The 57,671-nt window shown below is 46.0% G+C and carries 53 protein-coding genes and 1 riboswitch (2 of these 54 running past the window's edge); of the genes, 21 read left to right on the top strand and 32 right to left on the bottom strand.

Features of this window, described 5'->3' with window-relative positions; all coding sequences use genetic code 11:
• From KDM92_RS14885 to KDM92_RS14875, 3 genes are all read right to left on the bottom strand, one after another.
• Positions 1-290, bottom strand: partial view of a peptidylprolyl isomerase gene (locus KDM92_RS14885; protein WP_212685233.1) — the 5' end (the start) only. The gene continues 559 nt to the left of window position 1, outside the view; 290 of the gene's 849 nt are visible here — the first part of the coding sequence; it begins with the start codon at positions 288-290; its stop codon lies beyond the left edge, outside the window.
• Positions 291-485: 195 nt separating this feature from the next.
• A complete protein-coding gene (locus tag KDM92_RS18895) occupies positions 486-2,111 on the bottom strand; it encodes a methyl-accepting chemotaxis protein (RefSeq protein WP_212685232.1) in 1,626 nt (541 codons plus the stop codon).
• Positions 2,112-2,446: 335 nt separating this feature from the next.
• Positions 2,447-3,724, bottom strand: a complete 1,278-nt coding sequence (locus KDM92_RS14875) for an MFS transporter (RefSeq protein ID WP_212685231.1) — start codon at positions 3,722-3,724, stop codon at positions 2,447-2,449.
• Between the two features lie 189 nt (positions 3,725-3,913).
• Between KDM92_RS14875 and KDM92_RS14870 the strand changes: the two genes are divergently transcribed.
• Entirely contained in the window at positions 3,914-4,738 is an 825-nt protein-coding gene (locus KDM92_RS14870) for an AraC family transcriptional regulator (protein ID WP_212685230.1), read from the top strand.
• A 55-nt stretch (positions 4,739-4,793) separates the two neighbouring features.
• On the opposite strand, the gene KDM92_RS14865 is transcribed toward KDM92_RS14870, so the two are convergent.
• The 4 genes from KDM92_RS14865 to KDM92_RS14850 all read right to left on the bottom strand — a co-directional run bounded on the left by KDM92_RS14865 (position 4,794) and on the right by KDM92_RS14850 (position 11,232).
• Positions 4,794-8,363: a PAS domain-containing hybrid sensor histidine kinase/response regulator gene (locus KDM92_RS14865; protein ID WP_212685229.1), complete on the bottom strand. Its 3,570-nt coding sequence runs from the start codon at positions 8,361-8,363 to the stop codon at positions 4,794-4,796.
• Positions 8,363-9,511, bottom strand: coding sequence for an FIST signal transduction protein (locus KDM92_RS14860; RefSeq protein WP_212685228.1), 1,149 nt, complete (start codon positions 9,509-9,511; stop codon positions 8,363-8,365). The genes KDM92_RS14865 and KDM92_RS14860 overlap by 1 nt, the downstream gene beginning before the upstream one ends.
• 76 nt (positions 9,512-9,587) lie before the next feature.
• The gene (locus tag KDM92_RS14855; protein WP_329603164.1) at positions 9,588-10,658 is read right to left on the bottom strand and encodes an HD domain-containing phosphohydrolase; all 1,071 of its coding nucleotides are present in this window, start codon (positions 10,656-10,658) and stop codon (positions 9,588-9,590) included.
• A 238-nt stretch (positions 10,659-10,896) separates the two neighbouring features.
• Positions 10,897-11,232: a hypothetical protein gene (locus tag KDM92_RS14850; protein ID WP_212685227.1), complete on the bottom strand. Its 336-nt coding sequence runs from the start codon at positions 11,230-11,232 to the stop codon at positions 10,897-10,899.
• Positions 11,233-11,634: 402 nt separating this feature from the next.
• Between KDM92_RS14850 and KDM92_RS14845 the strand changes: the two genes are divergently transcribed.
• A complete protein-coding gene (locus KDM92_RS14845) occupies positions 11,635-12,138 on the top strand; it encodes a PilZ domain-containing protein (protein WP_212685226.1) in 504 nt (167 codons plus the stop codon).
• 106 nt (positions 12,139-12,244) lie between these two features.
• Here the strand turns inward: KDM92_RS14845 and KDM92_RS14840 are convergent, their stop codons facing one another.
• The 6 genes from KDM92_RS14840 to KDM92_RS14815 form a co-directional block, all read right to left on the bottom strand.
• Positions 12,245-13,741, bottom strand: a complete 1,497-nt coding sequence (locus KDM92_RS14840; protein WP_212685225.1) for a sulfite reductase subunit alpha — start codon at positions 13,739-13,741, stop codon at positions 12,245-12,247.
• A 66-nt stretch (positions 13,742-13,807) separates the two neighbouring features.
• The gene (locus KDM92_RS14835; RefSeq protein WP_212685224.1) at positions 13,808-14,845 is read right to left on the bottom strand and encodes an FAD:protein FMN transferase; all 1,038 of its coding nucleotides are present in this window, start codon (positions 14,843-14,845) and stop codon (positions 13,808-13,810) included.
• Between the two features lie 115 nt (positions 14,846-14,960).
• Positions 14,961-15,794, bottom strand: coding sequence for a DUF4198 domain-containing protein (locus KDM92_RS14830; RefSeq protein WP_212685223.1), 834 nt, complete (start codon positions 15,792-15,794; stop codon positions 14,961-14,963).
• A gap of 41 nt (positions 15,795-15,835) precedes the next feature.
• On the bottom strand, positions 15,836-16,348 hold the full coding sequence (locus tag KDM92_RS14825) for a DUF2271 domain-containing protein (RefSeq protein ID WP_189347021.1): 513 nt from the start codon (positions 16,346-16,348) through the stop codon (positions 15,836-15,838).
• Between the two features lie 337 nt (positions 16,349-16,685).
• Complete coding sequence (locus tag KDM92_RS14820) at positions 16,686-17,321, bottom strand: PepSY-associated TM helix domain-containing protein (protein ID WP_189347022.1); 636 nt, start codon at positions 17,319-17,321, stop codon at positions 16,686-16,688.
• A gap of 333 nt (positions 17,322-17,654) precedes the next feature.
• Positions 17,655-18,335 (bottom strand): Fe2+-dependent dioxygenase, encoded by a 681-nt coding sequence (locus tag KDM92_RS14815; RefSeq protein ID WP_212685222.1) that lies wholly within the window; start codon positions 18,333-18,335, stop codon positions 17,655-17,657.
• A 508-nt stretch (positions 18,336-18,843) separates the two neighbouring features.
• Between KDM92_RS14815 and KDM92_RS14810 the strand changes: the two genes are divergently transcribed.
• The 3 genes from KDM92_RS14810 (at position 18,844) to KDM92_RS14800 (ending at position 22,645) form a co-directional block, all read left to right on the top strand.
• The gene (locus KDM92_RS14810; RefSeq protein ID WP_212685221.1) at positions 18,844-21,138 is read left to right on the top strand and encodes a catecholate siderophore receptor Fiu; all 2,295 of its coding nucleotides are present in this window, start codon (positions 18,844-18,846) and stop codon (positions 21,136-21,138) included.
• A gap of 242 nt (positions 21,139-21,380) precedes the next feature.
• Entirely contained in the window at positions 21,381-21,839 is a 459-nt protein-coding gene (locus KDM92_RS14805) for a ferritin-like domain-containing protein (protein ID WP_189347025.1), read from the top strand.
• Between the two features lie 200 nt (positions 21,840-22,039).
• Positions 22,040-22,645: a type VI secretion system tube protein Hcp gene (locus tag KDM92_RS14800; protein WP_212685220.1), complete on the top strand. Its 606-nt coding sequence runs from the start codon at positions 22,040-22,042 to the stop codon at positions 22,643-22,645.
• A gap of 65 nt (positions 22,646-22,710) precedes the next feature.
• Here the strand turns inward: KDM92_RS14800 and KDM92_RS14795 are convergent, their stop codons facing one another.
• The 5 genes from KDM92_RS14795 to hemP form a co-directional block, all read right to left on the bottom strand.
• A complete protein-coding gene (locus KDM92_RS14795) occupies positions 22,711-22,998 on the bottom strand; it encodes a hypothetical protein (RefSeq protein WP_212685219.1) in 288 nt (95 codons plus the stop codon).
• Between the two features lie 113 nt (positions 22,999-23,111).
• Complete coding sequence (locus tag KDM92_RS14790; protein ID WP_212685218.1) at positions 23,112-24,377, bottom strand: DUF2325 domain-containing protein; 1,266 nt, start codon at positions 24,375-24,377, stop codon at positions 23,112-23,114.
• A gap of 26 nt (positions 24,378-24,403) precedes the next feature.
• The gene (locus tag KDM92_RS14785; RefSeq protein ID WP_212685217.1) at positions 24,404-24,640 is read right to left on the bottom strand and encodes a hypothetical protein; all 237 of its coding nucleotides are present in this window, start codon (positions 24,638-24,640) and stop codon (positions 24,404-24,406) included.
• A gap of 8 nt (positions 24,641-24,648) precedes the next feature.
• Positions 24,649-24,915 (bottom strand): hypothetical protein, encoded by a 267-nt coding sequence (locus KDM92_RS14780; RefSeq protein WP_212685216.1) that lies wholly within the window; start codon positions 24,913-24,915, stop codon positions 24,649-24,651.
• Positions 24,916-25,138: 223 nt separating this feature from the next.
• Positions 25,139-25,324: a hemin uptake protein HemP gene (gene hemP, locus KDM92_RS14775; protein ID WP_189347030.1), complete on the bottom strand. Its 186-nt coding sequence runs from the start codon at positions 25,322-25,324 to the stop codon at positions 25,139-25,141.
• A 178-nt stretch (positions 25,325-25,502) separates the two neighbouring features.
• On the opposite strand from hemP, the gene KDM92_RS14770 reads away from it, so the two are divergent.
• Positions 25,503-26,294, top strand: a complete 792-nt coding sequence (locus KDM92_RS14770) for a C1 family peptidase (RefSeq protein ID WP_212685215.1) — start codon at positions 25,503-25,505, stop codon at positions 26,292-26,294.
• Positions 26,295-26,527: 233 nt separating this feature from the next.
• On the opposite strand, the gene KDM92_RS14765 is transcribed toward KDM92_RS14770, so the two are convergent.
• The 3 genes from KDM92_RS14765 to KDM92_RS14755 all read right to left on the bottom strand — a co-directional run bounded on the left by KDM92_RS14765 (position 26,528) and on the right by KDM92_RS14755 (position 29,451).
• Positions 26,528-26,683, bottom strand: coding sequence for a hypothetical protein (locus tag KDM92_RS14765; RefSeq protein WP_212685214.1), 156 nt, complete (start codon positions 26,681-26,683; stop codon positions 26,528-26,530).
• 92 nt (positions 26,684-26,775) lie between these two features.
• Positions 26,776-26,987: riboswitch (cobalamin riboswitch) on the bottom strand.
• Positions 26,988-27,150: 163 nt separating this feature from the next.
• Positions 27,151-28,488 (bottom strand): dipeptidase, encoded by a 1,338-nt coding sequence (locus tag KDM92_RS14760; protein WP_212685213.1) that lies wholly within the window; start codon positions 28,486-28,488, stop codon positions 27,151-27,153.
• Positions 28,489-28,743: 255 nt separating this feature from the next.
• Entirely contained in the window at positions 28,744-29,451 is a 708-nt protein-coding gene (locus tag KDM92_RS14755; protein ID WP_212685212.1) for a DUF4272 domain-containing protein, read from the bottom strand.
• Between the two features lie 114 nt (positions 29,452-29,565).
• On the opposite strand from KDM92_RS14755, the gene glmU reads away from it, so the two are divergent.
• Positions 29,566-30,933, top strand: coding sequence for a bifunctional UDP-N-acetylglucosamine diphosphorylase/glucosamine-1-phosphate N-acetyltransferase GlmU (glmU, locus tag KDM92_RS14750; protein WP_212685211.1), 1,368 nt, complete (start codon positions 29,566-29,568; stop codon positions 30,931-30,933).
• 1,245 nt (positions 30,934-32,178) lie between these two features.
• Here the strand turns inward: glmU and KDM92_RS14745 are convergent.
• Positions 32,179-32,643, bottom strand: a complete 465-nt coding sequence (locus tag KDM92_RS14745) for an Lrp/AsnC family transcriptional regulator (RefSeq protein WP_212685210.1) — start codon at positions 32,641-32,643, stop codon at positions 32,179-32,181.
• Positions 32,644-32,872: 229 nt separating this feature from the next.
• Here KDM92_RS14745 and glmS point away from each other — a divergent pair, with 229 nt between their 5' ends.
• From glmS to KDM92_RS14730, 3 genes are all read left to right on the top strand, one after another.
• Positions 32,873-34,702, top strand: coding sequence for a glutamine--fructose-6-phosphate transaminase (isomerizing) (gene glmS / locus KDM92_RS14740; RefSeq protein WP_212685209.1), 1,830 nt, complete (start codon positions 32,873-32,875; stop codon positions 34,700-34,702).
• 78 nt (positions 34,703-34,780) lie between these two features.
• Positions 34,781-34,993 carry a FitA-like ribbon-helix-helix domain-containing protein gene (locus KDM92_RS14735; protein WP_212685208.1) on the top strand — a complete coding sequence of 71 codons (213 nt, stop codon included), beginning with the start codon at positions 34,781-34,783 and terminating at the stop codon, positions 34,991-34,993.
• Positions 34,994-35,002: 9 nt separating this feature from the next.
• Positions 35,003-35,413 carry a type II toxin-antitoxin system VapC family toxin gene (locus KDM92_RS14730; RefSeq protein WP_212685207.1) on the top strand — a complete coding sequence of 137 codons (411 nt, stop codon included), beginning with the start codon at positions 35,003-35,005 and terminating at the stop codon, positions 35,411-35,413.
• 538 nt (positions 35,414-35,951) lie between these two features.
• Here the strand turns inward: KDM92_RS14730 and KDM92_RS14725 are convergent.
• Positions 35,952-38,102 (bottom strand): winged helix-turn-helix domain-containing protein, encoded by a 2,151-nt coding sequence (locus KDM92_RS14725; RefSeq protein ID WP_212685206.1) that lies wholly within the window; start codon positions 38,100-38,102, stop codon positions 35,952-35,954.
• A 193-nt stretch (positions 38,103-38,295) separates the two neighbouring features.
• Between KDM92_RS14725 and KDM92_RS14720 the strand changes: the two genes are divergently transcribed.
• From KDM92_RS14720 to KDM92_RS14700, 5 genes are all read left to right on the top strand, one after another.
• A complete protein-coding gene (locus KDM92_RS14720) occupies positions 38,296-40,596 on the top strand; it encodes a CocE/NonD family hydrolase (protein ID WP_212685205.1) in 2,301 nt (766 codons plus the stop codon).
• A 617-nt stretch (positions 40,597-41,213) separates the two neighbouring features.
• Positions 41,214-41,804 (top strand): hypothetical protein, encoded by a 591-nt coding sequence (locus KDM92_RS14715; RefSeq protein WP_212685204.1) that lies wholly within the window; start codon positions 41,214-41,216, stop codon positions 41,802-41,804.
• Positions 41,805-41,866: 62 nt separating this feature from the next.
• Positions 41,867-42,259, top strand: a complete 393-nt coding sequence (locus tag KDM92_RS14710; protein WP_212685203.1) for a hypothetical protein — start codon at positions 41,867-41,869, stop codon at positions 42,257-42,259.
• Between the two features lie 82 nt (positions 42,260-42,341).
• A complete protein-coding gene (locus tag KDM92_RS14705) occupies positions 42,342-42,719 on the top strand; it encodes a DUF7079 family protein (RefSeq protein WP_438947475.1) in 378 nt (125 codons plus the stop codon).
• Between the two features lie 113 nt (positions 42,720-42,832).
• Positions 42,833-43,435 carry a hypothetical protein gene (locus KDM92_RS14700; RefSeq protein WP_212685201.1) on the top strand — a complete coding sequence of 201 codons (603 nt, stop codon included), beginning with the start codon at positions 42,833-42,835 and terminating at the stop codon, positions 43,433-43,435.
• Here KDM92_RS14700 and KDM92_RS14695 read toward each other — a convergent pair.
• From KDM92_RS14695 to KDM92_RS14665, 7 genes are all read right to left on the bottom strand, one after another.
• Positions 43,423-43,677 (bottom strand): formate dehydrogenase subunit delta, encoded by a 255-nt coding sequence (locus KDM92_RS14695; RefSeq protein WP_212685200.1) that lies wholly within the window; start codon positions 43,675-43,677, stop codon positions 43,423-43,425. The genes KDM92_RS14700 and KDM92_RS14695 overlap by 13 nt on opposite strands.
• Positions 43,674-44,504 (bottom strand): formate dehydrogenase accessory sulfurtransferase FdhD, encoded by an 831-nt coding sequence (gene fdhD, locus KDM92_RS14690; protein WP_212685199.1) that lies wholly within the window; start codon positions 44,502-44,504, stop codon positions 43,674-43,676. The genes KDM92_RS14695 and fdhD overlap by 4 nt, the downstream gene beginning before the upstream one ends.
• A gap of 17 nt (positions 44,505-44,521) precedes the next feature.
• Complete coding sequence (fdhF, locus tag KDM92_RS14685) at positions 44,522-47,437, bottom strand: formate dehydrogenase subunit alpha (protein ID WP_212685198.1); 2,916 nt, start codon at positions 47,435-47,437, stop codon at positions 44,522-44,524.
• 9 nt (positions 47,438-47,446) lie between these two features.
• Positions 47,447-49,027 carry a formate dehydrogenase beta subunit gene (locus KDM92_RS14680; RefSeq protein ID WP_212685197.1) on the bottom strand — a complete coding sequence of 527 codons (1,581 nt, stop codon included), beginning with the start codon at positions 49,025-49,027 and terminating at the stop codon, positions 47,447-47,449.
• The gene (locus tag KDM92_RS14675; protein WP_212685196.1) at positions 49,024-49,539 is read right to left on the bottom strand and encodes an NAD(P)H-dependent oxidoreductase subunit E; all 516 of its coding nucleotides are present in this window, start codon (positions 49,537-49,539) and stop codon (positions 49,024-49,026) included. The genes KDM92_RS14680 and KDM92_RS14675 overlap by 4 nt, the downstream gene beginning before the upstream one ends.
• 400 nt (positions 49,540-49,939) lie before the next feature.
• Positions 49,940-50,707, bottom strand: coding sequence for a type I methionyl aminopeptidase (gene map, locus KDM92_RS14670; RefSeq protein WP_212685249.1), 768 nt, complete (start codon positions 50,705-50,707; stop codon positions 49,940-49,942).
• Positions 50,708-50,715: 8 nt separating this feature from the next.
• Positions 50,716-50,928, bottom strand: a complete 213-nt coding sequence (locus KDM92_RS14665; RefSeq protein WP_212685195.1) for a ParD-like family protein — start codon at positions 50,926-50,928, stop codon at positions 50,716-50,718.
• Positions 50,929-51,526: 598 nt separating this feature from the next.
• On the opposite strand from KDM92_RS14665, the gene KDM92_RS14660 reads away from it, so the two are divergent.
• The 6 genes from KDM92_RS14660 to KDM92_RS14635 all read left to right on the top strand — a co-directional run bounded on the left by KDM92_RS14660 (position 51,527) and on the right by KDM92_RS14635 (position 54,535).
• Positions 51,527-51,769 carry a hypothetical protein gene (locus tag KDM92_RS14660; protein WP_212685194.1) on the top strand — a complete coding sequence of 81 codons (243 nt, stop codon included), beginning with the start codon at positions 51,527-51,529 and terminating at the stop codon, positions 51,767-51,769.
• Positions 51,770-51,881: 112 nt separating this feature from the next.
• Complete coding sequence (locus KDM92_RS14655) at positions 51,882-52,376, top strand: DUF4304 domain-containing protein (protein ID WP_212685193.1); 495 nt, start codon at positions 51,882-51,884, stop codon at positions 52,374-52,376.
• A 61-nt stretch (positions 52,377-52,437) separates the two neighbouring features.
• The gene (locus tag KDM92_RS14650) at positions 52,438-52,752 is read left to right on the top strand and encodes a hypothetical protein (protein WP_212685192.1); all 315 of its coding nucleotides are present in this window, start codon (positions 52,438-52,440) and stop codon (positions 52,750-52,752) included.
• A gap of 143 nt (positions 52,753-52,895) precedes the next feature.
• The gene (locus tag KDM92_RS14645) at positions 52,896-53,180 is read left to right on the top strand and encodes a hypothetical protein (RefSeq protein WP_212685191.1); all 285 of its coding nucleotides are present in this window, start codon (positions 52,896-52,898) and stop codon (positions 53,178-53,180) included.
• Between the two features lie 140 nt (positions 53,181-53,320).
• Positions 53,321-53,911, top strand: coding sequence for a cold shock domain-containing protein (locus KDM92_RS14640; protein ID WP_212685190.1), 591 nt, complete (start codon positions 53,321-53,323; stop codon positions 53,909-53,911).
• 39 nt (positions 53,912-53,950) lie between these two features.
• Positions 53,951-54,535, top strand: coding sequence for a class I SAM-dependent methyltransferase (locus KDM92_RS14635; RefSeq protein WP_212685189.1), 585 nt, complete (start codon positions 53,951-53,953; stop codon positions 54,533-54,535).
• A gap of 19 nt (positions 54,536-54,554) precedes the next feature.
• On the opposite strand, the gene KDM92_RS14630 is transcribed toward KDM92_RS14635, so the two are convergent.
• Together KDM92_RS14630 and KDM92_RS14625 are read right to left on the bottom strand one after the other, a co-directional pair.
• The gene (locus tag KDM92_RS14630; protein ID WP_212685188.1) at positions 54,555-55,556 is read right to left on the bottom strand and encodes a response regulator; all 1,002 of its coding nucleotides are present in this window, start codon (positions 55,554-55,556) and stop codon (positions 54,555-54,557) included.
• Positions 55,553-57,671, bottom strand: partial view of a PAS domain S-box protein gene (locus KDM92_RS14625; protein ID WP_212685187.1) — the 3' portion only. 1,628 nt of this gene lie beyond the right edge of the window; only the last 2,119 of its 3,747 coding nucleotides appear in the window; the start codon falls outside the window, past its right edge — the gene reads right to left on this strand; it ends in the stop codon at positions 55,553-55,555. Before KDM92_RS14625 ends, KDM92_RS14630 begins: the two co-directional genes overlap by 4 nt.

Below are 57,671 nucleotides of genomic sequence, written 5' to 3'. Positions count from 1 at the left end.
GTTTGTGCGACAAATTTGGGAATCACACGATGGAATTGCAAACCATCATAGATTTTTTCACGAGTAAGTAATTTGATGCGCTCAACCGCTTTCGGAGCCATTTCTGGTCGCATTTCTATAATGATGCGGCCTTGGCTAGATTCAATTAATAAAGTATTCGCAGGATCGAGCACGCGCCAATCATCGTTTGCCAAACAATTCGCTGGATTCAAAAGTAGGCATGCGCTGAACAGGGCTGTGAAAGTGGGCAGTAAGTTTGATAAGCGCTGTGAGTGCAGTGGATTTTTCATGCAATTCCTTTCCCGGATGGATGACAAATAGTGATCACAGCCATTGTAGGCAAGTGATCAAACGAGGGCTAGTGATATTTCTAAGGTGTTTCTCGTTTTGTGGATACGCGTGTAATTGTTGTGCATAAAAAAATGGCTTGAATCTTTATCGAATCAAGCCATGATGTAGATGCTGACGATAGAAACGCTAGCGTACTAATGTAATTGTGGTGCGCGTTTTACTTTGTTGCCTTGGGCTGTCACCACAGGGTCACCACGCATTTTGAACATATGCACGACTTGGGTTAAGGCAGCGGCTTGTTCTTGCATTGCGGCTGCAGCGGCAGCAGCTTCTTCTACCAGTGCGGCATTTTGTTGGGTGGCATCATCCATCTCACGAATCGCCGCATTCACCTGCTCAATGCCGCTCGCTTGTTCGTCTGAGGCTTTTGTGATCTCTTCCATAATTTGGGTTACGTGATCAACACTCTCGACGATTTCTTTCATCGTTTCACCGGCTTGATCGACCAACTGTGTGCCCAACTTCACGCTATCAACCGAGTCGCCAATTAAGATCTTAATTTCTTTGGCGGCACTAGCTGAGCGTTGCGCTAAGCTGCGTACTTCGGAGGCGACCACTGCAAATCCGCGTCCTTGTTCGCCAGCACGTGCCGCTTCAACCGCTGCATTCAAAGCCAGAATATTGGTTTGGAAAGCGATGCCATCAATGACGGAAATGATGTCAACAATCTTTTGAGACGAGGTATTAATCACGCCCATGGTGCTAATTACTTCATTCACAACCGTACCGCCTTTGACCGCTACACTGGATGCTGCCGCAGCCATTTGATTTGCGTTACGTGCATGGGAAGAATTGAGTTTTACTGCGTCGGTTAATGCCATCATTGAAGCGGCAGTTTCTTCCAATGAACTTGATTGACTTTCTGTGCGCGCGGATAAATCCATATTGCCACTGGCGATTTCGGTCGACGATGTGGCAATCGAATCGGTACCTTTACGTACTTCTCGAATAATGTCACGCAGGCTGTTACGCATGGTGAAAATGGAATACAACAAGCTGGTCTGATTATTGGTATCCAAATCGATATGGACAGTTAAATCACCAGCAGCAATTGCACTGGTAATATCCACCGCATACTGCGGTTCGCAACCAAGTTGTTTGACCAAACCACGTGAAATGAAGAAGCCAAGTGAAAACAATAAGAATGACAGTACGCCCACGGTAATCAACATTTGGATCGCACTCTTATACAGCGCTGAATCAATGTCATCAATATACACACCGGTACTGATAATCCATGACCATTGCGCATTGAGTTTGAAGTAAGCTAATTTTTCTACTGGTGTGGTGCCATTTGGCTTGGGCCACATAAAGCCGAGATAGCCTTCGCCTTTGCTTTTAGCGATGTCACGCATTTCGACATATAGCACTTTTCCTTTGCTATCTTTTTTGTCTGACAGATCTTGCCCGATCAGATTCGGCAAAATCGGATGCATGATCATTCTTGGATGTGTATCGTTGATCCAAAGATAGCCGTTATCACCAAAACGCATATTTTTGACCGCATTTAAAGCAGCTTGCTTGGCATCTGCCTCGTTCATTTTGCCTTCGGTCACTTGCTTTTGATAATGCTCAACTAGGGTGTTTGCTAGCTCCACTGCATTTTTGACATTGCTTTGATGCATAGAGAAGAGCGTTTTTTTCTCATTTTGTAACACAAGCAAACTGAGCGCAAAAATACCGAGAATCGCACCGATAACCAGTGCCCCCAATCGTTTACTCACACTGATTTGATGAATTTGGCTGAAAAAGCCTGACATACTGTTCTCCTGATGTTCTCGTTATGATGGCGACCAAAACAAAACGCCTAACTCACACTGACCAATCGAGGTTGGCGTGGTGTCAAGCGAGGCGATACACTTTGTTTTCGTGATCTGATGTTGATATGGCAAACAAGCGCCCACGAGAGCGGGTGCGGCTTTGCTGCCGTGCTGCCCATATCATGCTGGCAAAATCCTACCACGCGTGAGCAGCTTTATAGAATACATTTCAGGTAGAACGCATCAGAACTATTGTTAGACAGCAACAAGCTTGTTGTTGAGGCGCAGGATAGTCATTTCGAAGTGTGTATTCTTAAATCTATGTTTGCTTTTCTTTAGGCGATTTGTTTTTTACTAAGACGGGTTTTGCTACCAACACCAACCGCGGTAAAGATCGCTAAAGCTTGAAATAAGGCGATACAAGCGAATACCCATTGTGGATGATGTGCATCCATAATCGCACCAAACAAGGCGGGAGAAAACGCCAAACCGATGTCGAGTCCGGAATACACCACGCCATATACGCGTCCCGTAGCATTTTTGGGAGAAGCGGCGCGAATCAGTAAATCACGTGATGGTCCTGCGATCCCAGCGCCCAGCCCAACCGCGCCCATCAATATCACGGCCATACCGGCCGATACCCAACCACTTGCGAGTAACAATGCGATAAAAGCAGAGAAAGAGAAGGCGACGGTAATTGTTTTATCGTGATCGGTGGTTTTCGCAGCAATAAAACCACCCCAAATCATGCCGACCGCGGATGTCAGCATGTAAGCGGTGTAGCCGGCGGTCGCCCATGCCAAAGACATGCCATAAATTTCTCGCAAAGCAGTAGGAGAAAAACTCTGTATGCCGCCAATCCCCATAGAAATCATAAAGAAGAATAAGAAGCACATCCAAACTGCTGGCAAGCTTAAGAAGTGAAATAGGCTTTGGTCTTCTTGTGCGATTTGGGTTTGCGGCTTAACTTGTGGTTTAGATTGTTTAGTTTCTTGACGGTTGCCGGTGAACAGAACATCGCGATAGACGAATAAAATTGCTAACACAATGATAGGTAGTATCGATGCCGCAAACAAGGCAATTCGCCAATTGCTTAGATTGGCGATTGTTACCAAAAACACCGGTGCCGCTGCCCAGCCAAGATTGCCACTAATTCCGTGTACCGAAAAAGCATGACTCAAGCGTTGGGTTGTTACACGTTTATTCAGGATGGTGTAGTCGGCGGGATGAAATACGCTATTGCCCAAGCCCGCGAGCATCGATCCCAGCATCAATACCAAGTAATTCGGTGCTAGTGCGAGCGCCAGAGCAGACAGTGCCAAGCAAGCGATACCAAAAAATAAGACAGCGCGAGCACCTATTTTGTCGACCACGAAACCTGCCAAGGCTTGTCCTATGCCAGAAACAACAAAGAAGGCACTCATTAATAATCCTAGTTCCGCATACGATAGTGCAAAAGCTTCTTTTAACCACGGAAACAAGGGCGCCAAAATCATGTGAAAGAAATGGGAAATGCCATGCGCCAACCCGACCAAACTGATGACGAGTGCATCTTGTTTAAAGCTATTCGGTGTAGGAAGCGGGTGATCGTGGGTGGAAGTAATGCTAGTCATAACGGCAACTCTCTATCGAACCTTATTAATCTGGTAGCAAATGGCAGATAAAGCACTACCAATGTTCCTACAGTGTAAGGAAAAAGTGGTCGTCTGTTTTAAGATAAACAGTCATAATTTATCGAATAATTGCCAAACTAAGTTTTGACATGTGATTCCATACGTCCCTTTCGTTTTGAAAGCTTGTTTATGTCTCAATCTCCATTGACACACACCGGTTCACCTCCCGTGAGCTTATCGCCCACCCCGTCGCGCCCAGTACGCGTGGTTGCGCGCAATTTGGACGCTGACGAATTATTGCGCGCGCATCAGCATGCCTGGGGTCAGGTAACTTATGCGCTGGATGGCGCGGTACAAGTGAATGCCAATCATCAAACATGGTTTGTGCCGCCACTGCGAGCGATTTGGATTCCCCCATTTATTCAACATGAAGTACGCACACTTGAACGTGCCCAGCTAAGAGCGATCTATGTTGATTGTTCGGTGGCACCGATCCGTGGTGATGATTGTGTGGTGTTAGAAGTCTCTGGTTTGATGCGGGAATTGGTACGTACTTTGACGGCGATTGAGTTAAGTCAGGATGCGAATGATGGTGCGCAAAAGCAGCTGCGTGAAAGCCATCTGGCAGCTTGTTTATTAGACGAATTAGCGAACGCAGCGCCACTGCCCTTGAATGTACCAATGCCGCGCGATTCTCGTTTGCGTAGTTTGTGTGAATTGCTGATCGCTAATCCTGCATCGAATCTCAGCTTGGCTGAATTATCAAAACAGGTTGGTGCTTCCGAAAGAACTTTGGCGCGTCTTTTTCAGAACGAGATGCAAATGAGTTTTGGTTTATGGCGCCAGCAAATGCGCTTGGCACGTGCGGCCCCTTTGATCGTCAGCGGCAAGCCACTATCGGTGGTGGCTGCAGACCTTGGATATGCAAGTCAATCGGCCTTTTCTGCCATGTTTAAAAAAACTTTTGGCGAGACACCATCCCAATTTTTCCGTGCCTCTACCCAAGAGTTTTAGTTGGATGTGGTCGAACAAAGACGATTCCGATAAATTCGCTTGCTTGCTCGCTTGGTCAATCCGAACTCCTATTTTTCTCTAGGTATTTTTTCAAAGCAGTTTTTAGTGGAGCGATAAATGTCAGCATCTCTGCGAACAAGCTTTCGATTTCGGATAAGTCTTGCGCTTTCGCTTTCAGTTCGATTGCTTTCGCAAGTTGTTCAATTGGCTTTGCATTGAAATTGCCAACTAAGCCTTTAAATGTGTGCGCACTTCTGTGCAGCAGTTCGGTGTCGCCGGACGTGATCGCCACACGTATTTCATCGACTTGCTTATCGCAACCTTCGATGAACATCGGCGTGATGATTTGCAAAATTTCTTCGTCTGCGTCAACTAGTGCAAGCTCGAAGTCGAACTGATGATTGAATAAGTCTTGGGTGGAACCTGTGGCTTTATTCTGAGCCACTGAAGCATGTTCTAGATTCGCATTGCTCAAGGAGCGACTTGCAGCGACCAGATTCAGCAAATCTTTTAAACTATCGGATTTAATCGGCTTAGAAAGATAGTAATCCATTCCCGCGTCGATGCAGCGTTCGCGATCACCAGGCATGGCATTGGCGGTCATTGCGATGATAGGGATGTGTTGATCGTTTTTCTCCAAGCTACGGATGAGTTGCGTTGCCTCGATGCCTCCCATTTCTGGCATTTGCATATCCATCAAAATCGCATCATACGAATTTTCTTGATATTTCTCTAGCGCGACGATGCCATTCTCAGCCACATCGGTGACGTGACCCCACTTGTGTAATAAATTGCAGGCGAGTTTTTGATTGATAGGATTATCCTCCGCCACCAAAATACGCAGCGGATATTCTTGTGTATGCGCATCTTCAGCGATAAGATTAATGTAATGAATCGCGCCAGTCGCCACACCTTGAAAGATGGCATCAATCGCGATTTGTAATTCTTGTTGGCTAATAGGTTTACGCACGTAGCCATCGATTCCAGCAGCTTTGCATTGTGCAGCATCGTCAGTTAGTGCTGCGGATGACAGCATTAACATTTTTGCGTTACCTAGCAAGTGTTTTGATTGAATCTGTCTGGCTAATTCAAAGCCATCCATTTCTGGCATACAAGCATCTAATAGAATCAAATTGAATTGACGCTGGGTTTGCGTGTGTTGTTGCATTAACTTGATTGCATCTGCGGCGCTGCTCGCTACTTCAACGTTCATTTGCCAGTTACGTAAAGTGTCGCCGATGTATTTTTGATTGATAGGATTATCATCAACCACGAGTGCGTTCAAGCCTTGTAAATGCATGGTTTGCAATGGGCTACTATTCGCTAAACTATAAGCAAAATCAGCAGAGAAATAGAAGCAGCTACCTTGTCCCTTGGTACTCTGGACTTCAAGCTTGCCATTCATTGCGCTGACTAATTTAGATGAGATTGATAAACCTAATCCAGTACCGCCATATTTACGTGTCGTGGATGCATCAGCTTGACTAAACGGTTGAAAAATATGTTCAAGTTTATCTTGCGCAATGCCAATACCTTGATCAGTTACTGAGAAATGCAAACGCGCGTGCTTGTCATGCAATTCGACTAAGTTGACGTCTATCGTAATGCTGCCATGATGACTAAATTTAATCGCATTGACGAGTAAATTACTGAGTACTTGGCGCAGCTTGCCTGGATCACCAATCAAAATTTCAGGTAGTTCTGGGTCGATTTGATAGACGAGTTCAATGTTTTTTTGCTCAGCACGTACCGCCGATGCTTTTAACATGGTGGCGATCAGTTCGCGGATCGGAAATTCTATGTGCTCCAATACGATTTTGCCGGATTCGATTTTTGAAAAATCTAAGATATCGTTAATGATCTCAAGTAAGGAGTGCGAAGAAACTTTGACCAGTTCAAGATATTCGCGCTGTTGTGGATTCAAATCAGTATCGAGCGCAAGTTCGGTCATCCCAATGATGCCATTCATCGGTGTGCGAATTTCGTGGCTCATGGTGGCGAGGAATTCGCTTTTCGCTTTGCTGGCGTCTTCCGCACCGACCTTGGCTTTAATCAAAGCGGCTTCAAATTCTTTTCTGCTGGTGATGTCGCGACATGATCCGTAGATGCTGCCGTCAGGCAGCAGAGCGACATTCATTTCAACTGGAACTTCGCTTCCATCTTTTTTTAGGAGTTTAATTTCTTGCCGCATCAAACGTTGCGCTGTCAGATTTTGTATAAACGTTTGTCGTGCCGCTTCACGGAAATAATCCGGCAACAAATTGTAAATATCCGAGCCGATTAATTCATCGCGCCTGAACTTGAGCATCGTTAATGCTAAATCATTGACGTAAATCCAGCGTTCACTTTTATCGGCAACAAATACCGCGTCGGCGGCATTGTCCAAAATCATACGCTGTTTGTGTTCGCTCTCGCGTAGTGCTGCTTCTGCGTTACGACGCGCGGTAATATCTTGAAATGCTGCTACTGAGCCAACAATTTTTCCTTCTTCCAAAATGGGAGACGCGACAATAGAAATTGGAAACAGCATGCCAGATCGATGTTGAAAATATTCTTGATCTGATCGATAGACCTGGCCTCGCGTGACAGCCCGACTAATCGGACAGTCTTGGTGCTCAATCGGATTGCCACTGATGTGTTGAGAATGAATAATATTGTGTAGATTCTTACCTTGTAATTCTGCAAGCGACCAGCCAAGAATTTTTTCTGCTTCTGGATTCACGAAATTGCAATTGCCATTCGCATCGAGTGTATAGACCCCCTCGCCGAGCGTATTCATCACATTTTGTAATAAACGTTTGCTTGATTCGATTTGGTCAGTTAACAATCGTTCTTGCGTGATATCGGTTCTGATCGAAATGAATTGATACGGTACTTTATCCGCATCTAAGAATGGCACGATGGTTGCGCTAGTCCAATAGTAACCACCATTTTTCGCACGATTGCGAATATCACCATGCCATACTTTTCCTTGGCTGATGGTTTGCCACATATCTGCAAAAAAGGCTTTGCTATGTAGTTGTGAATTGACGATGCGGTGATTCTGACCTAATAGCTCTTCGCGCGAATAATGGCTAATTTGACAGAACTTATCATTGGCATAAATCAGATCACCTTTTGCATCGGTGATGCTGACAATCGCATGTTGATCGAGGGCGAATTGTTGGTTTTCTATAGCGGCCAGTGCGGTTTGTAGTTCGCTTCGGGTTTGTAATATTTCTCCGACTAGACCCGCGAGTAAGGTACTTAAATTTTCTAAACTGTCTTCATCGGCTAAATGCTTACCCAGTTGCGCCAGCACTTCATTGGTGGTCTGACGTAAGGTTTGCATCACTTGTTGACGCAGTTCTGATTCCTGGCGCAGGTTTTGATTGGCTGTCATCAGTTCGTCTGAACTGAGCTCCAAGCTACGTTTTCCTAATGCCAAATCACGATCAGCTTGTTGGTAAGCTTCATCGACTTGCGCAAAATACTGGCGCATCCCTTTTAAGGCCGTAATCGCTTCTTGACTTAATCCAGTGGCACTGCTTACTTGCTCAAATTCGTTCAGAATAGCAGCAAGTTGTGTTTCATTCTGGATGCCAAGTAGTCTTTTGTATTGGCGTAAAGAGAGCTTGCTCGGCATTAAACACGCTCTGTCAAATAAGTGATTGTCATCGTTTGATTGTGCAGGCTACAGGCGGCTAATTGATAACTGGGGCAGATTTCACCATTTGAATAAAATCCGCATAGCACGGTGTTCTCACCCAAGATATCTTGCACCGCTTCGACCTCTTCATCGACGCGTCCACCCATAACGAGCTTACGCCCAACGCAACTCACTAATAATCCTAAGGCTGGGTCAGTATGTGCTTGAATTTTTTCTAGGGTGGCGTCCGCCGCCGTTTCTGCACCATCGACCAAGTCATTGGTGTGTGCATGCATGAGTCGTAGAAATCCTTCGGGATTAATCGCGCCGGCGAGTACCAAGCTTCCATTCGATTCATCTACGCCCAAAATGGTGCGAATCTGTCCCAGTGACTCACGTGCGTCGCTGAGCATTTCGAATGGAAATAGTAGGCCAGAACTAGGTAGGTCTTTTGCGTAATCGCCTAGATAGCGCTTGTACACGTTGAGTGCTGGTTCACCATCGAGTTCATACAGAATATTTCCTGTGCTGCGAGTGACTTTGCGAGTCGGACCAAATGCTTTCCAGCCACCATAGCTGCCATTTGAGAACAGTAAATTTTCACCAGAAAATCCAATTCCGACGATCTCGGATGTCGATACTCCATTATTGGATAAGGTGTAGGTTTTTACAAATGCGCCATCATCGGCGGCTAAACCTCCTGTGATCGGCAGGGAGTCGCCTAACTCACTGACGATACCTTCGATCATCGCGCTGCCGTTAATATTCACGCCTTGCCCGAGAACCAGTAATGCACGTAGTTCATCACTTCGTAATTGCGCCGCGAGGTTTTTACCTGCATCGAACGAATTGTCCATGCCAGCGATGCGCGCAGTTGCTACTTTTAATGTAGTTGAGTCAAAATGAACTGCGGTTACAACAGTCGTTTGTGATAGGACCGCAGTTGAGGTAATTTCTCCTGCGGTGCTACAGCCAACACGGTGCGCATTGGGAAAGTAGCTAGTCAGTGCTTGATTCAGTAAAGGCGAGGCAAAATGACCAGTATAACCAAACACAAGAATCAATTGCGGATCGATACTCTCTAGCTTATCTAATTGCGCTAAGTCAGCTTCTAAATCTTTCAAGACTACTTGCTTGATTTCCATTTATCATCTCCTACTGTTCGAGTATGGGTGAGGTGTCGCGCTGCTGATTTGCCTAGTAAAGATTGATCGCCCTAAATTAATAAGAGCCAAATACTTTGATATCGTCTTCATCTTCTTGATAACGATCTTTAATTGCTAACACTTCGGAGAAGTCTGCAAGGAAAGCTTCTACACACTGCGGGTCAAAATGCAAACCGCTACCTTCTTTCAGAAAATCGACGGCACGCTCAATTTCCCAAGCGCGCTTGTACGGACGTTCAGAGGTTAAGGCATCAAACACATCGGCCACCGCGACTATGCGCGCTGATAAGGGAATATCACTGCCGCTTAATCCTTGTGGATAGCCACTGCCATTAAATTTTTCGTGATGAGAGAGCGCGATTTCTGCGCCCATTTGCAAAGTTTCTGAGACGCTACCTGCCAAAATTTGATGACCGAGGCGCGCATGATTTTTCATGATGGCAAACTCTTCGTCGGTCAGTTTTCCAGGCTTGAGAAGAATGTGATCGGGAATGCCAACTTTGCCAATATCGTGCATAGGAGCAGCTTCTAAAATCATTTCCTGCACTGATTCTGGCAATTGAAGTCGTTTCGCAATCAGGCAGGAATAATTTGCCATGCGCACGATATGAGCGCCAGTCTCGGGGTCACGTGAATCAGCGGCTTTACATAAACGTAGTATCGTCTCTTGTTCGCGTGCGCGAATTTCTAAAGTCGCTTTCTGTACTTCGGTTGCTAACCAAGTTGCACGGTCTTCTAAGAAACGTTGATTACGTCTTAGTGCCAGCATATTTTTGGTGCGGGCGAGGAATTCGATTTTATCAACAGGCTTGATTAGGAAATCATTTGCACCAGCTTCCAAGGCTTCGTAGCGCAAGGCTACTTCATCGTTTGCGGTGATCATTAAGACGGGGATATCGGCACAGTGTTTGATGTTACGAAAGTGACGAATAAATTCTATACCATTCATATCAGGCATCATGTAGTCGACCAAGACTAAATCGGGAACCTGATCTTTGCACCATTCTAAGGCAGTTTCTGGTGCTAAAAATCCCATCGAAGAACAGTGCTCGATTTTTTCAAGCAAGCGGCAAAGCAGAGTCACATTTATCTGTGAATCGTCAATGACTAAGGTCTTCATTTCCATTGAACTGCTCCGGTAACAACGCATGGGTGTATTGGAGATCATGCATTCACAAAAATGACGAATGCTAATGAAAATGATAGCCCAAAAAATTCTTTACTGAGGGCAAGAAATAGAAAAATTAAGAATGTTTATCAAATTTGTCTCTTTCGACGACAAATGTAAAGCCAACGAAAATTGGTTTTTCGTCATTTTTGATTCACATTTCTTAGGCAAGTCCAGCGCGCACTTGCCTGAGTAACTATGATGTTGTTTGTTTTGCTTTTTGTTTATTACCTTTGTAACGCGCATGGAAGCTAATTGCGACACAAACGAAACCTAACATGAGTATGGTGCTGTTCGAGTTGCTGTGATCTTTCAATAAAATGACATTGCTCATGCCGACTAACATGATAAATATGGCCCAGAACAAGAAACTTAAGCGTCGCAAATCATAGTTGGAAGCAGGTTTCGCTTGCCACAATAAACTTAGGCTAACGACAGGGAGCAATATGATGACCGCACTGCCCAGTTGGCTAGCTAGTTGCTGATTTGCGATTAGGGCGCCAAATAGCGGAACGCATGCAAGTCCTGACATTAGTGACAGAATGAGAAATACCGTACTCAGGAAAAGTTTTTCGCGCATCATAATAAGTTAGAAATTCAGTCAATAGTTCAGTCGACCCAGCACTTGGGCAAGCGCAGCATCGTAGCAAAAAAAGCTCACTTACAGTAGTTTTATCGTAGGTATTTGCTAGCGGGTTTTGTGGCTTGTCGTTGGTTTCAATTCAATGCTGAAATGAGTATTGGTTTGCTACGAGCCATTTTGCGACTAATCAATTAAAAAAGCATAGTAATTTAAATCATAAAATTCATGCACTATGGAAACATCGTGATAGACTGAACCCCAAGAAAACTTGTGTTGTCTCAGAACTGTGTGCAAGCACGTATCTGAAATTGCACAGACTTGTTTTTAACTGGACTTGTATCAAACAGTACCATGACAAAAATTATCAGTGATCAAGCCAAAGAAGAACACCCCCTGGTTGCGCAGCTTCGGCAAGAAGCCGTGCTGCCAAAAGAGAATTCTTCTGTGCAATTCAAACCACAGACCGTCAATACTAAGTTATCGCGTATCGAAAGTCGCCTGCATAAACGCTATTTGGTGAAGTGGCGGATTGCGATTGTGTATGAAGGCGGCACCGGTAAAAAGACATTTCACGGTCGTGTAAATGAAATCTCATTAGGCGGCTTGAGCATACATTGCGACCACAATGTTTTTCATGATGGCAAGGTGATTTTGTTATTGGCATTGCCGCCATTAAATGCAGGTGCAAGGGAAAAGATCTTAGAAATTACATGCCGCATGAATTACACGATTCTGTCGCAAAAACTATTCCGCATCGGATTAGAATTTGTCGAGTTTCGACAAGGCGATCGAAAATTATTGGAAGAGCGTTTGGAGATCAGTAATGCTGGCGGTATTGCTTATTCTGAAGCTTGATCCCGCACATATCCGATCTCGTATTCACCAGCATTGTCGAATTTTAGAATATTCTTGTTGTCCACCAAGCGTCCAGTGCTCTGGAAACTTACTACTAACTAGAAATTCAATAAACATCGCGTCGATACAATCCATCTTCACGCATTTTTTCTATCACTGCATCACCGGCGATCTCGCGCAATACTGCATCAACAGCGCCCGCCATTCCTTCTAAACTTCCGCACACATAAATGGCGGCTCCAGCATTGATCCATTGGCTTAATTCTGTTGCTTGTTCGCGCAATTTATCTTGTACGTAAATGCGTTGTGTTTGATCGCGTGAAAATGCTAAATCGAGTTTGCTTAATACGCCACTGGTTTGCCATTGCTCTATATCTGCTTTACAGAAATAATCGTGGGCGCGTTGACGCTCACCGAAGAATAACCAATTTTGATGTTGTCCTTGTTGCGCGCGATGTTTTAGATGGGCGCGTAAGCCAGCGATGCCAGTGCCATTGCCAATTAAAATGAGTGGGTAACTTTGACGAGGAGGATGAAAACTTCGATTGCTACGTAATCGAAGCTGTATTTTGTCTCCCAGCTCCGCGTAATGACATAGCCAACCGGAACCCCAACCTAAGCTGCCGTCCGCTTGCTGCATTTGTCTCACAATCAATTCAACCGCACCATCTTCAGGAATGGAGGCGATCGAATATTCACGGTGTGGTAATACCGTTGCTATACCTGGTCTATGCGGCAAGATTTCAGCGATGTCACCCGCTTGCCAATGACTGGATGCGGGTGGCGTTAAGCGTATTTGGAAAACTGGATTTCCTTGACTGCCATGGTTCAATAAGTGACGTTCGCTAAGTGTCCAAGTTTCATATTCAGCAGGGTGCCAATCCGCAAGATCCGTATGACCGCTTAACACGCCGAGATGATGTTGCCAATGTCGCAGTGCGCCATCATCGCCATTATCGACTTCAACCGTGTCGAATAAAGTTTTTGCGCCTTGCTGATGTAGCCATTGATCGAGTTGGCGACCAAATGCACAAAAGGCTTGGTAATGACGATCACCGAGCGCAAGTACCGCGTAACGACACTGGGTGAGCGAGAGCGATTGCGTCATGATGGTGCGTGTGAATTTAGCAGCGCTGTCGGGCGCATCACCTTCGCCAGTCGTGCTGGCAATGAATAAAACTTGTTGCGCCTTCTGTAAAGTGGCGAGATCTAATTGGGCGATATCCAGCAAATGGGTTTGCATACCGCCTTGTTGTAAGCTAGCTTGGGTCTGTTGCGCAAGCTGTTCTGCATAGCCAGTCTGGCTGGCGTACACAATCAGGATATCTGTGGGCTTTAATAACTCCGGCTGCATCTGCGTAAGCTCATGAGTGTGCTTGCGTTGGTGTGCTCGCTGGTGACGCTCATCTATCCAGAAATAAAACAGTACATAGCTGAAGACGATGCTGAGGCTGGTCGTGATGCGGTGCTGCTGTGTGCTGAGATATTGTTCCAAGGAGACGAATAAACATAGCACGCAACAGCAGAGTGCAATGATTAATCCAATGCCGAGTATCTTCTCGCTGTTATTGTTGATCAATACGGATTTTTGTGGAGACGACATGTTCGTGGTTCTAAATAACTCAGTAAGAATTTTAAAATTAATCTTGCGACATTTTTGTATGTCGGGCTAGTCATCCGCCATCATGGCTAAGTAGCTTGGACTTAAATATTCACGCAAATGATCACCGTCACGTACCAATATGCGGGCGGCAACGTGTAATTGCGTCGCATACGCCATACCAAGTTCGACTCCCAACACAGTAATCGCCGTCGCTAAGGCATCAGCGATCATACATTCTGGATGTAATACCGTCACCGCCGCAACGCCATGTTGGACGGGGTAACCAGTACGCGGATCGATGGTGTGCGAATAGCGTTGCCCCTCATGCATAAAGAAACGGCGATAATCGCCAGAGGTAGCAATCGCCAAGCCGTGTAAGGCGGCGATATAGTCGCAATCCAAATCGAAGGATGCATCAGCTTGTTCTAATTGCACCCACCATGGTTGACCGTCTGATTTGCAGCCCCAACCACGTAGTTCACCACCGACTTCAACCAGATAACTGCGAATTCCTTTTGTTTCTAAATAGCGCGCTACTTGGTCAACTCCAAATCCCTTTGCTGTTGAGCATAGGTCGATTTCTACGCCACCAGTTTGCAAGACGCTGTGATTGCCTGGATTGAGTTTGAGTTGTTGCCAATTCGAAGTTTGTATTACTTGTTCGATTTTTTCTTTGGCTGGTACATTCGTGGTTTTCCCTAGCGGCCCAAAACCCCACAAGTTGGCGAGATGGCCAATACAGGGATCGTATGCACCTTGTGTTTGTTCCGCGACAAACAAGCTGTGCTGTAAGACTTTAAAAAATGCCTCGGGAATCACATGCCAAGTATTTGCTGGCGCGCGATTGAAACGACTAAGATCGGAATCCTGTTCCCAAGGACTCATCTGCGCGACCACTTGGTCGAGTTGTGTTTGTATGCCGCTTTGTAAGTCCTCAGCACCGATGGAGGAATCGACATAGCATTGCACTTGCCATGTCGTGCCCATGGTAAAGCCATGTAAAACGTATAGACGCGCGCGCTCGTTCGGCAAATTGGGTTGCTGCATCGTGACAGGAATTAACACCTGACGCTGCCTAGTTTGTGATGAATGGAGTGCTTGCATGTGGACGGGCTGTGGAGCAATGAGCGTGCAGAGTTCAGAACAAAGACGAGTGGAAGGGCGTGTCAGTTTCTTTGGGGGAGAAGCACTGACACGCTGCTCTTGGGAGAGTTTGAAATTAGTCTGGCATCACTTCTAAGGTCGCGACATAACTAGCGCGACGTTCTTTCACGCCAGGGATAGTCGATTTATTGTCGCTGAAAGTCGCTTGCATCCAATACAAACCTGCACCTTGCCACTTGATGCTGACTTTGCCTTCGCTATCTGCGGTCAATAATTGTTCATCCAGTTTTTGACGATAGCGAATGCCACCTGCAATCACAGTGACTTTGACGCCTGCAGCAGGTTTGCCATCGATTAGGAATTGAAATTGTGCTTGATCGCTATTGACCAAATCATTCGGATGCGTGATGGGATTTAATTCTAAACCTTTGCCGCTTGGTTTTAAGGCGACATCACTTGGCTTGCCATTGGTGACGAAGGTTTCGACACGGCCTTGATTATGGCTCACTTGTAAATCTTGTGCGTTTGCAGGCACTTCTTTGGCGAAGGCTTCGGCTGTTCCGCGCCAACGTTTTGGTGCGCCGTTTTCTTTGTAGCTCGCATTGATACCGTCATTGACGACACTGATTTTGTAAGTGCCTTGCATTTCAGCGCGAATGTCAAAATTGCTGCGCAATTTGCCGCTACTTTGATTCTCCGCTTTGATGTTGGAACCATCGGCTGCGGTGATGACCAAATTATTGAGATTCATCGCCACGTGATCAAAGAAAAATACATCGGTCGCTGCCGCTGCATCAAAGCTAACCCATGGTGCTTTGCCGTTAACCACGGTTGAGGTGGGTACGATAAATTGGCGATGTGCGAGCGCATCTAAAGGTGCCAATAAGGGCATGCAAGTAGCTAATGCCAAGCACAGACTTTGGCGAGTTTTGTTAGAGAAGAGTTTCATGGAAAATTCCTTGAATAAAATGAGTTCAGAGATGAAGACGATTATGGTTTAACTTGTACCGAAATCTTGCCTAGTTCGTGACTACCTTGAGCGGATGCTAATTTATTGTCTTTGCCGCCCCAAGTGAATGGAACTTTGACTACTTCACGACCACCACCTTCGCGTGCTGCTTCTACTAATAAGTTGTAATCACCTGCTGGTAATTTTGCCAAAGCTGTTTTGTCGCTGGCGAAACTGAGTGTATGTTCGCCAACGATACGCGTGGCGCTACTGACGCCATCCATCGGCATTGATACATCACGACCGCTACGACGCCACCATTGACGCATATCCTTTAACCACTTCGCGCCTTCGTTATCGCGTTTTTTGAGGTCGTACCACACGGATAAATTTGCGGCAAAGCTTTGGTCTGGACGTTCAACCCAGATCGCCACATAAGGACGGTGGTATTCCGCGACATTGAGTTTAGGAACTTCAACTTTGACGACCAATTCCGCCGCCATCGCAGAACTACCCAATAAAGTGCCGATTGCGAAGGGAAGTATTTTTTGCATAAATTTACCTCGATAAAAGTAAGACTGATTATTTAAATTTTTTTAAATCATGCTGGATGACTGGCAATCAAATGCATACTGATTGCGTTTTTTTCCATGTGCTGTGATGTCTTTTCGTCGATAAAAACAAGAGGGTTTCATCTGAAAAAACATGCAAGCTATTCAAACATTCGGCTGGCTTGATGATGAATCATCGGCTGGCGATTACAAACGAATTTATTAACTAACTAACTAATTAACTAAGCTACTAATTAAATTGTGAACCAAATTACAAAGTCAAATACCGATATAAATAGTTAGGTGTTCAAGTACAAGCGATTTCTTGTAGCAATCGCACTCAATGTATAAACATAATGCTGAGTATCATTGGGATCACCAAACCCGCGGCAACTAAAGGCCAAGTGAGACGGCGATTACTCGCGTGCATCTTCAATAAAAATAATCCGGTGATACAAAAAATCAAACAAGCGAAAGCGAATATATCGATAAACCAAGACCATGCTTTGCCAGTATTACGGCCTTTGTGTAAATCGTTTAAATAAGCGATCACACCACGTTCGGTTTTTTCATATTCTAGTGCGCCATCTTCTAAATTAATTCTCAACCAAGCGTCGCCACCAGGACGCGGTAAGGCAACATAAATTTCTTCCGGTGACCATTCTGCACTTTTGCTTGCAGCGTCAATATGATGTTGCGTCTCTAACCATTGCACGACACTGGTTGGCAATTGCGTGTCTGCATTTTTTTGGCTGCGCTGCGTCACTTCAGCGTTTAATTGTTGCAATAACGAGGGGGGGACTTGTCCCGTCTTTTGGCTAGTTTTAGGACTAGCCTCAATATCGCCAGCATGATTCAAGGTGAAACCAGTGACCGCAAATAGCATCATCGCGATTAAACAAATCGCTGAGCTAATCCAATGCCAGTTATGTAAATGACGCAGCCAAAAAGCGCGTTGTTGTTGAGGAGTCGACACGTTATAAATTTAAAAAAAATCGTCTAGTTACTAATTTCATTGAACTTCAACAAAGTTGATATTGGCTTAGTTGCTATCACGTCACTACATTTTTGTACGGTGATGGCTATACGACTTCGCCAATTGATGCTTTGTTGAAAATTTTATCTACCTGATGTTTTAGCTGATACAAGCGAGTGACTAAGCAAATGACTCGCCAAAGTTCATTATTTTAATTGAGAATCATTCTCAATTGGAGAAAAATATATGACTGATTTGTATCGCATTGTTACGAGGTTGGGGTGGTGTCAAAAAATGCCAGCAAATGCCGATAAATTCTGCTCGATCACCGCATTAAGTTTCAGCCCACATACGAATCAAATTATGATACTGCGCAGTGAGCCCTAAGACTTCTGCACTATCACCAATTTGGCTACGCAAACTTTGTATATATTGATCCATCTCAAACAACATGTTGCGACGCGCATCGTCACGGATCATGCTTTGTGTCCAGAAGAAGGAACAAACTCTTACCCCGCGCGTGACCGGCTTCACTTGATGCAAACTGGTGGATGGATACAAAATCAAATCGCCGGCAGGTAATTTGACTTCATGCGCGCCGTAAGTGTCGATCACTTCTAACTCGCCGCCTTCATATTCATCTGGATCGCACAAAAACAAAGTGGAAGACACATCGGTACGTAAAGTGTAATCGGCATTTGGTACCTGACGAATTGAGCCATCGACATGTAAGCCGTAATGTTCGCCACCAGCGTAGGCGTTAAATAAAGGTGGCACGACACGGAGCGGTAGGGCGGCTGAGTAAAATGTTGGGTTTCTCTTCAATGCGGCTAACACCATTTGTCCCAACTCTAGCGACACTTCCGCGTGTTCTGGTAATTGGCGATTTTGCTTGACCAATGCACCTTGCGCACCGACGGTTTGTTTGCCATCGACCCAATTCGTTTCTTGTAAGCGTTGGCGCAAGTAGTTCACTTCTTCTAAAGTGAGTACGCCTGGAATGTGCAACATCATGATGATAGATCCATAGAGTTTGTGTGATTTGTTGCCTGTACTTTTGCTGCGCCTATTACTTTTAATTGCTGTTGGTAGGTTTGCCGAAATTGTTGAAGTTCGGCTTAAACCGTGCTTCAACTGATTTTCTAAAACTGGCTTGTTTCAATAAATTTGTTTCGGCAAGTGCGCTTCAGTAATTGCTCATCAGTAGTTGCTCAATAAGCTCGTGCATACAAAATGTCTGGCATTGCTAGGCATTCTAAACAAACTCTTCACCCAAGTAAATAGGAATCATTCTCATTTACTTGTTGCAAATCAAAATGAGAACGATTATCATTCACTTTATTGTTTTAGCCAGCCACCGAAACCGTCGACTCCAAGCGGTATTCATTAGCCAGCCTTCTCCCATTATTTAGATCGAAATAGACGTCAACAGTGCTTAAGTGCAGATATCTCTGTATTTAAGGTTGGCACTTATTTTTCTAATTTCCTTTTTGTTATTAACATTCCTAACCGGAGAATTCTTGTGGCATATATTCGTAGTCGTCAACATCCAAGCAGTACCGTTCCGTTCAAACATACTTTGATCGCTATTGCGGTATTGGCAGCACCTTTATCAGTACAAGCGCAAACTCAAGCCGAGCCGCAAAAAAGTTCGCAAGAGCAAAGTAAAAAGGAAAATGCATTGCCAGAAATTAAAGTGCAAGGCACGCAGGATATTCCTTTTAAAGCAGATGTATCGAGTTCTAGTAAATTGGTGAAGCCATTGTTAGAAACGCCGCAGATGGTTTCCGTAATTAAGAAAGAACTCCTGCAAGAACAAGGTGCTTACAACTTAATGGATGCACTGCGTAATACGCCGGGCATCACGATGCAACTAGGTGAAAACGGCAATACCGCAGCGGGTGATACATTTCAAATGCGCGGCTTCGCAACGCAATCTTCTGTATTCGTGGATGGTGTACGTGATCTAGGTGCGATCACGCGTGACACGTTTAATGTTGAGCAAGTTGAAGTTGTTAAAGGTCCTGCTGGCGCAGACGTGGGTCGTGGTGCTGCTTCTGGTTATATCAATTTAGCCTCTAAAGCGGCGATGTTAGATGATGTCACGAGTGGCACGGCAAGCATCAATAACGGCAATAACAAACGCGTGACAGCTGACATTAATCGTAAGCTTGGTGACACGACCGCCTTGCGCTTAAATGTGTTCAAACAAGATGGCGGCGTTGCAGGACGTGATCAAGTTGAGAGCAATGGTTACGGCATCGCACCATCAATCGCGGTTGGGCTCGGGCAAAAATCGCGTGCGTATTTTTATTCACAACATATTCGTCAAAACAATGTGCCTGATGGTGGTATCCCCACCGTTGGCCTCAAGGGCTTCTACAATGCAAATACGCTTTTGCTGAATGCGCCAAAAGTCGATAGCGAGAATTTCTACGGTAGTGTCAACGACTTCGAAAAAGTAGAAGCGGATATGGCAACAGCTAAGTTTGAATTCGATTTAAATGACACGACGGTATTGCGCAATATTACGCGCTACGGTCAATCGTCAATGAAACGCGTAGTGACAGGCATCAATGGTATCACCGCGACAGGGGCACAAGACACATGGACGGTGGCGCGCTCACGTCAAGGTTTAGATCAAAGCAATGAAATCATCGCCAATCAAACCAGTATCAACAGTAGTTTTGATACCGCTGGATTGAAGCATAGTTTGTCCGCAGGTGTTGAGCTTTTAATGGAAAAACAAAACACCAACACCATGGCGGTTCCAACTGGAACGGTGATTCCTGGAGCGAATCTGTATAAACCAGATGCCAATGTAAGTTTGCCTATGCCAATTAAAAATGGCGCCACCGCAGAAGGCCAAACCAAGACCGTAGCTCTCTATTTGTTTGATGCGATTGACTTAAACGATGAATGGCAACTCAATACAGGTTTGCGCTATGAGCGTTACAACACAGAATCGCGTACGGTAAGTTTGTCGACAGCCGCAGCGAATCCGACATTGCCAGTTGGTACTTTGATCCCTGCAAAAGTAACGAAGAGCGATGATCTCTTAAGCTGGAAACTCGGCTCAGTTTACAAGGTCGCGAAAAATGGTCGTTTGTACGGCGTGTATGCGACATCCTTAACACCTCCAGGTAGTGCTAATTTCTCATTGAGCAGTGCCGCAAATAACATTAATGGCCCACAGGCTGAGCCACAAAAAACTACCAATCTCGAACTAGGTACTAAATGGGACTTACTCGATAAATCTTTATCATTGACGGCAGCGTTTTATCGTACGGACAGCACTAACGAAATCGTGCAAGTCGACAGTGTCACCAATGCCTTCGCGCAATTTGGTAAGCGCCGCGTCGAAGGTTTTGAAATTGGCGTAGTTGGACAAATCAATCCAGATTGGCAAGTTACGGCTGGTGCCGCGACGATGAAGACCAAAGTGTTACAAGGCTCAACCGGCAATAATGCCGCCGGTGCCGCAACGCGTTGGTCGCCAGATTTAACAGCGACTTTGTGGAGTAGCTATAAAGTGACACCAAACTTTACGATTGGTGGTGGCTTACGTTATACCTCTGAACAAAAACGTGTGATTGATCCAAGTGCGAATTTGGCGGTACAAAATATGCCGAATATTGCGTCGAATTGGGTTGCTGACGCAGTTGCTTCGTATCAGGTGAATCGTAATTTGTCTCTGCAATTTAACGTAGCAAACTTAACTGATAAAGCTTATGTGAATACCTTGAACAACAGTGGCGCACGCTATACCGTAGGTGCTCCGCGCACATTCAATCTAAGTGCGAATGTTTTGTTCTAATCGCCATAGCATGAGTCGCAAGCAAAGTCAGCCTAATTAGACTTTCGGCAAGCGTTCGTAAAGTGATAAGAAAGCGCATCATCATTCTGGTGATGCGCTTTTTGTTTGTCTAATCTAACTTATTTGGCTTGGATGTCGAGGATAGTTGATCATATTTGTCATTAGTTGTGTATAGTTGTTGAGTCGCGGTTTATCCGCAGATATCGTGATGAATGACGAGGTTTTAGAAAAGGAGAAACAACATGGATGCGATGAAAAAACAAGCAGCAATCGATGCACTCAATCACATCATGGAATTAGAGCTGGCTGGCGTAGTGCGCTATACGCATTATTCATTAATGGTGTACGGCTACAATCGAATTCCTATCGTCTCATGGTTGAAAGGGAATGCTGATGAAAGTTTGGCGCATGCACACAAAGCGGGTGAACTGGTCACCTTACTTGGTGGGCATCCCTCACTAAAGATTGGCGCTTTATTAGAAACTGAACAGCATGATATTGGTGATATTTTGCGTGAGAGCCTCGATCTAGAAACGACGGCATTATCTGCTTACTACGCCTTGTTAAAAATTGTCGAAGGCAATTCAGTGTTACTAGAAGAATATGCGCGTGAAATGATCGTGGCAGAAGAATTGCACTTGGACGAAGTCAATAAAATGTTGCGTCGCCCTGGCGCAATTGAGGTATTTGCGGCGAACTAATCGCGTTGCAACAAGTCGGGCTGCTTAGCCCGACTTTTGTTTTTCGCTTTGCTATTTCTTAGCTCAGCGTATTCATACTAAGGTCCCCCGCATTACCGATTCTGAGTCAACCATGATTACAGATACAGTACAAACCATACGTACAAACCATTCGTGCAAAACATAAGTGCCAGCAATATGAACAGTATTAGGAGAATTCAATGGATTTAATTTTACTGCAACCGGGTGAGCAAGAATTGTTCGGTGGCTTCAATAGCACTACTTACGGTAAGGACTTGATTGATGGTGGCCCATGGACTGTCGATGATAGTAATGTGGTGTCGAAAGTGAACTCAACTACAGGTAGTCGCAATGGGCAATGTATTGAGCTAGTCTCATTGCATCAAGGAATGAAACAGCAGCTGGTATCCGATTTCAACAATGCTGCGCGTACTTCGGGTCGTCCGATGGTCACTGAATTTACTGCAGTGAAGTACGTTGATCAAACCTCGGTGAAATTGTATGAATATTGTCTGCGGGCTCAACCTATAGGAGTGGGGCGAGATAAGCCAAGTAAGATTTTTATCTTCCGTAAATCGAATGAAAAGTTTGAACTGCTGATGCAATTTCAATTACGTGATGCCATTATAAGCGAGATACAGCTTGAATCCCATTCTGGTGATATGCCGACTGAAAAATTTATGCTAAGTTTTACTGAGATTCTATGGACTTATTCGGTGCGAGACGCGAACACAGGACCTGCGGGTCATTTTTCTTCAGGCTGGAGTATTCTACGCAATCAGCCGATTGCACAGTTCACAAACTGATGGTTCGAGTACATAGTCGTAAGCTGGCGGAGGCCTGCGCCGTTTTTTAATCTACATTGAATCTCTCATCCAAGCTTTGACGCCAGTAGACGTCTTTTGGAAATCGATGCGAGTAGAAATATCACACACAAACACATCGCGCTTACCAGTGCATACATCACACTCGCTTTTAGCAGCCCTAAATAAGTATGGGCGGTAAAGAAGCCGTTCAGGTGAATAAATCCGCCACACAGTAGCCAAGGGATAGCAGGTAGGGGGCGATGCAGTAATGTTTGACGTGGATGACAAAGATAGCTCAAACCATTTGCGATGATGGCGCAGAGGAGAAAAATGCTGGTTGCGAGTAAACTCATTTCTAATCCTTTAAGCTCAAAAAATCATATTGGGTGGCGTGTTGAATCGTTGAATTGTTGAATTGTTGAATTGTTGAATTGTTGAATTGTTGAATTGTTGATTACTAATTGCGCTAGGACGATGGCGTTGTTTGCGATCGATCTGATGCGATGCTCAACTCTTCGGTCGCTTGTTCTAGACCACGCGCTAGCGAAGAAACGCTAGGGTTCTCGACAAACACGCAGCGCTTGCCCGTACGCTTGCAAAATTCTTTGACGCGCCAATATGCATTGTGGCTAATGCAACCAGTTTGACAGATCACCAAATCAGCTGCGGCTAAGCTGCTATCGAGTAGACTTTGGCTATCTTCCATGCCGCCATCGTGGTGAGCAAAATGTCCGCCCACACGTTCGATTAAATCTCGATAGCTGGCGACATTGCCACTACGCCCTCCAACGCATAAGACATTTTTTTGCTGTAAATGCACGGTGATTGGAATAGTCCGACGCGATTTGATATCCTTGGACTGCGATTGATTAACGATCAGGTTTTCATGCTCGTACTCATTTTGCATGCGCCTTTGGTCATTGAAATGTTGACGTTGTTTTAGCTCTCGTATCTGCTGTTCTAGTTCTTGATGACGAGCACTCATCTCGTTTATTTTTTGTCGTAGACGTTGTTTGTCATTGAGTTCTGGTATGGAATTTTTGAGCGCTTGCAAATCACTATTGAGATAAGCGATCGCGCTCTCTTTACCAATATTTTCTGCGCGTAAATGGACGATGGTTTGTTGCAGTTGCTCAATCTCTTTCGCTTTCTCTTGTATGTGCCGCGTATGTCGTTCTTGTTGCCTCGCCATTTCACGACTGAGAATCGCATTTTCTTCAAGCAAAGAATTGAAGCGCACGATATCAGCGCGAACCGTGGCACCTGCTTGATGCTGTAGCATGTGCATGTCACGACACATGCCTTCTTCGATATGCGCATCGCACAAAGGATGAGTTAAGCCTGCCCAGAACGCTCCTGCTACATCGCCTTGATAAATTGCATCGACCCATAAGCGCACTAGAGCTTCTTGTGTTTTGGCAGCGCGGTAACGTTTAATCGTCAATGCGTAACGTTGATCCAAATCTTCTTGTAATACTTCAGAAATTCGATTGCGATGACTGCATTCAGCAACAGCGCCGACATGGATTTCGTAGTCATCGGCTTGCGTATTACCACCCAAGGCTTTATTCATCAGACGACGCAAGACTGCAAGTGGAATGCACACGCCTACGACCGGACAATGTGTATCGCGTGACAAATCCCACAAGCGTTTGCGCCGCGATCCTTGCATATTGGATTTGCTTGAATCTGCAGCGTGATGCGTGGCGGATGGCGTGTGTTTTTCGCACATGATCAAACTCCTAATATGAATCGTATTTAATGAAAGATATGTGGTGTTTCGTGATTTTTTTGTTCATGCGTAAATCGCTGTGCTTGTTCTATCGTGGTTTGCGCCTGTGCTACCATTTTTGATAATTCGGCAAAAGCGTTGAGATCTAACCGCAAAGAAACCGATTGCAAGCTGAGGTGAACTACACCGCATTCTGGACAAATCATAATTTCTCCAATTTTGCTGTTCGCGATACTCAAGTGTTTGCAGGCATTATTTTTCATGGCGGATCTCACAGATGGTGAATGGCAAATGGATGTGCGTGTTCGTATCCAGTAGTACGGTGGATAGCTAGCTTGTTCAGGTTGAATAAGTGAATCAGACAGCGCGTATGAAGTTGGATTAATCTACGTGGCTGCTTTGTGTCGAAATGCGTTGCGCACGCGCTTAGCCACGCACAGCTTGCGGGTCTAGCAAATGCATTTAAAACTGGCTTAATGCTGACGAGTGAGGATTGTTCATCCAACAGCACACCGACTATGCTTGCTATGCAATGCATGATGTCTCCACATAAGTGGCACTGGCTGGCGATGACTGGCTGGTGCTTAAAAATTCAAGACGAAGGACAGAGGTTTTATGCTCTAGTTACAACATAATAGGCCGCAGTAACGATGACCTGATGTTTTCACACGCAAGAACTTGCTAACGTAGTGCGTAAGTACGGTGTTTGCTATTGCTGTGTAAGGATTTTCTACTACATTCTTTCTGATTGCGTGTTCTGGCTATTTGGTCAAAATGAGTTTTCCCATTGCAGTACAGCGCAATCGATATACCATGCCTTGATGTTCGATCTCGATTTCTTGATGGCCTTGCAAAATGTCTTGGCTAGCTAGGCGTAAAGGTGGAACAGTATTAGAAACGGGTTTTAGCAAGGCTGGACTGGGCTGGCTGAGTTCTTGGGGATTCATAAAATTGCAGACCTAAAGTTAAACGAGGATTTTATTATAAATGCGAATCATTCTCATTTACAAGAAATATTTTTATGGATGAGATGGTAAAGCTTGTGGTGTGATTTAGTGTGCTTTAGTTTGATTGAGTGGATAGTAGTGCGCTTAAAGAAATGAGAAAACAAGAAAACGAGTAAGCATGGCGAAAACATTATTCTTGTGGCAGGCAGATGCGCTTGATGCGCGCGATCATCCGTTTCGTGCCAGTGTTCGCGATTTGCCTAAGCAGATTGATTTGCGACCTGATTGTCCGCCCGTGTTTGATCAAGGTGAGCGTATTGGTAGCTGCACTGCAAACGCGGTTTGTCATGCCTTTCGCTATAACTTAAATCGGCAGGCGCGATTAGCTGGCCAAGCAGTACCTAAATATCATCCTTCTCGGCTTTTTCTTCATTACAACGCACGCGCATTGGCGGGTACGCAGCACGAAAATCGCGGAGCGCAGATTCGTGATGCCATGAAGAGTATCGCCAAGCATGGCTTGTGTCGTGAGCAAAGTTGGCCGTATCGAGCGCATCGCTTTGCTGATTCGCCACCGGCTGCTGCGTATCAACAAGCTTTGAATTTTCAAAGCATTGCATACCAACGATTGCAGCAAGATTTGCTTGAAATGAAAAAATGTTTGGCAGAAGGTTTTCCATTTGTGCTGGGGATGACCGTGTATAGCGCCTTCACAAGTGCGGCGGTGCAAGCACGGGGCGTGCTGTCCTTGCCAAAAAAAGAAGAAGAGAAAATCGGCGGCCACGCGGTGCTTGCGGTTGCCTATAACGATAAGACAGAGCGATTTCTGCTGATGAATTCTTGGGGGGCTAAATGGGGACAGCATGGCTACTTCAGCGTGCCTTATGAATATCTGCTGCATGAAAAATTAGCGCGTGATTTTTGGACTTTGCGTGCAGTTGAGGAGGGGCTTGAAGCTGATGGGAAATGAATTAAATAAGTGATCAAGATAAGCTAGGTTCAAATAAAAAGACACCTTATCTATCTTGCAATCAAGGCACATTTTTGCGCCCGCAAATGACAATAGTCATCCAGTGCCATGATTGTATTAGACAGATAAGGTGTGGTGAAGAAACCTTGTGTGCTTTAAATATCTGAAAATTCTTTTCTATAGTTGTTGCTTCCATTTTGTTGAAAATTTGTTTGCAGACCGAAGACCCATTCTCACAATCCACGATTATTGCTAGCTGCATCGTTATCCGTATTGCTAAATGCAGAAATGGCAAACACAGAAATACCAATCACTACAAATACATAGCAACCGCAAGTGGAAATAGCTTGTTGGAAAATTGGCGACATTCGAGCTAGTACATCCGTCACGCACCATCCGTACGTGAGCAGATCTAACAGAAGCAATATAGAAAACAGTTTTGAATAGCCTTCGCTGATTCAAACACGGCCGTCCGCAGTGCTTCAATTGAGATCGACAGGCCGGTATCCGGGCTTGCAAGTTTTGTTATATCGCCTTCCCAGTTATTCAAACCAGTGGCGTGGATGATGTAACCATACTTGCTTACCGTTGCGGAGGCAGCAGTGGCTTAGCGATGATGTTTCTATCGTGACCACTTTCCCGTTTAACGCGATTCAAGATAATGAAGCGCGCACCTGTTGAAAGAAAGTTTAACACAGGCAACTATAAAATCTGTGCTGAGTTGCGAATTAATTTAATTGACGATCAATTCAATAGTCAGTGTATGTAATTGCGATAAGTTGGTCGAGATAGAATTGACTATAAAAAAAGCGCGAGGCATCAAATGCTCGCGCTTCTCAATTAAATGCAAAAGAACTTATTTTTTCGCTTGTAAGTCTTTCGCAACTTTTTCTACATCTGCCATCACGCGCAAGAGATTGCCGCTCCAAAGTTTACCAATTTGTTCTTCGGTGTAACCACGACGCACTAATTCTAGTGTGACGTTAAAGGTTTCTCCAGCATGATTCCAGCCATCGATACCGCCACCACCGTCGAAGTCAGAGGAAATACCGACGTGGTCGAGACCGATTTTCTTCACAGCGTAGTCGATGTGATTCACTAAATCTTGTACGTTTGCGCGTGTCGGTGGTGGGAACTTCGCATCGACTTCGCTCAAGCGTTTCAACAAGGCTTCGCGCTGTTCTTCACTGATGCCGCCGACTGGGCCGCGACGAATGCCAACCACCGAGACATTGCCTGGTACATTAAATTCACTCAGTACTTGCTTTAATGCAGCACGACGTTCGGCTGAATCTGTCTTCAAGTAACTACTAAAGCCAACGATTTGGATCACACCATTATTCGCTTTAAGTGCGAGCAACTGTTCATCATCCATATTGCGGCTGACATCGCACAAGGCACGCACAGAAGAGTGCGATGCGATAATCGGCGCTTTGGTGATTGCCAAAGTTTGCATCATCGATTCTTTGGATGGATGTGATACATCGACCATGATGCCCCACTTGTTCATCTCGGCGATAACTTCTTTGCCCAGTGGTGATAAGCCGTTCCACTTCCAGCCGATCGCTTCGCCGGTGTTGGAATCGGATAGCTGGCTGTGACCTTGATGTGCTAACGACATGTAGCGAGCGCCACGATCATAGAATTGTTTAACACGTTTGACGGCAAACTTTTCATCGCCCAGCGGATAAGCATTTTCAACGCCGATCAAGGCAACTTTTTTACCTTTGGCATAAATACGTTTGACATCCGCAACGCTACGCGCAAACTCAATTTGATTTGGCGCTAACACCGTGGTCATACGATGGATGCCTTCAAACATATTAATTGCGCTGTCATAGGCGCGCTTGTAGCCGGCAGGTTCAAACGCATCCGCTTCGGTAGATTGGCCGGTGTACACGATGAAAAATGCCGCGTCCAAGCCGCCACTGATCATCTTAGGCAGCGTCACTTGGTTTTCTAAATCTTGTGAGTAATTGCGAGAAAAAGCAAAGTTGTTGATATCGATGTCGGCATGAGTGTCTAAGGTAAGGACGCGCTTATGAATCCCTTTTGCTTTTTCTATCAAGGCTTGTTCCGCTGATACTTTGGCTGCAGGAGGCGTCGCATAGCTGCTTGAAGTAAAAACAGCGCCAGCGCATAAAGCGCTAATGATCAGAGCAATCGGCAATTGATGGCGTTTCTTGAGTCTCATAATTTTCCTTATCGTTACATTGCGGTTGGCTGGTTAAGTAGGGCGGATTATCGATCTTGCTCAATGATCCATTTTAATTTGTATTGCTAACAAACGGCTGATGCGATCTTATGCATCAGCGCAATCGGTTAAATAGGCAAATTCTGCCATCATTAACGAAGCTGGATAGACTAGTGAACTCTGTTATTGGTTCCCAAGTTCGCACTTGCTATCCAAAATTGCTACTCGTAATCGCCAATTGTTGTTTGCAATGAATTAAGCGGTTGTCTCGGTGCTGACTTTATCCCAATCATTCTCGTCGTCATAGTTGCACATCCAATTTACCGCTTGATGCCATTCTTTAACCATGATCGCATCGATATTGCCTGGACTAGGTTTGTGGTTGAGTTGCGCATGGCGCACAGCCCAATGCAGACGATACAACAGATCTGCCCAATCCATGATCACATCTTTGCGTCTGCGTTTGATTGGTAATTTGAACTGCAAGTCGCTGATCTGAGTTGCTGCTGTATCGAGCGATGTGCTTGCTGTGACTTCTGTAATTGCTGGAAAAAAACTGAGAATCTTATCGCTCGCAATTGGCTTGTGGCCTAAATCAACTTTTTCTAACAAACCTGCGCACCAAGCAAGAAAGTGGAAAGCATGTAATCGATCACGAAACTGTTGTAGGCGCAGATCCTTCAGCTCAGGATTGCACGCATAATCATGTAAAAAAACAGATTCTTCTTTTGATAATGTGTGTAGCAAATTATTGGATTCGAGATAGTCACGCAGTTGAGAAAATTGACCGTGAATCGCGGCTTGGCTGACCGCCCAAAGGCCAATTAAGCGCTGTTCTAGCGCAGATTCGCTACGCAATGTGACTTCTTCATCCGCTTCGATCACATGCAGTTGTACATTGATGCGGATACCACGTTTGTGCAATTGTAATTCCGAGGCTTCTTTGCGTAGTTCTGGCGTCATAGTGGAGCGAGTAAAAACCGATCAAGCCACGATTATGACACCGACATACCTATGCTCCAAGCTTGAGCCGCATGATAGACTGCTAGCTTCTCGATTCTTGTTGATCAAAATAATATGAATGTCGTTATTCTGGCTGCTGGCATGGGCAAACGCATGCAATCTACTCTCCCCAAAGTGCTGCACCCAATCGCGGGTAAGCCGATGTTGCAACATGTGATTGATACTGCAAGGCAGTTGAGTGTCGATCAAGCCGCTAAGATTTGTGTGATCTATGGACATGGTGGTGAACAAGTGCCAACGCTTGTCGCGGCAGACGATATTTGCTTTGCAAAACAAGAGCCACAATTAGGAACGGGGCACGCAGTCGCGCAGGCGATTCCCCATTTGGATGATGCCGTTCCCACTTTGATTCTGTACGGTGACGTACCACTCACGCGTGCCAGTAGTTTGCAAGCTTTAGTGCAGGCCGCGGGCATCGATAAGCTCGCGATTTTGACTGCGCAAATGAGCGATCCGACTGGACTTGGTCGCATCATTCGTGAAGATGGAAAGATTCGTCGTATCGTTGAGCAAAAAGACGCCAATGCGGAAGAGCGCGCGGTGACGGAAATCAATACCGGTATCATGATTGCACCCACGGTAGCGCTCAAGCAGTGGTTGGCAAAACTGTCGAATCACAATGCACAAGGTGAGTATTACTTAACCGATATCGTCGCCAGTGCGGTAGCAGATGGTGTCGAAGTCACCTCTGCACAGCCAGCCGCGATCTGGGAAACCATGGGCGTCAACAGTAAATTGCAGTTGGCGGAACTAGAACGTTTGCATCAAAAGAATATTGCGCAACAATTGTTGGAGCAAGGCGTGACTTTGCTCGACCCAGCCCGAATTGACGTGCGCGGAAGTTTAGTCTGCGGTCGCGATGTGACGATCGATGTGGGTTGTGTGTTCGAGGGCCATGTTGAGTTAGCGGATGGCGTAAAGATCGCAGCAAATTGCGTGATTAAGAATGCGAAGATTGGTGAAAATGCCGAGATCAAAGCCTTCTGTCATATTGAAAGCGCGACAGTTGGTGCGAAAGGCCAGATTGGGCCCTATGCCCGTTTGCGACCCGGCGCAGAATTGTCAGAAGATGTGCATATCGGTAATTTTGTCGAAGTAAAAAATAGCCAAATCGCTGCACACAGCAAAGCCAATCATCTAGCCTATATCGGTGATGCTACCGTTGGCAGTCGAGTGAATATCGGCGCAGGTACGATTACTTGTAATTATGATGGTGTGAATAAATTCCGCACGATCATTGAAGACGACGCTTTCATCGGCAGTGATAGCCAATTAATTGCACCTGTTCGAGTTGGTAAGGGCGCGACTTTGGGCGCAGGTACAACTTTATCGAAAGATGCACCAGAAGGAAAACTCACGGTGTCACGTGCCAAGCAAGTAACGATTGATGCTTGGCAGCGCCCAGTCAAAATAAAAAAGTAGCCTAACAAATACAAAGGAACACGCAAGAGCTACTAATGATCAATGCAAAGAAGAATCTGGAATTGAAAAGCAGCATTCCTGCAAGTTTCATCTTTGCATCGCTTTGTATGTGTGGGATTTAAACTGAATGGCAGTCATCAAAACTGCCGCGCTAGAAACAAAACAGGGGGAAGAATTTCCCCCTAGACAGACGCCTTTCAAATACCCCGGAATAATGGGGAAGATGCATGTTTGCATGTTTGAAAAAGGCGTCTATTTTTTTACTACTCACCAGCGATCCAACCTGGGTTTCTACTCAGCCGGTGATAAAACTGATACTGCTTGATTTACATTACAACCAACAAATTTATCTGACTACTTTTCTACTACCATTTTTTAAAACTAATCTACCGCATTCAACTAAGTCATTCCAGTGACAATTCACTGTTCGCAACGATGATTAGTTAGATGAATTGTCGATCAAGTAAGTAGAGAATGCAGCTACGATTACGACCATTGTTGCTACCAGTTGGATTTCTACGAATACGTTCAACATGATTATTTCCTTTGTAAGTGATTAAATTTATCGCTTCTTTGCATTCAGTTTGTTTGCATTGTTGCGACAAGCAGAATCATAGCAAGGCGATAAATATAAATATAATTTTGATTAGAAATGTCACCCATTCATATTTTGTATATCTTGTCATCGTCAAGAAATATTTAGTAATTTTCTTGACGGGGAAGAATAAATTGTCGCCATATTGCAACTATTTTTTATGCGTCAAACAGAAAAATTAATTTTTTAAATGTATAAAAAACTCTTTTTATTGCTTTTATTGAAATTTATTGAGGTTGTTTCGCTCGCGAAGCTTGGGATGTTTAAGCTAAATCAGTCGAAAAATGCAGTGACATTGATCTAGCGCATATCTCGATTTTGTGAAGAAGATTGCGCTATAAAAGAGTAGCTTGAGTGCAACAAGCATAGGTTTGATTAAATAAGTTGATGGCGCCGATTCAGCGCATGCTCGACTTGGATTGATAATACCAATTGGGTTTTGATCGCTGTTGTTACTAGCCAGATTGATCGACGAATGCGAAAGAATTGTTTTAATTGTATAAATGATTTGTGCTAATTTTATGTGCAGCGAAAAGCGCAGCGGCGTAAATGCTAGTCAATTCGCTCGTGGGTTTTGCTTATGGGCTAAGCAGAAAATACAAATAAGCAGTAAATGCCGTGCGTGCCTGCCAGCAAACTAATGCTCAAATTTAGGCGATCGTCATTTGTGTTTCGAACTTGCTGCGATTGATTGAAAAAAAACTGCGCACGTTGCGTATGTTCGATTGGCTGGCGAATAGTCGATGCGCAAGGGCATGATAGGCCGCCATATCCGCTACCTGAATAATCACCACAAAATCGGGTCCCGGTGAGACTCGATAACATTGTTGTACAGCGCTTTCTGTCGCCATCATGTTCTCGAAAGCGATTTGATGTTCGCTGGCTTGATGATCTAGCGTGATCTCGACAATTGCAGTTATGCCTAAGCCTAGTTTTTCTGGTGCCAGAATCGCGACTTGCTTGGCAATCACACCTTCTTTTCTCAAACGATTCACGCGGCGCAGACAGGTTGGTGGAGATGCGTGCACACGCTCTGCTAATTCTTGATTACTTAGTGAGGCATCTAGCTGTAAAACTTGCAGTATGCGTTTATCGAGTTCGTCTAGGGTGGTCATAATAAAAGGCAATAATTTCTCTTGGTAATGATTAGAATGAATTATTTAGTGTGAATGATGTGACTTTTAATTTCACAAATTAACTAATTTTGAATTTTAAAGTCATTCATGATTATTGACGCGTGATTTAAACATTTATTGATAAATATTGAAAGAAAATTTCAATCTGTCTGGTTTAGGATGCTGAGTATTCAGTCAGTGTTGACTTAATCTTTCAGCAGAGGTTTCTATGTGTGGCATCGTCGGCGCAGTAGCACAACGTAATATCACTCCTATCTTGTTAGAAGGCCTCAAGCGCCTCGAATACCGCGGCTATGATTCTTGCGGTGTCGCCTTGCATGTCGATGGCAAATTGCAACGCTCACGCAGTACTTCGCGCGTGGCGGAATTGCAAACACAGGTAGAGCAAACTGGCCTCGCAGGTTTTACTGGCATTGCGCACACACGTTGGGCAACCCACGGCGCACCATCTTCTGCTAATGCGCACCCGCATTTTTCTCGCAATGGCGACAATGCGCGCATCGCCTTGGTTCACAACGGTATTATTGAAAACCACGAAGAGCTGCGTGCTGAACTGGTGCAAGCAGGTTATGTATTTGAAAGCCAAACCGACACCGAAGTCATCGCCCATTTAGTCGATCATTTATACAGCGGCGATTTATTCGATGCAGTACAACAAGCAGTGAAGCGTTTAACCGGCGCGTATGCCATTGCCGTGTTCTGCCGCGATGAGCCACATCGCGTGGTCGGTGCGCGTCAAGGTTCACCACTGATCGTCGGTATTGGCAAAGGTGAGAATTTCTTAGCATCGGATGCAATGGCCTTAGCAGGCACCACCGATCAGATTATTTATTTAGAAGAAGGCGATGTCGTCGATCTGCAATTGCAACGTGTATGGGTTGTCGATGTGAATGGCAAGCAAGTCGAGCGCGAAGTGCGCACCGTGCACGCCCATACTGGCGCAGCAGAATTAGGCCCTTATCGCCACTACATGCAAAAAGAAATCTTCGAACAAGCACGCGCATTAGGCGATACTTTAGAAGGCATCACCAATATCATGCCTGAGTTATTTGGTGATAAAGCTTATCGCGTATTCAAAGAGATCGACAATGTTTTAATCCTCGCTTGCGGCACCAGTTACTACGCAGGCATGACCGCAAAATACTGGATAGAATCCATCGCTAAAATTCCGGTCAATGTGGAGATCGCCAGCGAATACCGTTACCGCGACAGCGTACCGAATCCTAAGAGTTTAATTGTCACGATTTCACAAAGTGGCGAAACGGCCGACACACTCGCCGCCCTCAAACACGCACGCGAACTCGGCATGCCGCACAGTCTAACTATTTGTAATGTATCGACCAGCGCTATGGTGCGCGAATGCGAACTCGCCTATATCACCCGCGCGGGTGTCGAAGTCGGCGTCGCTTCCACCAAAGCATTCACAACACAACTCGCCGCTTTATTTTTATTGGCGCTCACGCTAGCACAAAGTAAAGATCGTTTAAGTGAAGTGCAAGAACAAGATCACATCAAAGACCTGCGTCATTTACCAGTGGCCATCACCGCCGTGCTCGCGCTAGAACCACAAATCATCGCCTGGGCAGACGAATTCGCCCGCAAAGAAAACGCACTGTTTTTAGGCCGCGGTTTGCATTACCCGATCGCACTCGAAGGCGCACTAAAACTCAAAGAGATTTCTTACATTCACGCAGAAGCCTACCCAGCCGGCGAACTCAAACACGGCCCACTAGCACTTGTCACCAAAGAGATGCCAGTAGTAACGGTCGCACCAAATGACACGCTAATCGAAAAGCTGAAATCGAATATGCAAGAAGTTAGAGCACGTGGCGGCGAACTCTACGTCTTCGCCGACGCCGATTCCCGCATCACGCCAAGCGAGGGTGTACACGTGATTCGTCTACCAGAACACTACGGCATGCTGTCTCCGATTTTGCATACGGTGCCTTTGCAGTTGCTTGCGTATCACACGGCCTTGGCGAGGGGGACTGATGTTGATAAGCCTAGGAATTTAGCTAAGAGTGTGACTGTTGAATAGTCTTGCTTTGTATGTGCTTGCAATGCTATCGTCGCCGGATTAAACTGCTAGCATTGCAAGCACACAAGTGAGGGTGTGATGACAACGAAACTATTAGTAAGAAATGTTGATGATGATATCGCTTTAGCGTTAAAACAGCGTGGCGCGGCAAATGGACGAAGCGCTGAAGCGGAACATCGTGAAATTTTAAGAGCCGCCTTGCAGCGCCCAACTCGGCGCTCTCTGGTTGATGTACTGACTAGCATGCCAAATGTAGGTTTGGATTCGGACTTTGACTGCCGCTCGGCTTAGGGAGAGCACTTGTTCTTAGTCGATACAAACGTCATCAGTGAACGCCGTAAAGGCGCAAAAGCGAATATCGGTGTCAGGGAGTTTTGGAAAAACGTAGATCCTGAGTCGGTCTATTTGTCCGTTCAAACGATAGGCGAAATTCGCGCTGGTATAGAGAAAATTTCAATCCGAGGCGATGCAGAACAAGCGAAGGTTTTAGAGCGTTGGCTAAGTACGATTGTTCAGGAATATGCCGATCGGATTTTGGTTTTTGACGACGACTGCGCGCAGGTGTGGGGGAAGCTGATGGCATCACAAAATCAACATCCAATAGACAAACAAATTGCATCGATTGCGCTAATCCATGGCTTGGATGTTGTTACCCGGAACAGTAATGATTTTGCCGCCACTGGTGTCAAAGTGATTAATCCGTTTAGGTGAAAAAGCTGCGCTGAATTAATCATTTGTACCGATCATTTGTATTGGCCGAATTTTTAGGTCGTGGTTCGCACAAGCAAATCGCAATCGAAGAGGCATTAAAACTTAGATCGAATATTCAGAGGCTGAAAATCTCATATCCCCAACCTTGCCAAGTTTGCTTTTTTAGTAGAGTAGACGATCTACTACTTGCCTTAAAGGTCGCCTTTTACGCGGAATAAGAAGCAAAATAAAAAGCCTCATGTCCCCAGTGCTGCATTGCACCCTTTATGCCTTAGACCAGAGGTAGAGAACTTAGCTCGCGAACTGTATAAGCTAGCGTGTAAAGGCTCAGAGTCTATGTGGGGCGAGTTGAAGGGGGAAAGAAGAATCATGAAATTTTGGAGTTCATGAACTCCTTCATTGAGACGCCTTGTTTACATGTCCTCAATCATTTCGCACAACAGCATGGCGAAGCGGGTGTGAAGCAGCTAGGTTCTAATGCCAATGTCCATGTCGTTTCTGATCATTTGCTTTCAAATTATATTGAAAAACAACCCTTCTACTGCACCATCACCGTCCGATAAATATCAACATTCTGCGGTGGTGATTGGTGATAATGTACGCCCGATTTACTCACATTGAAATGATAGCTGTCGGTAATCAATATCGGTTTGGGTGATTGATCAGCGATCTTTTGCAAGAGTTCTAAACGATGTCCGGCGCGGCGTTGCCAGTACCATGCTTCGCCGTGCTTTTGGATGTTGAAGATTCTGCCGGATAGCCAGTCCATTTTGTGTGCATCGAGTTCGGTCACTTTTCTTGGTATCTTTCCGGCGTAGAGATCTCCTGCTTGATTGATCCACAGTGTGTCTTCTTCGCGTTCAGAAAATTTTGCGTACTGCCATTCGTCTTTTTCTAGCGAAGTGGTCTCACTGTCTAGGTGGTAGTAATTGATCTGCCATTTGCCATTGACGTTGATGCTAAAGGCGATGGTTTGATTGTCTTTGTATGAGACTGCGCGCATTTCTCTTTGCGGTAATTTCGCTTTAGTCCACTGTCCTGAGATGGTGTCGATCAGGTGAATTTCATTCAGGCTGAGTGCCAACAATTGCTTGCCGTCTGGTCGCCATTGCAGATCGATGTAATGCCTGCCGTCGTTGAATTGACTGAGTTTTTTCGCGGTATTGTTTGTGGTATTGGGCGCAGTGTTGGAGACCGCCTGCCGTAGCCAAATTTCCTCACCACCAGTGGCTAAACTAATGAACGCTAGCGTTTGATTTTTGTCGGAAAAAGTCGCGAGTCTGTCATCGACTGAGTTTGTTACCAGTTCTTCTGAGTTCTGTGTGTCAAAGCGAAATTGGAGAATGTTTTGATTCGATTCGCCAGCAGGAAAGAGGTAGTCTTTGCCGTTGCTATGGCGTGTCGGCGCTCTCAAATTCAAACTTCCAGAATAAATCGGGTAGGCATTCTTGCCGCCTAAATCGTAACTGAGTAATTGATTTGCTGGATGTTCGCCCATCAAGATCACGCGATCACCTTGCTGACTCCAAATGCCGCAGCAAATATAGGCATCGAGCTTGAATAGTAGTTTGAGTTGATCGGTGTCTAAATTGAGTTCATAAAAACCTTCCCATTGTTGCTTGTCGGGCGAGGAGATCAATAGCTTATTTTGTGTTGGATGAAGGTCAAACTGGCTATTGCCACCGATGACTAATTCTGGTTGCGAAAGTCGGCGCTTTTTTCCCGTCTTTCTATCGAGTTCAAACAAGGAATACGGCGCATTGTGTCCCTCTGATTCTGCGTAAATCAGTTTGTTCACATCGTGAGTGAATTCTATTTTTCCATAGCTGCCAACTGGGCAGTTGTGAACCAATTGCGGTTCAGAAAACGATGACTCTTGAATCGTGCGGATGAAGTATTGGCAGGATTCGGGTGTTGTGACCAAATAGACGATCTGTTTGCCGTCATCGCTCCAATCGGCGGGACCAACCGAGGTAGTTTTTGCTTCGCCATGATTGAATACGAAGACGCTTTCATCAGACAGTCTTTTTACCTTGAGGATCATTTTACGATCACGCACTTCAACATAACTTAAGAGCTTGCCGTCAGCAGATAAGTTAGGAAATACATCAGCACCTGCGTCACGCGTGAGTGCGACCGATTTGCCAGTGGTGGTGAGCGCTGGCGTTTTTTTGAATGAGATAAATTGGGCGAGACCAATAAAGCTCGCAATCATGAACATCGCAGCGGCTGCCCAAACAAATTTGCGGGATGACTTTTGTGAACTTTCTACTTCAGCGGATTGCTTTGAATGCGCGTTTGTATCCATGCTCGCGGTATCTACTTGATCCGCTTCTGGCTGGACAAGTTCTTCGATATCTGTGAGAGGCTTGTGGGATTCGATGGCACGAACTTGTGCGATGAACTTATAACCTTTCTTTGGAAAAGTGGCAATGAAACGTGGACTTTTTGCATCGTCATCGAAATATCTACGCAACTTGGTGACCACCTTATTCACGGCGCTATCTGTCACAACTCGGCCAAGCCAAACCGAATTGATGAGTTCGTCGCGGCTAACAATACTATCTGGGTGTTGGCAAAAATAACTGAGCAATTCGACTGCCATCGGTTCAAGCTGCTGCACTTGCTCCTTGCTGCTCAGGGTTTGTTGTTGATCGCAAAAAAGGAATTGTTCGATTTGCCAGCGCATGAATTTTCTTAGAGAAGAGAGGTTATCAGTTAGAAAAATATCACGTTCAGCGTGTTTTGTGCGCCTGCTTCCTACGAGGAATTAGTGAAAATTTGTCTAAGTCATCAAAAGTCATGAAAAGTCATGTGGTCGTCACGACATTTTTGAGGTGTTTTTTTATGCTCGTTCACTTCATTCAACATGGAGTCAAGCTATGAAACAAATTAAGTCATCCGCGATCATGGTATTCATCATGCTAATTTTGCAAGCACTGATCGGTGTCGATGCATGGTCAAATGAATCCTATCTTAAGCCTGTTAGTCTGGCTGCCGCGAGAATGGAGCAGCGATCGGATGCTTATGAACTTCTGCAATCTAATCTTTTCCGACAAGAATTAGATGATCTGGTCAAGCGCGCTATGCTGACCCCCGATGATGCGAGCAGAGATGATGACAAAATCGCCATCGCTTCCTTCTTAGGCGATTTTCAGCAGACGCATGCGCTCATCGCTAAACAAAAAAATCCCTTAGGCTACTTTCACTATTCAAGTGATGCTTGGCTCAGACAAGCATCATCTAAGCCCGATCAGTATGATTCGCAAGCACTCATGACTTTGATCACGACCAAACTCGGTGCCTTTTCAAATGAAGATTTATACAAGGTGAGCTATTGCTTAGGTTGGTCACTTGAAATGGGGCAGGATTTTATGCTGAGCTTGTTTAAACGGCTACAGTCTAGCGATATGTTGAAGAAGAGCGATATTGTTCGGCTCGTGACCAACTACCAGCTTTATAAAGTCTACGAGCGTATTCTCGGAACGGGAAATCAAGTTCTCAGCGTAGAAAATGACAAACGCTATGTGATTGAGCCAAATGTGCTTATCAAGACCAAATCAGGCGTGAGTTTATCTGCGGTGGTCGTCAGACCGAAACAAGATGCTATCAAGCGTCCTGCAGCATTTCAGTTTTCAATTTATGCCGATGAAGCTTGGCATATTAAAACGGCAATCCATGCCGCAGCGCACGGCTATATTGGCGTAATTGCCAACACACGCGGCAAGCGTCTCAGTCCAAATGAAATCATTCCTTGGGAAAAAGACGGTGAAGACGCAACGCAAGTTATAGACTGGATTACCCAACAATCATGGAGCGATGGTCGAGTGGCGATGTATGGTGGTAGCTATTTAGGTTTCACCCAGTGGGCCGCGGCCAAATACATGCATCCGGCATTAAAAACCATCGTACCTTATGCCGCTGCCAATCCGATAACTGGGCTTCCTATCGAAAACAATATTTTTATCACCCCCAATTATCAATGGGCGTTTCATGTGACAAACAACAAGACCATGGACCATTCTGTCTATGCAGATAGAAAGTACTGGGACGATGTGTTTGAAAACTTGTATAAAAGTGGCCGTGCTTTCCGAGATATCGACAAAGTTGAAGGCACGCCGAATCCATGGTTTCAAAAATGGCTTAAGCATCCAGACTATGACAGCTATTACCAACAAATGCTGCCCTATAAAAATGACTACAAGAAGATCAATATCCCTGTGTTATCGATCACTGGTTATTTCGATGGAGGGCAAATTTCAGCCATCGATTTTTTGAAGCAGCATTACCAATACAATCCAAAAGCGAATCACACTTTGCTGATCGGCCCGTATAGTCACGGCACCGCGCAAGGTGTGCCATATTCGCACCATAGCAATTATCAACTCGATCCAGTCGCTTTAGAAAAAGACACAGAAGAACTGACCTTCCAATGGTTTGACTATGTGCTTTTCAATAAACCTCGTCCTGCACTATTAAAAGACAAAGTCAATTATCAACTGATGGGCAGCAACACTTGGCAGCATCATTCATCATTGCAAAAGTTAAACCAAGAGGCGCAGACTTTTTATCTTGGTACGACACAAGATCAGGATGGGCATTATCGACTGACATCAAGCAAACCAAGTATGCTGAATTCTGTAGCGCAAACCGTAGATTTGGCTGACCGCAGCACCACAAATAACGACGCGGGTATGTGGCCTTTGATTCACAAGCAACTACCGAAAAGTAACGGCCTTGTGTTTGTCACAGAACCGTTCACGGAAACAATGCAACTTGCTGGAAGCATCACCGGCCATTTTTCCATCGCCATCAATAAACGTGATGTCGACATAGGCTACAACTTCTACGCCATATCGCCTGAAGGTGAAGTGACTTTTCTCAACTACTATATCAGCCGCGCCAGCTATGCGCATGACATGTCGATGCGCAAGCTACTGACACCCGGAAAGAAAACACAAGTACCAATTGTGAATGCGCGAATGACAGCAAAATTACTGCCACCCGGCAGCCGACTTGTGATCGTGCTGGACGTGAACAAGAACAGTAACGCCCAGGTGAATATGGGAACAGGAAAAGACGTCAGCGATGAAACCAGTGCGGATGGTAAAGAGCCTTTAGAAATTAAATGGTTTTCGGATAGTAAGATTGTGATTCCGCTTAAACCTTGGCGCTTGAAATAGTGAAGTGGTTGAAAGCAGCGACAACAAAAGCTAGTCGTAGTAAGTGATGAAATTTTATGACATTTTGGATTACGCGGTTTTGCCCCTTCCCCTTCAAGGGGAAGGCTTCAATCAAGAAACCCATCCCCTTCAATGCAGAGGAACCGACACAAGTCGGTGATCGGCTAACGCTCCCTCTCCCGCAAGCGGGAGAGGGTTGGGGTGAGGGAGTTTGATAAGCAAGAAAACAAATTGTCTGCGTGCGTTTTCAATGCCGAACGCGGCATTTAAATGAATTTCGTCAATCTGAACTGCCCTCATCCCTGCCTTCTCCCGCTTGCGGGAGAAGGAGTTTGTAACCGAATCTGAATTTTTGTAGATACCGATTCCTTGAAGGCGGAGGAAACTCATGGCTCAAATCACTTTCGCGACAAACTTCAGCTGCTCAAAATAGTTTAAATATGTTTCTGTCGTCCTCGTGAAAACGGCGAACTTTGAAAGTTCCTATCTAAAAGGAACAACATTAAATCCAAGCAAGAGTTTTGAGATATTTGGATCTTTATTGATGAAAATTCAATAATATGTTAACGTCGGTTCTTTCACTTTAAAACAAGTTAGGCTGCAGAAATGGATAGCGCATGAAGCTCAAGGAAACGATCATCGGCGAACGTGACATCATTCTCAGTGACGATGTCGTAAATATTCTGGGTCCCAAGCTTGAGCTCAGGAACTGCAACCTAACGCTGAACTGCGCCGCAGATGCATTAGTACTCGCGGGGGTCGTGGTTCAAGGAGGTAGCATCGTTTCTACGCATGGTCTGATCAATTTCCACTTTGAACGCATATCTCTCAATGACGTGCGCATTTTTGGGAGTTACATCGGTGTTGACTTCGGCCATTGGGAAAGCCCGAGTTTCTATCCAATCAAGAGTCTCGATCTGAGTAGAGCAAACCTGCATCAATGTCGGCTTATTAACTGCGATGTCAGTGAAGTGAAGTTGCCATCCTGGCCTTGCTTTGCGGTGCAGCATCCTCAGCAGGCTGTCAGCTATATTGCTTCTGTCAGTTGGCCCGGAACAATGGGTACTTCAATGCGGGTTTGCGCAGATCAAGACGAGGGGTGCGTGGCCGTGGTGCTCAATGCGGAGAATCTTGCTAAGAGGGCAGGGGTCAGCGTCAACGAAGTCAGGTGCCTCGTAGAGGGGGTACCTGGCGTGAACATCTCTTGAGGGAAACACTGGTGTGCAGCGGTTTGAGCTCATATGTAAACAGTACAAACGTTCAGCCTCGTATGAAAATCAACTTCAATCAAACTTATCAAGCACCACTAACCGATATTGGCTCGGAATTAGTGGGAATGATTAAAGACTGCGACTACCATTCGATCGCAGAACGTTTTGCCTATGCATTGGCTTACGATAGGCCGATTGTAGAAGCGATCACTGCTGACATCGATTTTTGTCTTGTCGGAGAACAGCGTTCTGCGACCATCTGCCAAGCTAGTGAAGCGCGGATCCTTGTTCGCTATTTTAAGCAAGAAAATAGTTCTAATCTTTTCGGGTTGGTGGAATGTTTTATGCCACTCAGCCAAGATACAGGCGAGTTATTAGCGACACTAATTGTTACCACCAGCGACCAGGAATATCATGTGTGTCTCGAAGATATTGCATATATAGCCCAATAAAAAATGTCTAGACTCGTCGCAATTTTCTTCACTGCCTTTTTCACATATATGCATCCCAAGTTGTGCCTATGTTAGAAATTCGATGAACATGAATCCTCCCGAACAAGACGTAGAAGACAGAACCCCAATTTGGGATTGTATGCAGGATTTGTATATGGATACCGACGTCACGCTTTCCTACAGCTTTATTGCTCAAAGATGCGCTGATTCTAAATACAGTATCGAGGAGTTGGAGAGGATATTATTTAATGAAGTCTTGCCGGCCCTTAGATTCAATATGTTCGATTTGCCCGCACCAGAGTGGGCTGGCTTTCCAATCGATTGGGTGGTCATGCGAGTTCTTTCTAAACATCGATTTGGCAAAAGAAAACCTTGGATTTTACGTAGCTATACCCAGATTCACTGGCATGAAGTTAGGCAATTGATTCAGGAAACTCGACAGAGAAATGCAGAAAAATAGCAGTCGCGAATCGCTTGAGGTAACACTTACACACCATAACCCAAAATTGCACCTTAAAATTCAGTACAGCTTTGCTATGATGGTCGCGACGTAACTCAAACAAAGGATAAAACATGTTCTCATGGCGTTGGCTGCTCGCAGCAGTGATCGTATTTGGTGGTTGGCATCAGTATCAACAGCGCGCGCAAAAGCCGATTTCGCATGCAAGCGGTGTTTTGGTGCAACGTGAACCAGTGCAGACCATGCTTGATCGTGGCGATAGTTGGCAGAAGGGCGATTACACGATTAAGGCTTTAGCGGATTTTGATATTGAAGCGCGTATCTTGGCAAAGGAGTTATATTCGATTGGGCGTGAGGCGGATTTGTCGCCTGTCGATTTGGCTTTGGGTTGGGGATCGATGTCTGATTCTGAAGTTTTGTCTTCACTGACAATTTCGCAAAGCAATCGCTTCTATTATTATCGCTGGGAAGATCAGCCACCACGTCCACCCGCCGAGATCGCTAGTCACAGCGCCAACATGCACATGATTCCAGCTAGTGCGCAAATCGAGAAAACCTTAAAGGCATTGCGCCCCGGACAAATCATTCACTTACGCGGAAAATTGGTCGCCGTGAGTGCGCCCGATGGTTGGCGTTGGCAATCGTCGTTGACGCGTGAAGATACCGGTGCGGGGGCTTGCGAGTTGATTCGAGTAGAAAGTGTTCAAGTACTCTGATTGCTCATCGTCCTAGCGAACATACTTGTACGATGTTTGATGATGGCGTCTGCGACTATAGGATTCAGTGTTTCGACTGACTGCGACTCAATGCCAGCTATGAGTGTATCGCGCATATGTGGTGTCCAAAATTTCTTCAAATGATTGGCGATGCCGTCTAAGGCTTCTTCACGATCCGGGAAGCTTTCAAAAAAAGTGCCGATTTGATTCGCCATTTTGACGAGTTTGTCGAGTGTGTTCATGTTGTCGTGAAATGTAAACGTTGTGGTTGGCAATAGACGCTAAAGTCTTGGCCTCTGGTGAAGCCGAGCAAACATAAAGCGGCTTGTTGTGCGATATCGATGGCTAAACTGGTCACACCGGAAATCGCAGCGAGTAAAGGAATCCCGGCATTCGCAGTTTTTTGTACCATCTCGTAGCTGGCACGGCTAGTAACGCAGACAAAGCCTAGCGGCATGTCTATACCTTTGCGCAGACAAGCACCGATGACTTTGTCGAGCGCATTGTGTCTACCGATATCTTCGCGGATGACGGCAATTGTTCCATCTGCATGGCACCACGCAGCGGCGTGACTGCTGCCAGTTGCGTCTAATAAATATTGTTGCGTGCGCATCGCCGTGCATGCGCTTGAAATCGCTGGTGCAGAAAAACGTATTTCGGATTGAATCGCTGCAGGTTGGCGTATCGCTTGCTCTAGACTTTCAACTCCGCATAAACCGCAACCAGTACGACCTGCCAGTTGACGCTTCTTGTCTTTAAGTCGAGCGAAGCAAGCGCTGGCAATCGTGATGTCCAGTGTGTAGCCTTGCGCTTCTTGCTTTGCTTCGCAATCATAGATTTGCGCAGCGTGGTCGATGATGCCCTCGGAATAAGCGAAACCGTAGGCGAAATCGTGCAAATCACTTGGGCTCGCCATCATCACTGCAAAGGCAATGCCATTAAACACAAAAGCGACCGCAACTTCTTGCGCGATTTGGTCTTGCGCTTGTTGCAGTTGACCATCGCGCAAACGCATCACTGGCTGCGCACGCGTATCTTGGGTCTGTACATCCAAATCGCTTATCGGCATGCTTGCATTCATCAAGTTCATGTTGTCGATTGCGTCCTTGATGATTGCGTTTCTTCAGGCCAAGCAACCTGTGCTAGCGCCAATTGTTCCGTATCAAACGCCTGTTGCGCTTGCTGCCATGCAGATTGTTCCATGCTCGGTTTGGCTGGCATGACTTGCACCGCGGTCACTTTGTACTCAGGACAGTTAGTCGCCCAGTCCGAATTGTCGGTGGTGATCACATTCGCCCCGGATTCAGGGAAATGGAAAGTGGTGTACACCACGCCCGGTTGCATGGTTTGCGTTACAAAGGCACGCAATACCGTATCACCGGCGCGACTTTTGATTTTGACCCACGCATCGTGTTGTATGCCGCGTTCTTCCGCATCATGCGGATGAATGTGCAAACGGTCTTCGTGATGCCATTGGCTGTTTTCTGTACGACGGGTTTGCGCACCGACATTGTATTGCGACAGAATGCGTCCGGTGGTTAACAGGAGTGGGAATTTGCGCGTGACTTTTTCATCGGTAGCGACATATTGCGTGATGATAAAACGTCCTTTGCCGCGCACGAATTGATCGACATGCATAATCGCGGTGCCGGTTTCTGCGGTGGTTTCATTGCATGGCCATTGCACGCTGCCATGTTGATCAATCTTTTCGTAACTCACGCCACGGAAGCTCGGCGTCAGTGCGGCGATTTCTGCCATGATCTCGCTGGGGTGTTGATACTGCATAGGATATCCCAGCGCATTCGCCAGTTTCATCGTCACTTCCCAATCGGCATAACCGGCCTTGGGCGGCATCACTTTGCGTACACGTGAGATACGGCGTTCTGCATTGGTAAAGGTACCGTCTTTTTCGAGGAAAGAAGAACCGGGCAAAAACACGTGCGCGTATTTTGCGGTCTCATTCAAGAAAATATCTTGTACTACCAGACATTCCATCGCCATCAATGCAGCGGTGACGTGCTGGGTATTGGGATCAGATTGAACGATATCTTCGCCTTCACAATACATGCCTTTGAATTCGCCAGCATGCGCAGCGTCGAGCATATTCGGGATGCGTAAGCCTGGCTCGGGATTGAGTGTGACACCCCATGCGGCTTCGAATTGCGAACGCACCGTGCTATCAGAAATATGCCGATAGCCTGGCAATTCATGCGGGAAAGAACCCATGTCACAAGCACCTTGTACATTGTTTTGACCACGCAAAGGATTGACGCCCACACCTTCACGACCGACGTTGCCCGTTGCCATCGCCAGATTGGCGATACCCATCACCATGGTTGAACCCTGTGCGTGTTCGGTCACGCCTAAGCCATAGTAAATCGCTGCATTGCCGCCAGTTGCGTACAAGCGCGCAGCAGCACGGATGTGTGCAGCAGGAACGCCTGTGACAGACTCCATCGCTTCAGGTGAATTATCAGCACGCGCAACAAATGCGCTCCACTCACGCCACGATTTGTCGTCGCAACGTTGTTGTACATAGTCTTGCGCGACTAATCCTTCAGTCACGATCACATGCGCCAGCGCACTGATGATGGCGACATTGGTGCCGGGTTTGAGTTGTAAGTGATAATCCGCTTTGACATGCGGTCCATCGACCAAGTCAATTTGGCGCGGATCAATCACGATCAATTTTGCACCTTGGCGTAGACGTTTTTTCATACGCGAAGCAAATACCGGATGCGCATCGCTTGGATTGGCACCGATCACCATAACCACGTCAGCATGTTCGACCGATTTAAAGGTTTGTGTTCCCGCAGATGTACCAAAAGTTTGACCAAGTCCATAGCCAGTTGGCGAATGGCAAACGCGCGCGCAGGTATCGACATTATTATTACCAAAAGCCGCGCGCACTAATTTTTGTACTAGATACGTTTCTTCATTGGTGCAGCGGGATGAGGTGATGCCACCGATGGCGTCTTTGCCGTACTTGGCTTGTATGCGTTTAAACTCGGAGGCAGCATAATTGATCGCCTCATCCCAACTCACTTCGCGCCATGCGTCATGAATACTCTTGCGTATCATGGGTTTGGTGACGCGATCTTTGTGCGTTGCATAGCCCCAAGCAAAACGTCCTTTGATGCAAGAATGGCCTTCATTCGCTTTGCCATCTTTCCACGGCACCATGCGTACCACTTGGTTGCCTTTCATTTCTGCTTTAAAACCACAACCCACGCCGCAATACGCGCAAGTGGTGATCTTGCTGTGCTCGGCTTGACCCAACATGATCACGGTTTTTTCTTGCAAAGTCGCGGTAGGACAGGCTTCGACACAAGCGCCACAACTCACACATTCTGATTCCATGAATGGCTGATCTTGGCCAGGTGAAACGCGTGCTTCAAATCCACGGCCGCTAATGGTTAAAGCAAACGTGCCTTGGGTTTCTTCGCAAGCGCGTACACAACGATTACAAACGATGCACTTGGATGGATCGTAAGTGAAGTAGGGATTCGATTCATCTTTTTTGCTATCGAGATGATGCTTGCCACCGCTTGTTTTACCATCGCCCGCACCAACACCGTAGCGCACTTCGCGCAATCCCGTGACGCCAGCCATATCTTGTAATTCGCAATTGCCATTGGCAGAGCAGGTTAGGCAATCTAAAGGATGATCAGAGATATATAACTCCATCACGCCTTTGCGTAATTCTTGCAATTGCGGGCTTTGGGTTTTGACTTTCATACCCGCTTCCGCAGGTGTGGTGCATGAGGCAGGAAAACCTTTTCGCCCTTCAATCTCGACTAAACATAAGCGGCAAGAGCCAAATGGTTCTAAGCTATCGGTGGCGCACAGTTTAGGAACTTGTACACCAGCCTCCACCGCCGCGCGCATCAAGGAAGTGCCTGCTGGAACGGTGACGATTTCGCCGTCGATTTCTAGGCTGACTGTTTGTTCAGATTCGCGACGAGGTGTGCCGAAATCAGTATCTTTTAAATGAGAAAGCATCTTGTTCTCCTAGGCCTTGGATAGATCCGAAGCCGGATTTGCCGCTGCTAGACCAAAGTCTTGCGGATAATAATTGAGTGCAGAAATCACCGGATTGGGTGTCATACTACCGAGTGCGCACAGCGAGCCGTATTGCATGGTGTGGCACAAATCGCGTAAGAGTTTTTCTTGCGCAGGTTTGAGTGCAGAATCGGTATCAGCTTGCACCAAACGTTCAATCACTTCGACTCCACGCGTGGAACCGATGCGGCAAGGTGTGCATTTGCCGCAAGATTCAATCGCGCAAAATTCCATCGCATAACGCGCTAGTTTGGACAAATCGGCGGTGTCGTCATGCACTACGATGCCACCATGTCCCAGCGTTGCGCCGACCGCAGCATAGGCTTCGTAATCGAAGGGCAGATCCCAATATTGTTCTGGCACATAGCTACCAAGTGGGCCACCAACTTGCACCGCTTTGATGGGGCGACCACTGGCGCTACCACCACCAAAATCAAACAGCAATTCACGTAGAGTCACGCCGAAAGCTTTTTCGATTAAACCACCGTAGCGAATATTGCCCGCGAGTTGAATCGGCAATGTGCCAGTCGAACGACCTAAGCCCAAGTTTTTGTAGTAAGCGGCACCACGTTCAAGTATGCGCGGTACCGAGGCAAAGCTGATGACATTATTGATCACTGTCGGCGCACCAAATAAACCTTGCATTGCAGGGATAGGTGGCTTGGCACGCACCACACCGCGTTTGCCTTCGATACTCTCTAACATAGCAGTCTCTTCACCGCACACATACGATCCCGCTGCCTTACGTACTTGCAAGTGAAAGCTATGCGATGAGCCAGCGATGCGATCGCCTAAATAACCAGCTGCAGTCGCATTTGCGATGGCAGCCTGCATGACTTCAATCGCACGCGGATATTCAGAACGAATGTAGATATAGCCTTGCGTCGCGCCTGTCGCGATAGCGGCAATGGTCATGCCTTCAATCAGCATGTAGGGATCGCCTTCCATCGTCATGCGGTCGGAATAAGTACCAGAGTCACCTTCATCAGCATTACAGACAATGTATTTTTGAGGAGCTTGCGCTGCTGCCACGGTTTTCCACTTAATCCCGGTTGGAAAAGCAGCACCACCACGACCACGCAATCCAGAATCCAGCACTTCTTGTACGATTTCAGTGGGTGACATGCTTAAGCAGCGGCGTAAGCCTGCAAAACCTTGATGCGCTTCGTAATCGCTAAGTGACAGCGGATCAATCACACCCATGCGCGCGAAACACACGCGCTCTTGTTTCTGTAAATAGGGAATCGCTTCGGTTAAACCAAGACTTAAAGCATGCGCGCCGCAATGTAAAAAGTCAGCGTCGAATAGAGCGTTCACATCCTCCACTTGAACCGGACCATAGGCGACTCGTCCGCCATCTGTTTTAATCTCGACCAAAGGTTCCAACCAAAACATGCCGCGTGAGCCATTGCGAATTAAGTCGATCTCGATACCGCGCTGTTGCGCTTGCGCGAGTATTGTCTCAGCGACTTCATCCGCACCCAAAGCGATGGCTGCGCTGTCGGCAGGCACATAAATACGAATACTCATTTCGTATTCTCCTTTGCTGGTTCTGCTGATGACGCGCTGCTAGTTTGCGTATCCTGATGACGTTTAAGCAGTTGATCAAAACGCGCCGCATTCACGCGTGCATACGGACGTTCATTCACACTTATGGCTGGTGCGGTTGAACAGAGTCCTAAGCAGTACACAGGCTCTAAAGTAATCGCGCTATTGCCATCATCGTTACTAGCACGTTGGCAAGCATGCTTCCACAAAGCCTCTGCATCCATGGATTGACAAGCCTCGGCACGACAAACTTGAACGATAGTTTGTGCCGGTTGCTCTTGCCTAAAGTGGTGATAAAACGTGATCACACCATGCACTTCGGCGCGCGATAAATTCAGCGCTCTGGCGATGATGGGCGTTGCGTCGGCAGGAATAAAACCGAGGCGATCTTGAATCGCATGAAGTATCGGCAGCAAGCCGCTTTGATGAAACTGTTCAGTCTTGTGTTCGAGAATCGCGTTTTGAACCGTCTCTTGTTGATGGTCGCTTAACATGGGCTATCCGCATCTTGGTTGGGGAATTGGGAGAATGTCTTTGCATCCTCCTTCGTATTCCATCATTGTGATAGAAAAAGCCACAATTTTCCAATTGAATTTGGATATAGGTGTTTCGTCCTTGATCTGTGGCGAAAAGTGGGGGGAGTAATGTTCCCCCTCTCGCGCAAGCGTTAGGAGTCTACACAAGTTCAGGTTCGATTAAAAACTCCTTCTCCCGCTAGCGGGAGAAGGCAGGGATGAGGGCAGTTCAGATTGACGAAATGCATTTCGATGCCACGTTCGATATTGAAAGCACATGCAGGTAACATGTTTTCTCGCTTATCAACCTCCCTCACCCCAACCCTCTCCCGCTCGCGGGAGAGGGAGTGTTATTACAAATCCGACGAGTGACGCTCACTCAACCACCAAGCTTTTCATCCGGTCGCAAAGTCAAAACACGCACGCCATCTTTAGTCACCGCTACCGTATGTTCAAACTGAGCCGACCATTTGCCATCGACCGTCACCACCGACCAACCATCATCCTCTGTATCGACCTCGGCCTTACCTTGGTTAATCATCGGTTCTATCGTAAACACCATGCCTTCGCGTAGTGTTAATCCAGTGCGTGGTTTACCCCAATGTAAAACCTCCGGTGCTTCATGCATTTCGCGTCCAATGCCGTGCCCGCAATATTCACGCACCACGGTATAACCATGTTTGCGCACATGGCTTTCAATCGCAAAACCAATATCGCCCAAACGCGCACCAGGTCGCACCGCCTGAATGCCTTTCCATAGTGCTTCGTAGGTCACCTGCACCAAACGCTTGGCTGCTGGCGCGACCTCACCGACTAAGTAGGTCTTACTAGAATCGGCAATAAAACCATGCTTCTCCAAGGTGATGTCAAAATTCACGATATCGCCATTTTGCAAAATCTCGGTAGGCGAGGGCACACCGTGGCAAACCACATGATTGCGCGAAGAATTCAAGGCATAGGAATAACCATACTGCCCCTTACTCGCTGGGCGCGCTTGCAAATCCTGCGTGATGTAATGATCGACGATATCGTTGACCTGCATGGTCGACATGCCGATCAGATTAAGTTGATCCAAATGCGTAAACACCTGCGCCAATAATTTACCCGCCTCCGCCATCAAAGCGATTTCTTCAGGCTGTTTAATGATGGTGCTACTCATGCGCTCACCACCCGCAAAGCCTGCGTCTCCACTCCCGCCGCGCGCATTTCCTCCGCCATGATTTGATGAAAACTCAAAGTAGGATGCATCTCACACAGCATCCCCACCTTAATCCAATACGCCGCCTGCGCATTAATCGAACGACAAGACACCGCACTCGCCTTACGCATTTGATCGTGTAACTCTTCATCGATATTGACGATGCCCATGAAATTTCCTTGATATGGTATGAATATGAACCGTATGTGAAGTATATATTTCAAGTGTACTGTTGTGCAAGCAACTTATTATCGATTCAGTTGCGATGGATTCGATCAATTGCACAAAATGAGCGTGCCTCTTTTGTCGATTCTGTTATACCGCGAAGTGAGTAGACATTATCAATCTATGCAAAGCTGGATAAGGACTTTGAGCGACTCGAAACTTTGTTGATCAAATTTTAAGGATGTGTTAACTTCGGTTTTTTCACTTTAAAACAAGTTCCCTGGAAATAGAGAGCTAGTGTGCAAGTTTGGTGAACCAAATATAGTACACAATAACTGTATGTTTATACAGCTCGAAAAAAATGCTATTTAGTGAAGCGATGAACACCAGCGCGAATAACGACAAGTCGTTGATTCGGACAGGCGATCAACGCTTCAGGTATAAAGCATTTGAACGGGCAAAATTTTGGAGAGTTCGTGGATAAAATTGCTTTGCCGTTGCTCGCCGCTCTCTATTCCAGAGAACGTTCCACTAGAAAGGGACATCGCAAAAACCGCGATGCCCTTCAGTTAAATAGTTAGACACCAACTTTAAAACCATCGCATGTTCTTCTCTAAGCCAGTTACTCGCGAAGATTTCAAGGCGCTCGCTCTAGAGCTAGAAGCCCTTGGTGTGCCCAAAAATTATTTCTCAATTGGTCACACCCAAAACGAACGCACGTGTCTGGTTGAAGAGAATGGCAAGTGGCTTGTCTTCCATTCAGAAAAAGGCCAAATGGCCGATTTGGTTGAGTTCAATAGCTTCAAACAAGCCAAGTCTCATCTACTTGCTCTGCTAAAACCATGAGGGTAGTCGCCATGCCGGTGTCTAACATTACGGTCAAAGCCGTTCCGGCCCTTGGCCTCCACTGGACGTCCCGCAAGCGGGCCGCCCTTTACCTACAACGTTATGCATTTAGATGAATACCTTTTTTAACGTTCAGCGCAAGAAAACAAATGACCTGATGAGAAGCGAGTTGACGGCACAAGTAGTGCCTTACTTGAGGGGCAAAGGGTTTTCTGGAAAGTTGCCCTGTTTCCGGCGTGAGTTTGGAGCTCAACAACAACTTATCGAGTTTCAATTTAATAAATTTGGAAGATGCTTCGCTGTAAATTTATCTATATGTGAACCAAATAAGCTTTTTCTTACGGTTAGCAAAGACCAACTCAAATCACTTAGAAGTCAACGGCTCGGAAGTAGAGCCAAAAGAATAAGACACTCCTTCAATATGGATCACTGGTTTACCTTTCTAAAAGGCTTTGTCTTCTATTTTCCTGCATATCAAGCAGCGGCAAATGAGGTCGTAAAAATGTATGAAGCCGAGGCGGATCTAATATTTGCAGACCTTCAGAAAGCTATCGACACAGGTGTTAGCTGCATACATCTAAAATTAAAGCCACCTAAAAATGCATAACAAAACGTTCGAAAACGTTCCGGTCTTTGGCCTTTCAACTCTGCGATATATGGCTCCCTAAATGAAACTAAATTTCCGCGAAATTTTAGGACTTGTATTGATCGTCCTAGGGACGATTATCATTCCAACTGCTTGGATGTTTAGTAGAACCTTAACTTTGATTGCATTTGTACTCCTTTTTGTCGGATTTACCCTTTTTTATACTGAACGGATATTGAAGCGTGAGGAGAGAATGGCAAAAGAAGCAGGCAGTTCTGGCGAAAACTGTGGAAATCCAATGCCAACAGATATTAATAATCACACTGGGTGGAGAACAGGCGGGAGACGCGTCGATCACAACGATGGTGATTTCGATGGAGGCGGCGATGGTGATTAGCCATATAACATGACAATCGGTCGGACTGGCCGCGATGCGACTGTGTTCTTTTTTAATTTATGGGCGGCCAGCCGTCATTTCGACGTTGAGGTTGAATGTTTAGTCTTACTATCAACGATTCCTCAAACTAACTTTATAAACCCATGGAAAACACCGATTACATCTGGATCATCACCAATCTAACAGGAATCCTTCTAGGCTTATTTTTTAAGCCAAAGATGTCAAGCTTGATCGTGTTGGTGCTGTTGCTTTTGGGCGTGATAGGATTTTTGATTGGTATTTATGCTGCTTGGATTCCTGCTGAACATTTGTGGTTGTTGGTGATGGCTCTACCGATGTCAATTACAGTATTTGGTGCGGCGGTGTTGACTAGTTTGTGCTTGATGTTGATTAAGCGTGCGTTGGGACGTAGCCGTCCATCTGCCTAGATTTCGAATCGATTTCAAATTGTGCGCGCATATTGGAATGTCTGCGCTTTAGTTGTTGATGAATTGCTGATTGAGTTGCTGATTGTTAGACCCTATGCTAGCTTGTGCGCTTTGACTTTCGAGAATACGGTGGAATGTTTATGCGCTTTGAAGGCACGTTGTCTAAGTGGAATGATGATCGTGGTTTTGGTTTCATTAAGCCAAAGCACGGTGATCAAGATATTTTTGTTCATATTTCTGCATTTCCAAAGGATGGTAAGCGACCTTCTATTGGTGAGAAACTTAGCTTTGAATTTCAAGTCGATGAAGATGGTAAAAAAGAAGCTAAAAATCTGCAATGCCTAGACCGATCACCCGCCGAATTTGTTAGTCATCGCCCAGCGATTCATACAAAAGTGCCGACATCGAGTAAGTCCATATTGAGTCGGATATTAGGCTTGGCTTTTTTCGCCGTGATCGGAGTTTTTGCATATGATCAGTTCTCTCGACGCGCCGCATTTGACGGTGAAGTACATGCGGTTAAATCTGAAACCACGGAACTTGTTCAGTCTGCTTCCGCGTCAGCAAACGCTAAGCTTTATCAATGCGATGGTCGTCAGCACTGTTCGCAAATGACTTCGTGTGAAGAAGCAAAATATTTTCTCAAGAATTGTCCTGATCCAAAAATGGATGGCGATCATGATGGAATACCTTGTGAACAAAATCTGTGCACATCGATATTCTCAAATTGAGAAATCTTTGAATTTTCTCTGAATCGCTTTTTACCTAATATGTCCACAGACTCAGCCACCGCCTATGAAACTCACGCACTAGAATTTCTAGGTGCGCGTGATCACTCAATAATTGGTACGGCGGTGTTGCAAGCTTGGTGTGCTAACTTAAGCCCTAATGCGGAAGTGTTGGAGCTGGCTTGTGGTGCGGGTTTTCCGGTGACGCGCATTTTGCAGGAGGCGGGTTTGCGGGTTTGGGCAGTGGATAGTTCGCCTACTTTGCTCGCGCATTTTTACGAGCGGTTTCCGTCCATTCCTGTCGCTTGCGCGCGGGTGCAAGACAGTACGTTTTTTTCTAAGCAGTTTGATGCGGTGTTGGCGATAGGTTTGCTATTTTTGCTGGATGAAGCGGATCAATTGGCTTTGATTCAGCGTCTTGCGACGCATTTGAAACTCGGTGGTCGTTTGTTGTTCACTGCACCGCTACAGGCTTGTCAGTGGCGAGATGCGAGCACCGGTCTTGAGTCGCATTCGTTGGGGCAAGACGCTTATGTCGCTTGTTTGCAAGGGCATGGATTCGCAATGATTGGTCACTACGTTGATGAAGGTGAGAACCATTATTACGAAGCGCAGCGAGTTATTTAGTCTTTGGTTTTTCTACAGTTCAGGCCGCTGTCTCTTCCGCATATTTTTCTTTAATCTCGACCACTGCTGGCAATTGCGCGATAAACAAATCGACCAGTTCAGGATCAAAGTGTTTGCCTTTTTCGCTAAGTAAGAGATCGACTGCTTGTTGTACTTCCCATTCTTTTTTGTAGGGGCGAACCGAGGTCAATGCGTCGAATACATCGGCGATGGCGACGATGCGCGCTTCAATAGGAATGGCTTCGCCAGCGATGCGATGAGGGTAGCCGCTGCCATCAAATTTTTCGTGGTGATAGAGCGCTATCGTGCGTGCCATTTGGAGTAAGGGTGAATCGTGTTCGCCCAAGATCTCTGCACCCATCAAAACGTGTCTTTGCATCATTGCCCATTCGTCTTGATCTAGTTTGCCGGGTTTGAGCAAGACGTGATCAGGCGTGCCGATTTTGCCGATGTCGTGCATTGGTGCGGCATGGAATAGTAAGTCGGCTTGGCTTTCGCTAAAGCCCGCTGCCAGCGCGAGCAGGCGTGAATAGTGGCTCATGCGTATCACGTGTAAACCTGTTTCGTTGTCGCGATACTCTGCAGCGCGGCCTAAGCATTGGATGATTTGCAAACGGGTTTTTTGTAACTCGTCTGCACCAACTAAAGACAGATGGGTTTTGACCCGTGCGCGTACGACGGGCGGGCTAATCGGTTTGGTAATGTAATCCACTGCACCAACTTCAAAACCAGCGGATTCATCGCTGACTTCACTCAATGCGGTGACAAAGATCACGGGAATCGCCTTGGTGGCGGGATTGGCTTTGAGGCGTTTGCAAGTTTCTAAACCCGTTAAGCCCGGCATCATCACATCGAGCAAAATCAAATTTGGCGCTTCTTCTTGCGCGAGTTTGAGTGCCTTTTCACCATCGAGTGCGAACAGTAAACGATAGTCTTCATGCAGCACTTGGCGCAAGATTTGTAAGTTGGTTGCAGCGTCATCAACGATTAAAATTTTTGGTCTTTCGTCTTGTTGTTTCATGACGCATTTCCTTGTGAAGGTTCTTTAGAATTGTGTGCTGATTTTTTTGCCGAATTTTCTGATGAATTTTGTTCAGATTGATAATGATGCTCTAGCTTGCTAACCATGTCTCGCGCAGCTTCAAAGTCAAAGGAGTTGACGATTTGATCGAGCACATCAAAGTCATGTTTTGGCAGCAGTTTTGCCAGCTCGCTCAATACGTTTTCTGCTAATTCACCATGCGCTAAGGCGTCGTCTAGCTTTTGCAATAACGGTAGCAATTGCGATGGATTAATGGGCTGCTTGGTCGTGTCTTGCTTGTTGTTGGCTGTATCAAATTCACCCAATGCATCAGCGACGTTCATGATTTCATCCGCGAGCTGATCGAGTGCAAATTTGATTTGATCGCTATTTTGCGCGGCTAGATCGGCTTCAATTGTGCTGCAAAGATTGGTGGTGCGCGATAGCGCCAGATTGGCCGCAGCGCCTTTTAGTTTGTGTACCAAACTAGCGAAATTGTCGTCCTGCGTCTGCATACTGCGTAAGCGCGGCACAACATCGCGGAAGCTGCTTAAGAATTGACGGATGGCTTCGCGATGCCGTTGCTCGCTGCCCCACAGGCTTTGTCCACGGCTCCAATCGATTACCGAGCCACTTAATTGTTGTATCGATAAATTGGCTGTGGATGTGAGGTCTATCGCGGGAATATCGATATTCAGTAAGCGCGCAATTTCTTGACTGAGTCTTTGCATATCGATGGGCTTGTGGGCAAAACCATCCATGCCCGCTGCTTTAGCTGCTTTTATGTCGGCTTCCAAGACACTCGCAGATAACGCAATCACCGGTGTAGCTTGACGCTGATGCTGCGCTTCAAACAGGCGAATTTGTTGCGTCGCTTCTAGCCCGTTTAATACGGGCATTTGCACATCCATTAAGACGATGTCAAATGAAGTGTTAGAAAAAATCTCAACCGCTTCGGCACCATTGCGCGCAGTGGTGATGCTGTGGCCAAGTTTGCCTAGGATGACTTCGATCAATTCAAGATTTTGCGTAACGTCATCGACTGCAAGTATGCGCAGTGGCGGTAGTTCGATGATCCTTTGTTCATCAATCGCACTGATCGCTTTGCCAATCGGCAAAGGCAATTCAACATGAAATTGACTGCCGACATGGAGCTCACTTTCTACCCAGATACGACCGCCCATCAGTTCGATTAATTGACGCGAAATTGTGGTACCTAAACCAGTACCGCCAAAGCGTCGGCTCATGGACGCATCTGCTTGCGCAAATGGATCGAAGATATGATTCAGGCGATCTGGCGCAATGCCTATGCCTGTATCTTGTACGATGAGGTGGATGCATGCATCTTGTTGTTCAACATGCAGCGTGACTTCACCTTGATCTGTGAACTTGATGGCATTGCCAATCAGATTCAACAAAATTTGTTGTAATCGCAAGGCATCGCCTTGGAAAAATTCAGGCACTGTCTCTGGATAATCGAGTACGAGTGGCAAAGCTTTAGCTTGCGCATTGATGCGTAGCGTCGACATCACTTGCATACACACTTCGCGCAGAGAAAAATCGCGAATCTCTAATTCGACGGCACCGTGTTCTAACTTGGCGGTATCAAGTATGTCGTTTAACAGCGTGAGTAAGGAACGCGCCGAGTTGCGCACCGTAGTTAAGTGGCGTCGCTGTGTATCGTTGACTGGCTCGCTGAGCAGCACATCAGTAAAGCCAAGAATCGCATTCATCGGTGTGCGGATCTCGTGGCTCATATTTGCCAAGAAGGTATTTTTGGCAGCCGCCGCGTGTTCGGCTCTAGCTTTGGCTTCGCGCAAATCTTGTTCCATTGCGTGACGCTCGGATAGATCGCTGGCAAATTTGATGATTTTGTAAGGGCGATTTTCTGGATCAAAAATTGGATTGTAGCTACCGTGTATCCAGATCTCTTGCCCTTGTTTTCCAAAGCGACGAAAATCGCCAGCTGTGTTCAAGCCTTTGCGTAAGGTTTCCCATAGCTGTTGATAGCTTGCTGATTTGACTTCACTTGGTGCACACAAGATGGAATGGTGTCGTCCTACTAGTTCTTCCAGCGCATAGCCAGTAATCGATAAGAAGTTTTGATTGGCGTTT

It is taken from the genome of Affinundibacterium baiyunense (assembly GCF_018139645.1).
GTDB lineage: Bacteria > Pseudomonadota > Gammaproteobacteria > Burkholderiales > Burkholderiaceae_D > Undibacterium > Undibacterium baiyunense.
Note: the sequence above shows the minus strand (reverse complement) of the source record. Positions and strands in the feature narration are given on the sequence as shown.

Bases quoted from the DNA above. Each gene is read 5' to 3' on its own strand.
- KDM92_RS18895 (WP_212685232.1), bottom strand. From the start codon at position 2,111: ATGTCAGGCTTTTTCAGCCAAATTCATCAAATCAGTGTGAGTAAACGA.
- KDM92_RS14875 (WP_212685231.1), bottom strand. From the start codon at position 3,724: ATGACTAGCATTACTTCCACCCACGATCACCCGCTTCCTACACCGAAT.
- KDM92_RS14870 (WP_212685230.1), top strand. From the start codon at position 3,914: ATGTCTCAATCTCCATTGACACACACCGGTTCACCTCCCGTGAGCTTA.
- KDM92_RS14865 (WP_212685229.1), bottom strand. From the start codon at position 8,363: ATGCCGAGCAAGCTCTCTTTACGCCAATACAAAAGACTACTTGGCATC.
- KDM92_RS14860 (WP_212685228.1), bottom strand. From the start codon at position 9,511: ATGGAAATCAAGCAAGTAGTCTTGAAAGATTTAGAAGCTGACTTAGCG.
- KDM92_RS14855 (WP_329603164.1), bottom strand. From the start codon at position 10,658: ATGGAAATGAAGACCTTAGTCATTGACGATTCACAGATAAATGTGACT.
- KDM92_RS14850 (WP_212685227.1), bottom strand. From the start codon at position 11,232: ATGTCAGGACTTGCATGCGTTCCGCTATTTGGCGCCCTAATCGCAAAT.
- KDM92_RS14845 (WP_212685226.1), top strand. From the start codon at position 11,635: ATGACAAAAATTATCAGTGATCAAGCCAAAGAAGAACACCCCCTGGTT.
- KDM92_RS14840 (WP_212685225.1), bottom strand. From the start codon at position 13,741: ATGTCGTCTCCACAAAAATCCGTATTGATCAACAATAACAGCGAGAAG.
- KDM92_RS14835 (WP_212685224.1), bottom strand. From the start codon at position 14,845: ATGCAAGCACTCCATTCATCACAAACTAGGCAGCGTCAGGTGTTAATT.
- KDM92_RS14830 (WP_212685223.1), bottom strand. From the start codon at position 15,794: ATGAAACTCTTCTCTAACAAAACTCGCCAAAGTCTGTGCTTGGCATTA.
- KDM92_RS14825 (WP_189347021.1), bottom strand. From the start codon at position 16,348: ATGCAAAAAATACTTCCCTTCGCAATCGGCACTTTATTGGGTAGTTCT.
- KDM92_RS14815 (WP_212685222.1), bottom strand. From the start codon at position 18,335: ATGATGTTGCACATTCCAGGCGTACTCACTTTAGAAGAAGTGAACTAC.
- KDM92_RS14805 (WP_189347025.1), top strand. From the start codon at position 21,381: ATGGATGCGATGAAAAAACAAGCAGCAATCGATGCACTCAATCACATC.
- KDM92_RS14800 (WP_212685220.1), top strand. From the start codon at position 22,040: ATGGATTTAATTTTACTGCAACCGGGTGAGCAAGAATTGTTCGGTGGC.
- KDM92_RS14795 (WP_212685219.1), bottom strand. From the start codon at position 22,998: ATGAGTTTACTCGCAACCAGCATTTTTCTCCTCTGCGCCATCATCGCA.
- KDM92_RS14790 (WP_212685218.1), bottom strand. From the start codon at position 24,377: ATGTGCGAAAAACACACGCCATCCGCCACGCATCACGCTGCAGATTCA.
- KDM92_RS14785 (WP_212685217.1), bottom strand. From the start codon at position 24,640: ATGAAAAATAATGCCTGCAAACACTTGAGTATCGCGAACAGCAAAATT.
- KDM92_RS14780 (WP_212685216.1), bottom strand. From the start codon at position 24,915: ATGCATTGCATAGCAAGCATAGTCGGTGTGCTGTTGGATGAACAATCC.
- hemP (WP_189347030.1), bottom strand. From the start codon at position 25,324: ATGAATCCCCAAGAACTCAGCCAGCCCAGTCCAGCCTTGCTAAAACCC.
- KDM92_RS14770 (WP_212685215.1), top strand. From the start codon at position 25,503: ATGGCGAAAACATTATTCTTGTGGCAGGCAGATGCGCTTGATGCGCGC.
- KDM92_RS14760 (WP_212685213.1), bottom strand. From the start codon at position 28,488: ATGAGACTCAAGAAACGCCATCAATTGCCGATTGCTCTGATCATTAGC.
- KDM92_RS14755 (WP_212685212.1), bottom strand. From the start codon at position 29,451: ATGACGCCAGAACTACGCAAAGAAGCCTCGGAATTACAATTGCACAAA.
- glmU (WP_212685211.1), top strand. From the start codon at position 29,566: ATGAATGTCGTTATTCTGGCTGCTGGCATGGGCAAACGCATGCAATCT.
- KDM92_RS14745 (WP_212685210.1), bottom strand. From the start codon at position 32,643: ATGACCACCCTAGACGAACTCGATAAACGCATACTGCAAGTTTTACAG.
- glmS (WP_212685209.1), top strand. From the start codon at position 32,873: ATGTGTGGCATCGTCGGCGCAGTAGCACAACGTAATATCACTCCTATC.
- KDM92_RS14735 (WP_212685208.1), top strand. From the start codon at position 34,781: ATGACAACGAAACTATTAGTAAGAAATGTTGATGATGATATCGCTTTA.
- KDM92_RS14725 (WP_212685206.1), bottom strand. From the start codon at position 38,102: ATGCGCTGGCAAATCGAACAATTCCTTTTTTGCGATCAACAACAAACC.
- KDM92_RS14720 (WP_212685205.1), top strand. From the start codon at position 38,296: ATGAAACAAATTAAGTCATCCGCGATCATGGTATTCATCATGCTAATT.
- KDM92_RS14715 (WP_212685204.1), top strand. From the start codon at position 41,214: ATGAAGCTCAAGGAAACGATCATCGGCGAACGTGACATCATTCTCAGT.
- KDM92_RS14710 (WP_212685203.1), top strand. From the start codon at position 41,867: ATGAAAATCAACTTCAATCAAACTTATCAAGCACCACTAACCGATATT.
- KDM92_RS14705 (WP_438947475.1), top strand. From the start codon at position 42,342: ATGAACATGAATCCTCCCGAACAAGACGTAGAAGACAGAACCCCAATT.
- KDM92_RS14700 (WP_212685201.1), top strand. From the start codon at position 42,833: ATGTTCTCATGGCGTTGGCTGCTCGCAGCAGTGATCGTATTTGGTGGT.
- KDM92_RS14695 (WP_212685200.1), bottom strand. From the start codon at position 43,677: ATGAACACACTCGACAAACTCGTCAAAATGGCGAATCAAATCGGCACT.
- fdhD (WP_212685199.1), bottom strand. From the start codon at position 44,504: ATGCCGATAAGCGATTTGGATGTACAGACCCAAGATACGCGTGCGCAG.
- fdhF (WP_212685198.1), bottom strand. From the start codon at position 47,437: ATGCTTTCTCATTTAAAAGATACTGATTTCGGCACACCTCGTCGCGAA.
- KDM92_RS14680 (WP_212685197.1), bottom strand. From the start codon at position 49,027: ATGAGTATTCGTATTTATGTGCCTGCCGACAGCGCAGCCATCGCTTTG.
- KDM92_RS14675 (WP_212685196.1), bottom strand. From the start codon at position 49,539: ATGTTAAGCGACCATCAACAAGAGACGGTTCAAAACGCGATTCTCGAA.
- KDM92_RS14665 (WP_212685195.1), bottom strand. From the start codon at position 50,928: ATGGGCATCGTCAATATCGATGAAGAGTTACACGATCAAATGCGTAAG.
- KDM92_RS14660 (WP_212685194.1), top strand. From the start codon at position 51,527: ATGTTCTTCTCTAAGCCAGTTACTCGCGAAGATTTCAAGGCGCTCGCT.
- KDM92_RS14655 (WP_212685193.1), top strand. From the start codon at position 51,882: ATGAATACCTTTTTTAACGTTCAGCGCAAGAAAACAAATGACCTGATG.
- KDM92_RS14650 (WP_212685192.1), top strand. From the start codon at position 52,438: ATGAAACTAAATTTCCGCGAAATTTTAGGACTTGTATTGATCGTCCTA.
- KDM92_RS14645 (WP_212685191.1), top strand. From the start codon at position 52,896: ATGGAAAACACCGATTACATCTGGATCATCACCAATCTAACAGGAATC.
- KDM92_RS14640 (WP_212685190.1), top strand. From the start codon at position 53,321: ATGCGCTTTGAAGGCACGTTGTCTAAGTGGAATGATGATCGTGGTTTT.
- KDM92_RS14635 (WP_212685189.1), top strand. From the start codon at position 53,951: ATGTCCACAGACTCAGCCACCGCCTATGAAACTCACGCACTAGAATTT.
- KDM92_RS14630 (WP_212685188.1), bottom strand. From the start codon at position 55,556: ATGAAACAACAAGACGAAAGACCAAAAATTTTAATCGTTGATGACGCT.